The organism is Bradyrhizobium sp. AUGA SZCCT0431 (assembly GCF_018131065.1).
GTDB lineage: Bacteria > Pseudomonadota > Alphaproteobacteria > Rhizobiales > Xanthobacteraceae > Bradyrhizobium.
Map to the genome: position 1 here is coordinate 1 of NZ_JAFCLR010000016.1, position 56,654 is coordinate 56,654.

52 protein-coding genes and 1 tRNA gene are annotated in these 56,654 nt (G+C 62.5%); 24 read left to right on the forward strand and 29 right to left on the reverse strand.

Annotated features, from left to right (window positions below; all coding sequences use genetic code 11):
- Positions 1-198: hypothetical protein (locus tag JQ567_RS17175; RefSeq protein WP_212439928.1), on the reverse strand; the 198-nt coding region annotated here is incomplete at its 3' end.
- 170 nt (positions 199-368) lie between these two features.
- Positions 369-554, reverse strand: a complete 186-nt coding sequence (locus JQ567_RS17180; protein ID WP_212439929.1) for a hypothetical protein — start codon at positions 552-554, stop codon at positions 369-371.
- Positions 555-997: 443 nt separating this feature from the next.
- Between JQ567_RS17180 and JQ567_RS17185 the strand changes: the two genes are divergently transcribed.
- Positions 998-1,153, forward strand: a complete 156-nt coding sequence (locus JQ567_RS17185) for a hypothetical protein (protein ID WP_212439930.1) — start codon at positions 998-1,000, stop codon at positions 1,151-1,153.
- Positions 1,154-1,283: 130 nt separating this feature from the next.
- Here JQ567_RS17185 and JQ567_RS17190 read toward each other — a convergent pair whose 3' ends face one another.
- A complete protein-coding gene (locus tag JQ567_RS17190) occupies positions 1,284-1,475 on the reverse strand; it encodes a hypothetical protein (protein WP_212439931.1) in 192 nt (63 codons plus the stop codon).
- A 1,040-nt stretch (positions 1,476-2,515) separates the two neighbouring features.
- Positions 2,516-3,145, reverse strand: coding sequence for a hypothetical protein (locus JQ567_RS17195; RefSeq protein ID WP_212439932.1), 630 nt, complete (start codon positions 3,143-3,145; stop codon positions 2,516-2,518).
- Between the two features lie 189 nt (positions 3,146-3,334).
- On the opposite strand from JQ567_RS17195, the gene JQ567_RS17200 reads away from it, so the two are divergent.
- The 4 genes from JQ567_RS17200 to JQ567_RS17210 all read left to right on the forward strand — a co-directional run bounded on the left by JQ567_RS17200 (position 3,335) and on the right by JQ567_RS17210 (position 7,400).
- Complete coding sequence (locus JQ567_RS17200) at positions 3,335-3,514, forward strand: hypothetical protein (RefSeq protein ID WP_212439933.1); 180 nt, start codon at positions 3,335-3,337, stop codon at positions 3,512-3,514.
- 844 nt (positions 3,515-4,358) lie between these two features.
- Positions 4,359-4,769 (forward strand): hypothetical protein, encoded by a 411-nt coding sequence (locus JQ567_RS38205; protein ID WP_249165523.1) that lies wholly within the window; start codon positions 4,359-4,361, stop codon positions 4,767-4,769.
- A 435-nt stretch (positions 4,770-5,204) separates the two neighbouring features.
- A complete protein-coding gene (locus JQ567_RS17205) occupies positions 5,205-5,492 on the forward strand; it encodes a PilZ domain-containing protein (RefSeq protein WP_212439934.1) in 288 nt (95 codons plus the stop codon).
- A 981-nt stretch (positions 5,493-6,473) separates the two neighbouring features.
- Positions 6,474-7,400 (forward strand): septal ring lytic transglycosylase RlpA family protein, encoded by a 927-nt coding sequence (locus tag JQ567_RS17210; RefSeq protein WP_212439935.1) that lies wholly within the window; start codon positions 6,474-6,476, stop codon positions 7,398-7,400.
- On the opposite strand, the gene JQ567_RS17215 is transcribed toward JQ567_RS17210, so the two are convergent.
- The gene (locus JQ567_RS17215) at positions 7,394-8,335 is read right to left on the reverse strand and encodes an alpha/beta fold hydrolase (protein WP_212439936.1); all 942 of its coding nucleotides are present in this window, start codon (positions 8,333-8,335) and stop codon (positions 7,394-7,396) included. The genes JQ567_RS17210 and JQ567_RS17215 overlap by 7 nt on opposite strands.
- Positions 8,336-8,502: 167 nt before the next feature.
- On the opposite strand from JQ567_RS17215, the gene JQ567_RS17220 reads away from it, so the two are divergent.
- From JQ567_RS17220 to JQ567_RS17230, 3 genes are read left to right on the forward strand one after another with little or no spacing between them, the layout of a single operon-like run.
- Complete coding sequence (locus JQ567_RS17220; RefSeq protein ID WP_212439937.1) at positions 8,503-9,765, forward strand: D-alanyl-D-alanine carboxypeptidase family protein; 1,263 nt, start codon at positions 8,503-8,505, stop codon at positions 9,763-9,765.
- Between the two features lie 2 nt (positions 9,766-9,767).
- Positions 9,768-10,454, forward strand: coding sequence for a dTMP kinase (gene tmk, locus JQ567_RS17225; RefSeq protein WP_212439938.1), 687 nt, complete (start codon positions 9,768-9,770; stop codon positions 10,452-10,454).
- Positions 10,451-11,491 (forward strand): DNA polymerase III subunit delta', encoded by a 1,041-nt coding sequence (locus tag JQ567_RS17230; RefSeq protein ID WP_212439939.1) that lies wholly within the window; start codon positions 10,451-10,453, stop codon positions 11,489-11,491. Before tmk ends, JQ567_RS17230 begins: the two co-directional genes overlap by 4 nt.
- Before the next feature lie 41 nt (positions 11,492-11,532).
- On the opposite strand, the gene JQ567_RS38875 is transcribed toward JQ567_RS17230, so the two are convergent.
- Positions 11,533-11,970: a hypothetical protein gene (locus JQ567_RS38875; RefSeq protein ID WP_312017417.1), complete on the reverse strand. Its 438-nt coding sequence runs from the start codon at positions 11,968-11,970 to the stop codon at positions 11,533-11,535.
- On the opposite strand from JQ567_RS38875, the gene metG reads away from it, so the two are divergent.
- The 5 genes from metG (at position 11,954) to JQ567_RS17255 (ending at position 16,989) form a co-directional block, all read left to right on the forward strand.
- Entirely contained in the window at positions 11,954-13,510 is a 1,557-nt protein-coding gene (metG, locus tag JQ567_RS17235) for a methionine--tRNA ligase (RefSeq protein WP_312017418.1), read from the forward strand. The genes JQ567_RS38875 and metG overlap by 17 nt on opposite strands.
- Before the next feature lie 14 nt (positions 13,511-13,524).
- Positions 13,525-14,316: a TatD family hydrolase gene (locus tag JQ567_RS17240; protein WP_212439941.1), complete on the forward strand. Its 792-nt coding sequence runs from the start codon at positions 13,525-13,527 to the stop codon at positions 14,314-14,316.
- Positions 14,313-15,119: an MBL fold metallo-hydrolase gene (locus tag JQ567_RS17245; protein WP_212439942.1), complete on the forward strand. Its 807-nt coding sequence runs from the start codon at positions 14,313-14,315 to the stop codon at positions 15,117-15,119. Before JQ567_RS17240 ends, JQ567_RS17245 begins: the two co-directional genes overlap by 4 nt.
- 76 nt (positions 15,120-15,195) lie before the next feature.
- Positions 15,196-16,194 carry a L,D-transpeptidase family protein gene (locus JQ567_RS17250; protein ID WP_212439943.1) on the forward strand — a complete coding sequence of 333 codons (999 nt, stop codon included), beginning with the start codon at positions 15,196-15,198 and terminating at the stop codon, positions 16,192-16,194.
- 162 nt (positions 16,195-16,356) lie between these two features.
- On the forward strand, positions 16,357-16,989 hold the full coding sequence (locus JQ567_RS17255; protein WP_212439944.1) for an antibiotic biosynthesis monooxygenase: 633 nt from the start codon (positions 16,357-16,359) through the stop codon (positions 16,987-16,989).
- A gap of 139 nt (positions 16,990-17,128) precedes the next feature.
- Here the strand turns inward: JQ567_RS17255 and JQ567_RS17260 are convergent, their stop codons facing one another.
- The 5 genes from JQ567_RS17260 to JQ567_RS17280 all read right to left on the reverse strand — a co-directional run bounded on the left by JQ567_RS17260 (position 17,129) and on the right by JQ567_RS17280 (position 23,920).
- Positions 17,129-18,790, reverse strand: coding sequence for an acyl-CoA synthetase (locus JQ567_RS17260; protein WP_212439945.1), 1,662 nt, complete (start codon positions 18,788-18,790; stop codon positions 17,129-17,131).
- Positions 18,791-18,818: 28 nt separating this feature from the next.
- The gene (locus tag JQ567_RS17265; protein WP_212439946.1) at positions 18,819-20,717 is read right to left on the reverse strand and encodes a TRAP transporter large permease subunit; all 1,899 of its coding nucleotides are present in this window, start codon (positions 20,715-20,717) and stop codon (positions 18,819-18,821) included.
- Positions 20,718-20,821: 104 nt separating this feature from the next.
- Positions 20,822-21,841, reverse strand: coding sequence for a TRAP transporter substrate-binding protein (locus JQ567_RS17270; RefSeq protein ID WP_212439947.1), 1,020 nt, complete (start codon positions 21,839-21,841; stop codon positions 20,822-20,824).
- 385 nt (positions 21,842-22,226) lie between these two features.
- Entirely contained in the window at positions 22,227-23,033 is an 807-nt protein-coding gene (locus JQ567_RS17275; RefSeq protein ID WP_212439948.1) for an enoyl-CoA hydratase/isomerase family protein, read from the reverse strand.
- A 113-nt stretch (positions 23,034-23,146) separates the two neighbouring features.
- On the reverse strand, positions 23,147-23,920 hold the full coding sequence (locus JQ567_RS17280; protein WP_249165524.1) for a hypothetical protein: 774 nt from the start codon (positions 23,918-23,920) through the stop codon (positions 23,147-23,149).
- Between the two features lie 62 nt (positions 23,921-23,982).
- On the opposite strand from JQ567_RS17280, the gene nthA reads away from it, so the two are divergent.
- The 6 genes from nthA to JQ567_RS17310 all read left to right on the forward strand — a co-directional run bounded on the left by nthA (position 23,983) and on the right by JQ567_RS17310 (position 28,777).
- Positions 23,983-24,624 (forward strand): nitrile hydratase subunit alpha, encoded by a 642-nt coding sequence (gene nthA / locus JQ567_RS17285; protein WP_212439949.1) that lies wholly within the window; start codon positions 23,983-23,985, stop codon positions 24,622-24,624.
- Positions 24,624-25,286: a nitrile hydratase subunit beta gene (nthB, locus tag JQ567_RS17290; protein ID WP_212439950.1), complete on the forward strand. Its 663-nt coding sequence runs from the start codon at positions 24,624-24,626 to the stop codon at positions 25,284-25,286. The genes nthA and nthB overlap by 1 nt, the downstream gene beginning before the upstream one ends.
- A complete protein-coding gene (locus tag JQ567_RS17295; RefSeq protein ID WP_212439951.1) occupies positions 25,283-25,666 on the forward strand; it encodes a nitrile hydratase accessory protein in 384 nt (127 codons plus the stop codon). The genes nthB and JQ567_RS17295 overlap by 4 nt, the downstream gene beginning before the upstream one ends.
- Before the next feature lie 231 nt (positions 25,667-25,897).
- Positions 25,898-26,905 carry a TRAP transporter substrate-binding protein gene (locus tag JQ567_RS17300; RefSeq protein ID WP_212439952.1) on the forward strand — a complete coding sequence of 336 codons (1,008 nt, stop codon included), beginning with the start codon at positions 25,898-25,900 and terminating at the stop codon, positions 26,903-26,905.
- A gap of 10 nt (positions 26,906-26,915) precedes the next feature.
- Positions 26,916-27,458, forward strand: a complete 543-nt coding sequence (locus tag JQ567_RS17305) for a TRAP transporter small permease (RefSeq protein ID WP_212439953.1) — start codon at positions 26,916-26,918, stop codon at positions 27,456-27,458.
- Positions 27,459-27,484: 26 nt separating this feature from the next.
- On the forward strand, positions 27,485-28,777 hold the full coding sequence (locus JQ567_RS17310) for a TRAP transporter large permease (protein WP_212439954.1): 1,293 nt from the start codon (positions 27,485-27,487) through the stop codon (positions 28,775-28,777).
- An 86-nt stretch (positions 28,778-28,863) separates the two neighbouring features.
- Here JQ567_RS17310 and queC read toward each other — a convergent pair whose 3' ends face one another.
- Positions 28,864-29,574, reverse strand: coding sequence for a 7-cyano-7-deazaguanine synthase QueC (queC, locus tag JQ567_RS17315; protein ID WP_212439955.1), 711 nt, complete (start codon positions 29,572-29,574; stop codon positions 28,864-28,866).
- Positions 29,575-29,709: 135 nt separating this feature from the next.
- On the opposite strand from queC, the gene mazG reads away from it, so the two are divergent.
- Positions 29,710-30,576, forward strand: coding sequence for a nucleoside triphosphate pyrophosphohydrolase (gene mazG, locus JQ567_RS17320; protein ID WP_212439956.1), 867 nt, complete (start codon positions 29,710-29,712; stop codon positions 30,574-30,576).
- Positions 30,577-30,685: 109 nt separating this feature from the next.
- Here the strand turns inward: mazG and hflX are convergent, their stop codons facing one another.
- The 7 genes from hflX to dusB form a co-directional block, all read right to left on the reverse strand.
- Complete coding sequence (hflX, locus tag JQ567_RS17325; protein ID WP_212439957.1) at positions 30,686-32,062, reverse strand: GTPase HflX; 1,377 nt, start codon at positions 32,060-32,062, stop codon at positions 30,686-30,688.
- A gap of 11 nt (positions 32,063-32,073) precedes the next feature.
- Complete coding sequence (hfq, locus tag JQ567_RS17330; protein ID WP_006020546.1) at positions 32,074-32,322, reverse strand: RNA chaperone Hfq; 249 nt, start codon at positions 32,320-32,322, stop codon at positions 32,074-32,076.
- Between the two features lie 273 nt (positions 32,323-32,595).
- A complete protein-coding gene (locus JQ567_RS17335; protein ID WP_211996903.1) occupies positions 32,596-33,966 on the reverse strand; it encodes a sigma-54 dependent transcriptional regulator in 1,371 nt (456 codons plus the stop codon).
- Positions 33,967-33,983: 17 nt separating this feature from the next.
- On the reverse strand, positions 33,984-36,332 hold the full coding sequence (locus JQ567_RS17340; protein WP_212439958.1) for a PAS domain-containing sensor histidine kinase: 2,349 nt from the start codon (positions 36,330-36,332) through the stop codon (positions 33,984-33,986).
- Between the two features lie 146 nt (positions 36,333-36,478).
- Positions 36,479-37,921: a nitrogen regulation protein NR(I) gene (ntrC, locus tag JQ567_RS17345; protein ID WP_192735943.1), complete on the reverse strand. Its 1,443-nt coding sequence runs from the start codon at positions 37,919-37,921 to the stop codon at positions 36,479-36,481.
- Between the two features lie 9 nt (positions 37,922-37,930).
- On the reverse strand, positions 37,931-39,106 hold the full coding sequence (locus JQ567_RS17350) for a nitrogen regulation protein NR(II) (RefSeq protein WP_212439959.1): 1,176 nt from the start codon (positions 39,104-39,106) through the stop codon (positions 37,931-37,933).
- Entirely contained in the window at positions 39,103-40,104 is a 1,002-nt protein-coding gene (gene dusB, locus JQ567_RS17355) for a tRNA dihydrouridine synthase DusB (RefSeq protein ID WP_212440085.1), read from the reverse strand. The genes JQ567_RS17350 and dusB overlap by 4 nt, the downstream gene beginning before the upstream one ends.
- Positions 40,105-40,390: 286 nt before the next feature.
- Between dusB and JQ567_RS17360 the strand changes: the two genes are divergently transcribed.
- Both JQ567_RS17360 and JQ567_RS17365 read left to right on the forward strand, forming a co-directional pair.
- Complete coding sequence (locus JQ567_RS17360) at positions 40,391-41,587, forward strand: bifunctional 2-C-methyl-D-erythritol 4-phosphate cytidylyltransferase/2-C-methyl-D-erythritol 2,4-cyclodiphosphate synthase (protein WP_212439960.1); 1,197 nt, start codon at positions 40,391-40,393, stop codon at positions 41,585-41,587.
- A 1-nt stretch (position 41,588) separates the two neighbouring features.
- Positions 41,589-42,191, forward strand: coding sequence for a CinA family protein (locus tag JQ567_RS17365; RefSeq protein ID WP_212439961.1), 603 nt, complete (start codon positions 41,589-41,591; stop codon positions 42,189-42,191).
- Between the two features lie 12 nt (positions 42,192-42,203).
- Here the strand turns inward: JQ567_RS17365 and JQ567_RS17370 are convergent, their stop codons facing one another.
- The 4 genes from JQ567_RS17370 to lipA all read right to left on the reverse strand — a co-directional run bounded on the left by JQ567_RS17370 (position 42,204) and on the right by lipA (position 46,369).
- The gene (locus JQ567_RS17370) at positions 42,204-43,883 is read right to left on the reverse strand and encodes a thiamine pyrophosphate-binding protein (protein WP_212439962.1); all 1,680 of its coding nucleotides are present in this window, start codon (positions 43,881-43,883) and stop codon (positions 42,204-42,206) included.
- Between the two features lie 137 nt (positions 43,884-44,020).
- A complete protein-coding gene (locus tag JQ567_RS17375; protein WP_212439963.1) occupies positions 44,021-44,941 on the reverse strand; it encodes an NAD(P)-dependent oxidoreductase in 921 nt (306 codons plus the stop codon).
- A 1-nt stretch (position 44,942) separates the two neighbouring features.
- Positions 44,943-45,401 carry a type II toxin-antitoxin system RatA family toxin gene (locus JQ567_RS17380; RefSeq protein ID WP_212439964.1) on the reverse strand — a complete coding sequence of 153 codons (459 nt, stop codon included), beginning with the start codon at positions 45,399-45,401 and terminating at the stop codon, positions 44,943-44,945.
- 8 nt (positions 45,402-45,409) lie between these two features.
- Positions 45,410-46,369: a lipoyl synthase gene (lipA, locus tag JQ567_RS17385; RefSeq protein ID WP_212439965.1), complete on the reverse strand. Its 960-nt coding sequence runs from the start codon at positions 46,367-46,369 to the stop codon at positions 45,410-45,412.
- A gap of 165 nt (positions 46,370-46,534) precedes the next feature.
- Between lipA and JQ567_RS17390 the strand changes: the two genes are divergently transcribed.
- Positions 46,535-47,140, forward strand: a complete 606-nt coding sequence (locus tag JQ567_RS17390) for a DNA-3-methyladenine glycosylase (RefSeq protein WP_212439966.1) — start codon at positions 46,535-46,537, stop codon at positions 47,138-47,140.
- 712 nt (positions 47,141-47,852) lie between these two features.
- Here JQ567_RS17390 and JQ567_RS17395 read toward each other — a convergent pair.
- The 6 genes from JQ567_RS17395 to JQ567_RS17420 form a co-directional block, all read right to left on the reverse strand.
- Positions 47,853-48,239 carry a VOC family protein gene (locus JQ567_RS17395; RefSeq protein WP_212439967.1) on the reverse strand — a complete coding sequence of 129 codons (387 nt, stop codon included), beginning with the start codon at positions 48,237-48,239 and terminating at the stop codon, positions 47,853-47,855.
- Positions 48,240-48,371: 132 nt separating this feature from the next.
- Positions 48,372-51,239 carry a valine--tRNA ligase gene (locus tag JQ567_RS17400; RefSeq protein WP_212439968.1) on the reverse strand — a complete coding sequence of 956 codons (2,868 nt, stop codon included), beginning with the start codon at positions 51,237-51,239 and terminating at the stop codon, positions 48,372-48,374.
- 248 nt (positions 51,240-51,487) lie between these two features.
- Positions 51,488-52,273 carry a PopZ family protein gene (locus tag JQ567_RS17405; protein ID WP_212439969.1) on the reverse strand — a complete coding sequence of 262 codons (786 nt, stop codon included), beginning with the start codon at positions 52,271-52,273 and terminating at the stop codon, positions 51,488-51,490.
- Positions 52,274-52,660: 387 nt separating this feature from the next.
- Entirely contained in the window at positions 52,661-54,067 is a 1,407-nt protein-coding gene (locus JQ567_RS17410) for a TolC family outer membrane protein (RefSeq protein ID WP_212440086.1), read from the reverse strand.
- 262 nt (positions 54,068-54,329) lie between these two features.
- Positions 54,330-54,914, reverse strand: a complete 585-nt coding sequence (locus JQ567_RS17415; protein ID WP_212439970.1) for a protein-L-isoaspartate O-methyltransferase — start codon at positions 54,912-54,914, stop codon at positions 54,330-54,332.
- 163 nt (positions 54,915-55,077) lie between these two features.
- Positions 55,078-55,257, reverse strand: coding sequence for a hypothetical protein (locus JQ567_RS17420; protein WP_212439971.1), 180 nt, complete (start codon positions 55,255-55,257; stop codon positions 55,078-55,080).
- A 270-nt stretch (positions 55,258-55,527) separates the two neighbouring features.
- On the opposite strand from JQ567_RS17420, the gene JQ567_RS17425 reads away from it, so the two are divergent.
- Positions 55,528-55,602: transfer RNA gene (locus JQ567_RS17425), tRNA-Asn, on the forward strand.
- The last annotated feature ends 1,052 nt before the right edge of the window (positions 55,603-56,654 follow it).

The window sequence follows — 56,654 nt, forward strand, 5'->3', positions numbered from 1 at the left end:
CCCAAGACTGCCTCCCCAAAAGCAGCCTTGAATCTGATTTGCTCTTAAAAGGGAATCCTTAGAGTCCACACCACCTAGAGCGCCTATTTCCTTTGACGTGCCGCGATAGCTGTCGGCAGGCAGTGTTATTCCCGGCTCCAATTCTACCGGGCCGGGCGCAGTAAGGCGGACCGGCTTGGTGCGAATCTGCTGTGACATGCTTCGATCCCTCCAGTTTCTGACTTAAGTGTTTCGCAACCAGAGAGGGCAAGCAAGCGATAAGACGCGAGTCGCCCCAGAGGAGCTTGGGTGAAATTGCGCGGTGATCCAGATCATCGAAAAGAGGCCGCCTTCGCTGGCGGCCTCCAAAGCATCTCAAACTCAAACTGTTAGCCAAAGTAGCCGTAGTAGTCGGTTGGATTGTTGCGGGCATACGCCGCGGTAAGCTGTTGCTGCAACGCTATCCGCTGATCTGTCCGCACCCCGAAGCCTGTAATGACACCGGCGCCGCCGCTTACAGCGTTAAGCTGCTCGCCCGTCATTTCGGTTGCCTCAATCTGATAATCCGATTTCATGTCGCTCTCCTAGTTCCCTTTCTCCGATGCACCATTGCCTCGGCTGATTGCGACATTGACGGATAAGTTCTCGTGGCGCTGTTCCCTAGGGAACAGGCCGAGAGGGCGGCTGAAATCAAATCAGGCCACCGTTAACGAGTGCTGCCACTTAGGCGATGTGCAGCGGGACTTCCTGTCCGAAGCGGCAGCCGTGGAGCGACGGCCGCTAGTGTGGCCGAGGCGGCTGACGATGCGGAAAAGGGGAACGGCGGGTCTGTAGTTGAACCGGCCCCCGCGGAAATGGCGGTTGAAAGAGGCCGCCAACTGAGGCGGCCTTTTACATGAACGCGATAACTAACCCCATCGCGACCAGAGCTTCTGGTCGTGGGTCAGTTTGATTGTGACAGGATGGCTGGCTGGAAACCGGGTGGTAGGGAGCGCATATTGGCCGAATGAAAAGATTCATGGCGCTGACAGCCTTTATTGCCCTGTCTGGCTGTGGCTTTGATGAAGCCGCAGAGAGGCTGAAATGCCAGAAAACGAACCTTGACGAACCAAAAGTGGAAGAGTGCGTCAAGGCGGCGAGGCTGGCCTATGATGATCAGGTGAAGAGCCGCTAGATCGCAGGCAAAGAATCCATGACCCATCCCAAGCGCCCCCGCAGCGGGCGCCGGAATCAAAAAAGGGCCACATTGGCGCGACCATCGCCGGTCAAATTCTAATTAGGACAGCACCCAAACTGAGGTGGCCTTACTTTCCGGGCTTGGGGATCATCCGTCCGTCACGCACCTCATGCGTAATGGCTTCGTCACCGCCGTTTTGAATGGCACGCTGTAGCCAGCTTATTGCTTGATCTGTCCAGTAGTCGGCCTGGGCGGGATCGGTCTTAGCCTTTTCGCGGCAGTCGGCCGCCTTCTTAAGATAAGTGTCACGATCCCCCATAGCACTACCCGGGCGATTTCAAACCGGGCGATGACACCCATTTTTCAACGTTGGTATCAACGTCGACTGCCGTCTCAAGCTGCCGAATAATCTCATCACGTTTCGGGCCGGGACTCAGTTCCGAGATCAGAACCTCAAGCCTTTTCTTTTCTTTGGCGGTCCGATTTCCGAACAGATGTAATGTGGGTCGGGATCGCTGCATGATGCTCTTCCTTCCCTCTTAGGTGGGGCGGGAGCGCAACCGGCGTTCTCATCACCGATGTAAGCCAACTGATTGTGCGGTGATGCCAATTCAACGAGTGCGGCTTATACCGGGTTCCTCATGGAAGGCCGATTTAATGTGAAGCCAGGCCACTGCTTGGTTTCAAACCGGGCCACTAACGGTCGAAACAGGCCAGTACCGGCGGCCTTAAGGGCGTGGAGGGACAGGTCGTCTGGTAGGTATCTCATTCCGAGAGGGCTGAGGGTTCCTGTTAGGAACGTCAGGGCGCGGTGGCTCGCTCGTGCGGTTGAAGCGCACCATCCAAGCGGCGAGGCGCTGTAAGCTCCACTGCCATGCCGTCAAGGATGGTTCTACCGGCTGATCGTCATCCATATACCGAACATAGCGGGGGCGAGTTTAACGATCTGTTTCTGGTCTCGGGAAAAAGCGGCAATTTAGGGCGTTTATTGGAACTTCGGAGCAGGGCACAGAGCCGGGAGCTTTGAATCGACTCTTAAGTCCTACCGGGAGAAAACCCCACTGGGTCGGCGGCTCTAGCGCGCCCGCGCTGGGGCCGTTTCTTTGCGTCGTTCGTCGTCGCATCGGCACCCAACACAGCCTCAAGAACCATGAGGGAAAGGGTGTGGAGATCGTTGGAGAAGCTAGAGCGTCGAAGTGGCGGCTACATACCAACTGATGCTGTTACCTAAACCATGATATGGATGGGAAATTGGCGGCCGACGACCAATATCAGTAGTGTGTCGGCTTACTCCTCCCTGCCGGCACATTGGACCACGGCCCCAGCCTTGCCCCGGCGCTGGGGCCGTTTCTTTTGGGGTCAGGTGATGCGAGGAATGTCTTTCCGGGCCTGAATAGCGGCAATGGCGAGTTGGGTGAACGACGGTGGTAGCAGGCCTTGTTTTTCCTTCCCGCCAAGATAGCCGGGAAGACAATTGGGAATGTAGTGCTGCCGTGCCCAGCGGCGAAACTCCGGCAGTGCGGCGTCGGGGTAGCACCACACATGCTGAGGGTTAGACGCAGACCGCGGGAAGTTCGGCGGATACTCGTGATCGTACTTGATGCGGGTGCCGAACCGTCCGTCAAGATCATCATCGGTCCAGTGCTTACCCCACTGAATGCCGACGCTACCGTCGGGTATAAAGGACTGCCCGACCGGCGCTCCACCGCGAATTAGCGTGACGATGAGGTCTGCTATTTCTTTAAAGATGCTGAAATGTCCGGCGGGGACGCTGTCATAAACCAGCGAAACGCGGTCGTGGAAAAGCTGCCATGCAGCCGGAATTTGTTGGGCTGGATCGTATCCGGTCTGCGTGTAGATGAAATCCTGTAGGGCGCTGCCTGCCAGCATTCTGAAATTCTTTCGCGCTTCCTCTTTAAAGTTCGTCCCGGCTTCGAACGCATAATATTCGAGGATCGCTAGGCTTACCTTGTCGGGGTAAGCATACATCGGCTTCCCTTCGACACTCAGAACTAGGTGAGGGGATTAGGCCGCGTGCTCGGTATGACGTGTGGCGGCGCTTCAATCGCGTCTGACGGTCAATTTGCGGGAGAGGCGAGTATTGAAGATCCCGACATTATCGCTGGGCATTGGCGTCAAAGAGGTAGGCTCCGGGTTCGCAGCGATCATCGGCTTATTATGCGCGGCCGCATCATGGCATTTATGGCCGGTGCCGAGGCCGAGACTGTTCTGCTTGGCAACTTCGCGCGGGGCGATCGGGAAGACAGATATCAGATCGACTGGATGTCCGAGACCAGCGACGCCAACTTCACTCCCGACCAATGGGAACGGAGAGACGGGCAGCAATTGAGCGCGTAGCGGCCGCGCTGCTAGTCCGTGAGACGCTGAGCGCTGAGGATATCGACGCGATGATGTAGCCCGCCGGTTCACGCCCGGCGGGCTTTTCTTGCGACACAGCGGAACCGTCGCACCACTCGACGGTTATTATGGCAGCAGCGACGGAACTGGGAAACCGGCAGTCGCGTAAGGAGCCGCACGGAGTCATGCCCGGGCGGCTTTTTATGTTTTAGACCGCCCTGCGCTCCGGAGAGATATCGTGCGAATAGTGAGTACACTCCACGATGGCCGAGAGTGCAGCCATTCTCAGCGCTATCGGGTCCCGCTCGCCTTTCGCGGCACATGCAAGAATGTTAGACGCGATTTCGGCTTTTATCGTCGACGTGCGCTTCGCCTCGGGGAGTATTGCCGTGGCATCGTCAAGGAGTGCCCTCATCAATTTGATTAGCTCGGCTGAAAAACCGCTCCAATTGCACCCATCGCCGTTCTCCCACTCACTACGCCTCTCTTTATTGTTCTAATGCCATGATTTGAGCGCGTCCTGTTGAACGAACGCAAGGCTTATTTTTCATTGCGGCTTGATCCTCGCTGCGGTGCTTCGGTTCAACGCCCGCATGACGCCGATGCGGGCCATCATGGTGGGGCCCCGCTATGCTCGACGACCAGCATTCGCCGGTCCGGCAGTGGGATCGGCTCCTCAAAGCGCGGTCCGGGCGGTTAGGCCCTCTGGGGCTCGCCGAATTAATGTTTCTTAGGTCGACTCCCGGAGGGATAGGGAATCTACTGATCCCCATCATCGCACCTCGCAACCAAATCGGTTTGCAGGTTCGTGATTTGGGGGTGACGCTTTATAGGAGGCGCATCCATGTGCGATTACAGCTTACATGCGGTCGCGACACGACCCGCGGTGGTCGCGGAAACGTTGGTCTCGACCAACTTTTCTACTGGGACTCACGGCTTTGCGAGCCCGGACGATCCGAAAGTCGCGGTCTGCCTTCGTCCTGGGACCGAGATAGCATTCGAGAATGACGCTCAAACTGATGGCATCATGTTTTGCAAGAGCATCGGCGATCGACTCGCGCGCTTTCGCCAAATAAACCTCAATAAGCCATACCAACATCACGACGCGCTGGAATTCTCAAACGGTACAATCGTTCTTGTCACTGACCTCGCTGCGGGGCAGAGGGCTACCGTACTGCAATTGCCTGCAAGCCTAATCGAGGAAAAGCCTCGAGCGTCCCAACCTGCAGCTCGGTATGAGACCGCTAACGTCTGATGGACAAAAAAGGCCCCCGATCGCTCCGGGGCCTTAACTAAATGCGAGAACGAGCCAACTTGAGCACAACATCACGAGGGCGGTTACGATTAGAGCGAGGAATCCGGCGGACACGAAGTCATGATCACGCATGGCACACCTCCTGTCGGGGATGGAGGCTGTTCCGAATTTATTAAAGATTTCGGAATCGGGCTTTGGGTGGTCAGTTGCCGCCGCAATTGCCACCGGACCCGCCAGAGCCAGAGAAGGCGCCGGTGGTGACGCTGATCCGGATCGCTGCCGGATCTGAGCGCCTAACGAGACAGCCTGCCGGTTCACGCCGGCGGTTTACCTTTGTTTAACCAAACCGGCTCAGGCTAAATCTGCTGGATTGAGCGTGTTTTGGAAAGCCGTCGTCGGACTGACACCGATGGCGGTTTTTTCGCAGGGCGGTTCATGACGGAAAAGCGCAAGGCGCATAGGGTCGTATTCGAGAAGGGATTTACGGCCAACATGATGGCGATCGACGGTACTTGGCGTCGCCCCTGTACAATGCTGGATGCGTCGGATACCGGCGCCAGACTTTCAATCGACGGCTCAGTTGAAGGTCTTGCCATGAAGGAGTTTTTCCTGGTGCTGTCGACTATGGGAAAAGCATATCGGCGGTGCGAACTCGCTTGGGTCAATGGCGATCAGGTTGGCGTCCATTTCATCAAGCCCGGCGAGAAGAAGAAAAACTCTTAAGGTGCGGCCGGCACTAGGGTAGGACTGACGGGCGCCAAACTTGGCACCGAGGTTGGCACCCAAAGCCGTGTGAGTGGTGAGAACGGCTGGGGACGGGAAGGTACAGTGTCCGTCCGAAACACCAATAAAATAGGACGTTTCGAGATCAGCTAACACTCAGCGGGACGCGGGGAACTGTATTTCAAGACCGGTGCCTTAAAACACTCGGCCACCCTTCCGTCTTTGGATGTCAGCGACTTAGCAGGGGCGTGCCGCCGGGGAAAGCGTCATTTCGCGCGGATGCCATCCTGCTGGACACTGTGGAAGGCTTGCGGTCTAGCCGAGCGCAAAAGCCAGCAAGCTTGAGCACAGCAGCACAAGGCTGGCCGTGGTCAGTGCGAGGAATCCGTTGGAGACCAAATCGTGGTTGCGCATGATACACCTGCCACTCTGGATGCTCGTCCGAATTTATTAAAGCTTTCCGAATCTCCCGCCTCGAAAGAGGTGATGCGTCTTTCTGCTTGGGGCTCAGCCTCAAGCAGGCCTGAAACTCAGGTCCGGGATCGATAGCCTTCGAATGCATGAGCCAGGAAAATCGCCGCGCTCACCAGGCCCATAATCGCTGTAACCGTCTCAATCATCGCACAAATCCTTTGCGCCCCTGCACGCACAGAACGACTGCGCCGTTGCACAGTCAAAAAGATTCGGTGGCCGAAACGACAGATCGGGCCGAGTGATGATTTGCTGCAACAGATTGTCTGAAAGCGGGACAGGGCAGGGGCGATCGTCACAATGAAGCCCGTAAATCGCCGGGGGACCACGGCAAACCCAAGGCGACCACACGGATAGCAACCATTGATTCACCACGGCGGCGCGCACCGCATTTCCGCCGCGTTCGGGTTGCGATATCTTTACGACTTGGTGCGGAGGTGGGCCGTATCAAAGAATCAGGCCGTGCAGCCTCAACGTAGGCATGCGGCCGTGGGAATGGTATTGGGGCGAATGGGGATTCGACGGCCGAAATCGATGGTCCGGGTGGCGCGTGGCGCTGCTGCCGTGGCCGCCTGTCTCCTGCTTGCCAATTGCGCCTCGTCGGGCAAGTTCGCGAGCCGCGTCGATCCCAAATACGGCGTTTCCTCAAGCCCCCGGGTGGTGGCGATGGGCGAACCCGTGCCGAAGGGCGGCGGAACCTACCGGATCGGCAAGCCCTACACCGTGGCCGGCCGGGTCTACGTGCCCGAGGAAGACCCCGACTATCGCGCCGAAGGCATGGCCTCCTGGTATGGCGACGATTTCCATGGCCGGCTGACCGCCAATGGCGAAGTATTCGACATGCTCTCGCTGACCGCAGCCCATCCAACGCTGCCGATCCCCAGCTACGCCCGTGTCACCAATTTGCGTAACGGCAAATCGCTGGTCGTTCGCGTCAATGACCGTGGCCCATACCATGGCAATCGCCTCATAGACGTCTCGAACAAGGCGGCTGAACTCCTTGATTTCAAAAGCAATGGTGTCGCCAAGGTCCGCGTTGAATATGTTGGGCGGGCCCCCTTGGAGGGTTCCGACGACCGCCAGCTGATGGCGACCTTGCGGACCGGCGTTCCGGCGCCGTCGCCATCCACAGTGCGGGTGGCTTCCGCCCGGCCGTTCGTTCCCGAAATCCCGTCCTCCGCGGGCCGGGTCCGGGGCGAGGTTCCGATGCCGGAGGGACGGCCCTATAGCCTCGGCAACACGTCGGCCGACTACGCCTCGATCAATGCGACCTCGGAAATGTCGACCTCCAATCGCTCGCGAGGCCGGGCGTTGGAAAACCCACGCGCGGTCTCTTACGAAAACGAGGCGGGCTATGCGGCCACGCCGCGCTCGGCCTATCTGCCGATCGATCCGCGGGGCCCAAGCGAGGTTCTGAGTGGGCGCGGGCTCTACTGATTCGTCAGGAAGGCTATCAAAGCGGCGTTGACCTCGTCGGGCCGTTCCTGCTGAACCCAGTGACCGGCGCCTTCGATGATCAGCTTCTGCCGCAGGTTCGGCAACACCCGCTCCAGTTCCGTAACGCGCTTGGCGCCGATCAGACCGGTGATGACCGAATCCTTCGATCCCGCGACGAACAATGACGGCTGATGGATCTGGGCGTCCTGCCAGGGGGCGGTCAGCTCCCAGTTGCGATCGATATTGCGGTACCAGTTCAATCCGCCGCGAAAGCCGGACTCCCGATAGACCTTGGCAAAATAGGCGATGTCGGCCTCATCAAGCCAATCCGGCAGCTTCACGACGGGGCTGATGTTGCCGAGAAAGCCCTTGCCCTCGGTGATGTAGAGCGCGGCCGGGTCGGACACCCCGCGCCCAAGCACCTGGCGCATGGTCAAGGCGACATCCCGCTCGAGCTCGGCCTCGGCAACGCCGGGGGTCTGAAAGTATTGCCAATAGAAATTGGTGATTCCACCGTCGCGCAGGCTGTCCAGCGGCCGGCCGCGGCCGCGGAACGGGGGCGGTACGCTGAGGCCCGCGACCTTGGTGAAGACGTCAGGGCGGAACATCGCCGCGTGCCAGGCAACCGGCGCGCCCCAATCATGGCCGACAATGACGGCCTGCTTTTCGCCCAGCGCCGACACCAGCGCGACCATGTCGCCGACATTGTCGAAGATGCTGTACGCCCCGACATCGGCGGGCGCGCTGCTGCGGCCAAACCCGCGCATGTCCGGCGCCACGACATGGAAACCGGCTGCCGCGATCGCTGGGATCTGGTGTCGCCACGAATAGGACAATTCCGGCCAGCCGTGACAGAGCAGCACCAGCGGACCCTGACCTTGCTCGAGCACAAACAACTCGATCCCGTTGGCAGAAATGGTCCGTGAGGATGGCATCGCGTTTCCGCCCTGTTTTTCGTATCTTGTCGGGAAATTGCAGCGCTTGGGAAGGATACGGTCGTTCGGTCGGCGCCGCAATTGGATCGGCTGATCCACAAGTCCGAAAACCTGTGTTGTTTGCGATACTTCCAACTGTTAGAACGCAGGGATTCAGGACATCGCCAATGGCTGCCGACAGACCCGTTTCCCGCAAATCTGACGCCGCGGCCGCACGTCCGTGGCGGGGCCTGATTGCGGCCACGCTGGCACTGGCCGTCGGCTGGGGCGGGATTGTCTACGCCGCCAACAACAGCGTGCAGGGCGCCAAGAAGGAAGTGGAGGGCGGTTTCGACGGCGACGCGCCGACCGCGATCCTGATCGAGGGCACCAGCGGCAGCGTGTTGTTCGAAAAGAACGCCGACGAGCTGCGGGCGCCGTCGAGCATGTTGAAGCTGATGACGGCCGAGGTGGTGTTCAACGCCGTCAAGACCGGCAAGGTCAAATTGACCGACGAGTACCGCATCAGCGAAAACGCCTGGCGCAAAGGCGGCGCGCCGGCGGGCGGCTCGACCATGTTTGCCATCCTCAACAGCAAGGTTTCGGTCGACGATCTCCTGAAGGGCGCGATCATCCAGAGCGGCAATGATTCCTGCATCGCGCTCGCCGAGGGGATGGCCGGAAACGAGAAGATCTTTGCCGCCGAATTCCTGACCAAGCGGGCGCGCGAGCTCGGCATGACCAGATCGACCTTCGGCAATTCCAACGGGCTGCCCGATCCGGCCAACAAGATGACAGTGCGCGAACTGGCTGTCCTCGCGCGCCATATCATCCTGACCTATCCGGACATGTACAAGCTGTTCGCAGAAAGGGAATTCATCTGGAACAAGATCCGGCAACAGAATCGCAATCCGCTGCTGAACTCGCTTAGCGGTGCCGACGGGCTGAAGACCGGTTACACCAAGGACGGCGGCTACGGGATGGTCGGCTCCGCCGTCCAAAACGACATCCGGCTGATCGTCGTGATCAACGGGCTTGAAGACCCCGACGATCGCGCGTCGGAAGCCAAGAAAATGCTGGAATGGGGGTTCCGCAATTTCGAGGCGCGGACGCTGTTCGCGGCCAATCAACAGGTCGGATACGCCAAGGTGTTCGGCGGTGAAAGCCGGTCGGTCAAGCTGGCGAGCCGCGAGCCGATCAAGGTGATGGTGCCGAAGAACGGCAGCGAAAAACTGATCGCGCGCTTGGTCTATAGCGGCCCAGTGCGGGCGCCGGTCGCCGAGGGCCAGCCGGTCGGAGTGGTGCGGGTCTGGCGCGGCGGCAATGTCGCGATGGAGGCGCCGGTCTATGCTGCGGAGGCTGTCGCGACCGGTTCGACGATGCGCCGGGCGATCGACGGCGCCAGCGAGCTTGTCATCGGCGTGTTCCGCGCGAGCGCAGAGAAGCTCTGATTATGGCCGAAGCAACGGTTAGCCGGCCTTCGGGACGCGGAAAGTTCATTTCGTTCGAAGGCGGCGAGGGCTCCGGAAAGTCCACGCAGATCAAGAAACTTGCCGACCGCCTTGCAACGGCAAAACTGCGCGCGATCGTCACCCGCGAGCCCGGCGGCTCGCCGGGCGCCGAAATCATCCGTCATCTCGTGCTGTCGGGCATGGGCAAACTGCTTGGGCCGGAGGCGGAAACGCTGCTGTTTGCCGCCGCCCGCGACGACCATGTACGCACGGTGATTCAGCCGGCGCTCAGCCAGGGGATCTGGGTGCTGTGCGACCGGTTTTCGGATTCGACGCGTGCCTATCAGGGTCGGCTGGGACAGGTCTCGCCCGCCGTGCTCAACGCCATGCAGCGGGTCACCATCGGCGACCTCAAGCCGGACCTGACCATCATCCTCGATATCCCCGTTGAAGTCGGACTGAAGCGCGCGGCCGCCCGCCGCGGCACCGGCGCTCCCGACCGTTTCGAGGCGGAGGACGTCAAGTTCCACCAGGATCTGCGCGATGCCTACAGGCAGATCGCCGCGGAAGATCCGCAGCGCTGCGCGCTGATCGACGCCAATGCCGATACCGACACAGTCGCCGCCCGCGTCTGGAAGGCGTTGCGCGATCACCTGTTCGCTATTTCCTCGACGGCGAGTTCCGCATGAGCGCCCGCAAGGTCGCGCAGGACACCACGGTCCGGCATCCCCGCGAAACGCCTGACCTGTTCGGGCATCGCTATGCGGAGACCGCACTGCTCAACGCCTATCGCAGCGGCCGCATTCCGCATGCCTGGCTGATTGGTGGCGCGCAGGGCATCGGCAAGGCGACGCTGGCCTATCGCATGGCGCGGTTCGTGCTGACGCATCCCGACCCGCTGTCGTCATCGGTGCAACGCGCGGAGACGCTGGCCGTTGATCCCACCGATCCCGTTGCGCGGCAGGTTACCAATGGCGCCCATGGCGGGCTGCTGGTGCTGGAGCGCAGCCTTAACGACCGCGGCGTGATGCGCACCGTCATCACCGTCGACGAGACGCGCGAGACGATCTCGTTCTTCGGCTCGACCGCGGCAGTCGACGGCTGGCGAGTCTGCATCGTCGATACCGTCGACGAGCTCAATCCCAATGCCGCAAACGCACTGCTCAAGATACTGGAGGAGCCGCCGCAGCGATCGCTGTTCCTTCTCGTCAGTCATTCGCCGGCGCGGGCGCTGCCGACCATCCTGTCCCGTTGCCGCAAATTGCCGTTGCGACCGCTGGCGACCGAGGACGTCATCCGCGCCGCCGCACAGGCTGCGAACATGATGGCCGACGATCCCGCGCTCGCGGAAGCGGCAGAGGCGGCGGAGGGAAGTGTCTCACGCGCGGTCACGCTGCTCGGCGGCGATGCGCTCAAGCTGCAGCAACGGACCGCGGCGCTGCTGGCGACCCTGCCACATGTCGACCCGCGCGAATTGCATGCGCTGGGTGACGCTCTGGGCGGCAGCGACCGCGTGGCCCTTGCGGCCTTCATCGATGGCGTCGATCGCTGGATCGGCGAAAAGCTGCGCGCTGATAACGCCAACGCTAACCTGCCGCGCCTTGCACGGCTGGCGGAGGTATGGGAAAAGATCATCCGCGCCGCGCGCGATACGGAATCGTACAATCTGGAACGAAAACCGCTGGTTTTCTCGGTGTTCGGGATGCTCGCGGAAGCCACGCGGTGACGCTCCGTTCGATATTAATCCGGACAATCTGATTTGAACGTTTAAAGGAAATTCGTGGTGGCGAAGGCTAACAAGAAAACCTCCAAAAAGAAAAAGGCCAAGAAGGCCCGCAAGTCTTCACCTGCGCGCGTCACCAAGAAGGCCGGCGCTAGAAAACGCGTCGTGAAAAAATCGCGCAAGGCGTCGAAGAAGGCGGCCAGGAAGGTCGTGAAGAAGACGGCAAAGAAGGCCGTAAAGAAGTCGGCAGCGAAGAAGGCCGCCAAGAAGCCTTCGAAGAAATCGTCAAAAAAATCCGCGAAGAAAACGATATCGAAGAAGCGCGCCACCGCGCCCAATACGCCCAAGAATACGCCTGCGAATACGACCGAAGAGACAGTCACGGTTGTTAAGTCGCCATCCGCACCGAAGCGCCCGAAGGCTGCCACGCCGCGCCCGAAGGCGCCCGCTGCCACAACGCCAGCGGTGGCGACGCCACGCAACAGTTACTTCGTCACGACGCCGATCTTCTATCCGAACGGCATACCGCACATCGGCCATGCCTACACCGCGATGGTCACCGACGCGATCGCCCGCTTTCAGCGGCTCGACGGGTTCGATGTCCGCTTTCTGACGGGAACCGACGAGCACGGCCTCAAGATGCAGCAAACCGCGGTCGCGGAGGGCCTCACACCGATCGCGCTTGCCGATCGCAACTCCGCGCGCTTCCGCGACATGATGGACGCGCTCAACATCTCTTATGACGATTACATCCGCACCACCGAGCCGCGCCACGAACGGGCTTGCCAGGCACTCTGGCGCGCGATCGAGAACAACGGCGATATCTATCTCGGCAAGTATGCCGGCTGGTATTCGGTGCGTCAGGAAGCCTATTTCGACGAGACGGAAACCACCGTCGACGCCGACGGTGTTCGCCGCGAGCCGCTAGGCTCGCCGGTCGAGTGGACCGAGGAGGAGACTTATTTCTTCCGCCTGTCGGCCTATCAGGACAAGCTGCTCGACCTCTATGCGCGCGTTCCCGACTTCGTGCTCCCCCGCGAGCGGCTGAACGAAGTCGCGAGTTTTGTCAGAGGTGGTTTGCAGGACCTGTCGGTCTCGCGGACGACGTTCGACTGGGGCATCAAGGTGCCGGGGTCCCCATCCCATGTCATGTACGTGTGGTTGGATGCGTTGACGAATTATATCACGGCCGCCGGCTATCCGGATCTCGAAGGCGCCGACTTCCAGCGTTACTGGCCGGCCAATCTGCATGTCACCGGCAAGGATATCGTGCGTTTCCACGCCGTATACTGGCCCGCTTTCCTGATGTCGGCTGGCGTCGAGGTTCCGCAACGGGTCTTCAGCCACGGCTTCCTGCTCAACCGCGGCGAGAAGATGTCGAAGTCTGTCGGGAACGTCGTCGATCCCTTCGCGATGGCGGCGCAATACGGCGTCGATCAGGTGCGCTATTTCTTTATGCGCGAAGTGTCGTTCGGTCAGGACGGCAGCTACAACCACGAGGCCATCGTCACTCGGACGAATGCCGACCTCGCCAACGATCTCGGCAATCTGGCGCAGCGTTCGCTGTCGATGATCGCAAAGCAACTCGGCGGCATCCTGCCGGAACCCGGCGAGTTCAGCGACAACGACAAGGCGATCCTGGCGCAGGCCGACGCCATGCTGGAGGCGTCGCGCACGGCGATGGCGACGCAGCAGATCCATCAATGGCTGAGCGCCGTGTGGGCCGTGGTGGCGGAAGCCAACCGCTATTTCGCGGGCGAAGCGCCGTGGGCGTTGGCCAAGACCGATCCGGCGCGGCAGAAGACCGTCTTGTACGTGACCGCGGAAGTCGTGCGCCAGATCGCGATCCTGGCACAGCCGGTGATGCCGGACTCTTGCGCCAAGCTGCTCGACAGCCTCGGCATACCAGCGGATATCAAGTCGCGTAATTTTGCAGCACTACCCACGCGCATCGCCGCAGGTACAGCCTTGCCGGCGCCGGTCGGGGTGTTCCCGCGCTACGTCGAACCAAAGGCAGATTGATCGGTTCGAACGCCATGCTCGTCGACAGCCACTGTCATCTCGACTTTCCCGATTTCGCCGAGGATCTCGACGGCATCGTTGCGCGCGCCGAGAGCGCCGGCATCGGCCGCATCGTCACCATCTCGACGCGGGTGAGGCGGCTTGGCGGCTTGCTGCAAATCGCCGAGCGCTTTCCGAATGTCTATTGCTCGGTCGGCACCCATCCGCACCACGCCGACGAGGAAGACGGCATTCCCGCGAGCGAGTTGATCGAACTGACGAAGCATCCGAAGGTCGTGGCGCTGGGCGAGGCGGGGCTGGATAATTTCTACGACGACGGCTCGCCGGAGGCGCAGGAGCGCGGCTTTCGCGCCCACATCGACGCCGCGCGCGCAACCGGCCTGCCGCTGGTCATTCACACCCGTGACGCCGATGAAGGTTGCGGTCGTATCCTCGAAGAGGAAATGGCCAAGGGACCGTTTCGCGCGGTGCTGCATTGCTACACTGGCGGACGCGAACTGGCGATGAAGGCGATCTCGCTGGGACTTTCGATCTCGTTCACGGGCATCCTGACGTTCAAGAAATCAGAAGCCCTGCGCGAACTCGCCGCCGAACTGCCGGCCGATCGCATCATGGTCGAAACCGACGCGCCGTATCTGGCGCCCGGCAAATTCCGTGGCAAGCGCAACGAGCCATCCTACGTGGTCGAGGTGGCCAAAGTGCTGGCGGAGGCGCGCGGGGTTTCGCTTGAGGAGATCTCGCGGCAGACAACCGAAAACTTCTTTCGGCTGTTTTCCAAGGTACCCGCGCCGAAAGCGGCCGCATGACGCTGACGCTGACAATCCTCGGCTGTGGTTCCTCCGCCGGCGTGCCGCGTCCCGCCCTCGGTTGGGGCGCCTGCGATCCCAACAACCCCAGGAATCGGCGCCGCCGTTGTTCGCTGCTGGTCGAGCGCACGGGCGCCCACGGCACCACGCGGATCGTGATCGACACCTCGCCCGACCTGCGCGAGCAATTGATCGACGCCAATGTCGACCATATCGACGCGGTGTTCCTGACGCATGAGCACGCCGACCAGACCCATGGCATCGATGATTTGCGTTCGGTCGTGCTGCACCAGCGCCGCCGCATTCCCACCTACTTCAATCAGTCGACCGCGAAGGACATCATGGCGCGGTTCTCTTATTGCTTCATCGCGCCCGAGGGTAGCGATTACCCGCCAATCCTGACGCGTCATTCCATCGAAGCCGGCGAGAGCCACACCACCGAGGGGAAGGGCGGCCCGGTGAAGCTTTCCGCCTTCCTGGTTCACCACGGCAAGATTCCCGCGCTGGGATTTCGCATTAGGGACGCCGCCTACACGCCCGACCTCCACGACATTCCCGAGGAGAGTTGGCCGGCGCTGGAAAACCTCGAACTCTGGATCATCGACGGGCTGCGCTATGCCGGACATCCCAGCCATTTCAGCATCAACGACGCGCTGTCCTGGATCGGGCGCTTCCAGCCGCGCCGCGCCGTCATCACCAACATGCATTCCGACCTCGATTACGAGGTGCTGCGCCAGAGCCTGCCGGCTGGCGTGATCCCGGCTTTTGACGGGATGCGGCTAACGCTGGAGCGGACGGGCTGAGGTTCAGGCAGCGCGGCGGAACTTCGTCGGCACGAACTGATTATCACCGGAGTTCCGCTTCCGGGAGAGAGCCGAGATGATCCGCCGCCTGTTGGCCGCACCGGTCCTGTGGGTCTGGCTGATATTGCCGGCGGCCGGACTGGACGCCGCGTCGATCAACAATGCAGAATTTGAAACTGCAAAACCTCCGGCGGAAAGGAAAGTCAATCCGCTCGTCATCAAGGTCCAGGTCCTGCTGGATCGGGCGCGGTTTTCACCGGGAGAGATCGACGGCAAGCTCGGCGAAAACGCGCAGAAGGCGCTAAAGGCCTTTGCCGAGGCGAAAGGCTTGAAGCCTGCTCCGGCACTGACGCCGGAGGTATGGAAGGCGCTTGCCGGGACAAGCTCGGACGCCGTCGTTATCGAGTACAAGATTTCCAGCGACGATATCAAGGGACCCTTCCTGGAAAAGCTTCCCGCCAGGATGGAAGCCATGCGGGACCTCAAGACTGTTGGCTATGTGAGCCCGCGCGAGGGCCTCGCCGAGAAATTTCACATGAGTGAGGGACTGCTGGAAGCTCTGAACCCCGGAAAGAAGTTCGATAAGGCAGGTGAAGCCGTCTTGGTCGCGGCCGTGGCCGGCAACGACGCCAAATTGAAGGCTGAGCGGATCGAGGTGGATAAATCGCGCCAGACCGTAAAGGTCTTTGCCTCGTCCGGTGAGCTTGTCGCGTTCTTTCCAGCGACCGTCGGGAGCAAGGAAAAGCCAACCCCCAGCGGTACGCTCAAGGTCGTGTCCGCCGATGCCAACCCGAACTACCGCTATAATCCCGACTACAAATTCAAGGGTGTCAGATCAAAAGAGGCCTTCACCATCAAACCCGGCCCGAACAACCCCGTGGGAATCTATTGGATAGGGCTTTCAGCGGAGGGGTATGGCATCCACGGCACGTCCAACCCTTCGACGGTCAGCAAGTCTGAATCCAACGGTTGCGTTCGGCTGACCAATTGGGATGCCGGCTTGCTGGGCAAGAGCGTCAAGAAGGGAACAGCGGTCGTTTTCGTCGAGCAGCCGCCGGCGAGCGGAAAGAGCTAGATCGTCCGAGCGCGGTTCAAGCCGCACCACTTCTTGTCATCACCAACAGGATTATGAAGTGCTGCGCCAGACTCTGCAGGCTGGCGTGATCGGGCCCATGACGGTTGACACTGGAGCGGGTGGAGCAAACGGACTACGTTGGGAAGAAAGAGGGGTAGCGTAATGATTGGCCTGTTCTTTGAGGTTCAGACAAGGCCCGGGCGCCGGGACCAATATCTCAATCTCGCCGCTTCGTTGAAGCCCGAGCTCGAGGCCATGGGTGGCTGTCTTTTCATTGACCGCTTCAGGAGTTTGACACAGGAAGACCTGCTGCTGTCCTACCAGATATGGCAGGACGAGGGGGCCCTGACGGCCTGGCGAGCCCATGGCCACCATCACGAGGTCCAGACGGCCGGCCGCGAGGAAGTCTTTTCGGACTACCGTATTCGCGTCGCTCAGGTGATTCACGAAGAAAGGCCGGGACAACCTGTCTGGCAGCCGAAGAAGCGGACGCCCTGCAACGATCCTTCGCGCCGTCCGCCGACCTATGTGCTGGCGACGGAATCGCGAAGCGCCGAACTTCCAGTCGCAACCGATTGGCGCCGTGACGCCTTCACGAGCGTCTATCGCGAAGGACAGTATGCCCACCTGATCGACGTGCCGGACGAAGCGGGCGGTGCCGCATTCGGCGCCCGGCTATTTGCCGATCCCACGACGGAGTATTTCCGCATCTTCGAAGTCATGCGCGACTACGGAATGTACGAGCGGACCGAGGCGCCGCAGTATTACCCGCCGGTCAGGAGTCGAGAGGCGTAACCCTTTAAAGGCCGTCGTCCCGGCGCAGGCCGGGACCCCTACCGCGTGATCTATCGTTTCGGAAATATTGCTCGACGAGTCTTCGCAACCACATGCGGCTGTGGTTATGGGTCCCGGCCTGCGCCGGGACGACGAGAGTTCACGCCGAAATCGCCTTGGCCGAATCCACCTGGTTACGCAGCAGGAATTTTTGAATTTTCCCGGTCGACGTCTTCGGAATGACGCCGAACACCACGGCCTTCGGGGTCTTGAATCCGGACATGTGGCCGCGGCAGAACGCGATGATGTCGGCTTCGGTCGCTTTCGCGCCTTCCTTCAGCTCGACGAAGGCGCAGGGCACTTCGCCCCATTTCGGATCGGGCTTGGCGACCACAGCCGCGAACAGCACGGCCGGGTGCTTGTAGAGGATGTCCTCGACCTCGACGGAGGAGATATTTTCTCCGCCGGAAATGATGATGTCCTTGGAGCGGTCCTTGATGATGACGTAGCCGCTCGCATCGAGCACGCCGAGATCGCCGGTGTGAAACCAGCCGCCGGCAAAGGCCTCGCTCGTGGCTTTCTCGTTCTTCAGATACCCCTTCATCACGATATTGCCGCGGAACATCACCTCGCCAATGGTCTCGCCGTCGCGCGGCACTTCGCGCATGGTTTCGGGATCGAGCACGGTGACGCCTTCCTGCAGCGGGTAGGGCACGCCCTGCCGGCGCTTGAGCTGGGCGCGTTGATCGGCCGGCAGTTCATCCCAGCCCGGCTGTTCGGCGCAGACCGACGCCGGTCCATAGACCTCGGTCAGGCCGTAGACATGCGTCAGCTTGATGCCGATGCTCTCGGCGCCTTCGAGCACCGCAACGGGAGGCGCTGCGCCTGCGATCAACCCGACCACGGGCCGCGCCTTGGCGCCCTTCGGGGCATCCGGCGCGTTGATCAGCGTGTTGTAGACGATCGGTGCGCCGCACATGTGGGTGACGCCGTGCTTGGGGATCAGTTCAAAGATCTTCGACGGGTCCACCTTGCGCAGGCAGACATTGACGCCGGCGGAGGCGGCGACCGTCCACGGGAAGCACCAGCCGTTGCAATGAAACATCGGCAGGGTCCAGAGATAGACCGGATGCTGGCCGAGATTGCCCGCCAGGATATTGCTCACCGCATTGAGGTAAGCGCCGCGGTGATGGGTCACGACGCCCTTCGGATTGCCCGTCGTGCCCGACGTGTAGCTCAGCGCGATCGCGTCCCATTCGTCGCCGGGCAGGCGTGCCACAAAACCAGCATCGCCCTGCGCCACCGCCGCTTCATATTCGAGTTCGCCGATCCGCTTGCCGCCGGCAAATGCCGCATCATCGACGTCGATGACATAAGGTTTGGGCCCCTTCATCAGCGTCAGCGCTTCCGCGATCACACCGGAAAATTCCGGATCAACCAGGATGATTTTGGCGCCGCCATGATCGAGCTGAAACGCAATCGAGGGCGCGTCGAGCCGGATGTTGAGCGCATTCAGCACCGCGCCCGCCATCGGCACCGCGAAATGCAATTCGTTCATCGCGGGAATATTCGGCAGCATTGCCGCGACCGTATCGCCATGGCCGATGCCGCGGGCGGCGAGGTATGAGGCAAAGCGCCGGCAGCGCTCATGGGTCTGCGACCAGGTGAAGACGCGGCCTTCGTAGACGGTGCTGACCGCATCGGGATAAACGGCCGCGCTGCGTGCGAGGAAGCTCAGCGGCGTCAGCGGCACGTAATTCGCCGGCGTCTTGTCCAATCCGATGCTATATTGACCTTGGTCCAGAGTTTGGGCTGCGCTCATCGGCTTTGTCCCGTCAGTAAAATTGAACCTACAAGAACCCGATCGAAATCCACGGGAAGATCGCCACAATAATAAGTCCGACCATCAGCGCCAGCAGATAACCCCAAATCGGCCTGATCCCTTCGGCCGGATCGACGCGTCCGATGGCGCAGGCGGCATAATAGCCCACTCCGAACGGCGGCGCGAATAACCCGATACCCATCGCCAGAATAACGATCATGGCATAGTGAACCTCGTGCACCCCGACCGCACGCGCGATCGGAAACAACAGCGGTCCGAACAGCACGATGGCCGGAATGCCCTCGAGCACGCTGCCGAGGATCACGAAGGCGACGATCGACACCGCGATGAAGGTCGCCGAACCGCCGGGCAGGCCGGTCATGGCTGCCGCCAGCGTCCGCGAGAAGCCGGATTGGGTCAGGCCCCAGGCCATCCCGGTGGCGCAGCCGATGATCAGCAGGATGGCGCCCGACAGGCACGCGGTTTCCACCAGCATGGGCATGATCCGCCGCCAGTCGAAATTGCGGTAGATCAGGAGCCCGTAGATCAGGTAGCCGACAACGAAGGCGTAGACGATGCCGATGGTGGAAACCTCGGTCGCGGTCGCAATGCCCTCGACCACGGCGTAGCGGATCACAAAAGGCAGCGCCACGGCGGGCAGGGCGATGATGAACGCACGGACGATCTCGCCGCCGCTGGCCCTGGCGACGTGTGTCAGGTCCTCGTCGCGGTAGCGCCACCACACCAGCGCCGACAGCGTAATCGCCAGCACCAAGCCGGGCAGCAGGCCACCGGTGAACAGCGCCGCAATCGATACGCCGGTAACCGAGCCGATCGTGATCAGCACGAGGCTCGGCGGGATGGTTTCGGTCTGGGCGCCGGTGGCCGAGAGCAGGGCGACCAGATCGCCCGGCTTGGCGCCCCGCGCCTTCATTTCCGGAAACAGCACCGGGGCGACGGCAGCCATGTCGGCGGCCTTGGAGCCGGAGATGCCCGAAACCAGATACATCGCGCCGACCAGCACGTAATGCAGCCCGCCCCGGACATGGCCCAGCAGGCTCGCCAGGAACGCCACCATGGCGCGCGCCATGCCGGTCATCTCGATCAGCAGGCCCAAGAACACGAACAGCGGCACCGACAGGAGGATGAGGTGGCTCATGCCCTCGTCCATGCGGCCGACCAGCACCATCAGCGGCGTATTGGTTGTCAGCGCCAGGTAGCCATAGGTCGCCAGCCCAAAGCCGAACGCAATGGGAACGCCGGCAAAGACGCAGAAGCCGGCCACGCCGACGAAGAAAATGATCAGGTTGAGATTGCCGAGCGGACGCAGCGAGCCCTTCAGCAGCCAGAACACCGCAATGACCAGCGCGACCGACAGGATGGCCGCGAAAACGGTACGGACGTTGCCCGCGCGTGCCAGCCGCAGGAACGCAAACAGCGCCATCAGAGCAATGCCGACCGGCAGCGCCGCCGCTCGCCAGATATTGGTGACCTGCAGCGCCGGCGTGGTGATGTAACTTTCCTCATAGGCGTATTCAAAGGCCGGCCAGGCGATCATCAAGAGAAACGCCAGCGCGGCACAGGTCGCGACCAGATCGAGATAGGCGCGCAGCGCAGGCTTGGCGCTCGCGACCACGGCCGTCATCCGCATGTGCTCGGCTCGCCGGAACGCCACGGCAGCCCCCAGCATCGCCAGCCACAGGAACAGCATCGAGGCCAGTTCGTCCGACCAGATCAACGGCCGGTGCATGCCGTAACGTGCCACCACGCCCGCGAACAGGATGACGATCTCGGCGACCACCAAAAGCGCCGCCGGGATCTCAACCAGCATGCCGAGGAAGTTTTCGATCGACGCGAGCAAGGAGCGGCGGCGAGGGGGCTCAGCCACCTCGCCGGTCACGTTCTCGGTCAATTCGGCATGAGCCATCGCGGCGCCCTGCACCAAAGCATGATCCGGAAAAGTGGAAACGTGTTTTCCGGGACGATCATGCTCAACCAAAGACAGGATAGGGGTCTGAGACCCCTATCCGGCTACGACAGCTTGCCGACGGACTTTTCCAGCAGCTCCCAGGCCTGTTCGCCGTATTTGCCCTTCCATTCGGCATAGAAGCCGGCCGAGCGAAGTTTGTCGCGGAACGGCGTCACATTGGGCTGGTTGAACGCAAGGCCTTTGCCGGCCAATTCCTGCTGCAGTCCGGCATTCAGCTTGGCGACGTCTTCGCGTTCCTTGACGCCCGCCGCGTTGATGTTCCTGGCGACGATGGTCCGGACATCCTCCGGGACTTTTTCCCACGCGCGGCGGTTGGCCAGGAACCAGAAGCCGTCCCACATGTGGTTGGTAAGCGAACAGAATTTCTGCACCTCGTAGAGTTTGGCGGTCGAGATGATCGCCAGCGGGTTTTCCTGGCCCTCGACGATTTTGGTCTGCAGCGCAGAATAGACCTCGCTGAAATTGATCGAGGCGGGCGCCGCATCGAACGCCTTGAACATCGAGGTCCAGAGCGGCGAGACCGGCACCCGGATCTTGAAGCCCTTCAGGTCGTCAGGCCCGTTGATCGGCTTGGTCGAGGACGTGGTCTGGCGGAAGCCATTGTCCCAAATCTTGTCCATCACCACGAGATTGGCCTTGGTGATCTCGCCGCGGATGTGAGCGCCCAGCCCGCCATCCATGGCCTTCCAGACCGTGTCGTAATCCGGGAAAGCGAAGCCGATGCCGCTGATCGAGGCCGCCGGCACCAGTGTCGCTAGGATCAGGCCAGACAGCGTGAAGAATTCGACCCCGCCGGAGCGAATCTGGCTCAGCATGTCGGTGTCGGACCCAAGCTGGTTGTTCGGGAAAATCTGCAGGTCGAACCGGCCATTGGTCTCGGCCTTGATCGCCGCCGCCATCTCCTTGGCGCGGGCGTTCAACGGATGGCCGTCCGGGAGGTTGTTGGCGTATTTGTAGGTGAATTCGGCGGTCTGGGCGCGCGCCACAAACGGGGCGCCGATGCCACCCAGAACCGCTGACGCAGCGGATGCCTTGAGAAGCGTGCGTCGTGAAAAACTCATCTGGTTTCTCCCTTGAGGGTTGTTGTTCTTGAGACCCAATCCTGTGCGGACCGGATGCTGCGTGGTCACGGCGAGCGATCCCGCCGGGCGGCTTATTGCAGCGTCCGCCGGCCGCGGCAATATCGGTTTTCGGGACGCAGCCGCAAACAGTATGCGTTGGCTTTTGCCGGCTGTTTGGGGCTGCGCTCTGGATCGAAAAAACCGAGCCAATCTGACCTGGCCTGGAAGGAAACCACGCTAAATATCTGATCTAATTGTAGATATAAATATTCCATAATATACCTTATGCGAATTACAGATATTGAGATCGATCCGTGGGGCCACGATTACCCACTTCGGGTTCTACTTTGCATGGGGTTGTTTTCGATATTTTTTGTAACGGGCCTCAGCGTCCCTTGAACCGTGGCTTCCGCCGCTCCAGGAACGCCGCGACACCTTCCTTGTGATCCTCGCTCAGGCTCGCCAGCGCGAACTGGTCGACGTCCATGTGGCTGGTGAGATCGTCGAGCGCGTGGGTGAGCCGGTTGACGGTCAGCTTGGTCATGGCGACCGACAGCGGCGGCTGGGCCGCGACCTTGGTGGCGAGCGCCATCGCGGCGTCGAACGCCTGGCCGGGTTCGGCGACCTCCTCGACCAGCCGCCATTCATAGGCCTCGGCTGCCGTGATGCGGTGGTCGGCCAGGATGACGGCCTGCTTGGTCCGGGCTGGTCCCATCAGGTGCAGCATGCGCGGCACGCTCTGCCAGCTCATGTTCATGCCGAGCCCGATCTCGGGCACGCGCATATGGGCGTCGCGGGCCAAGACCCGGAAATCCAGCGCCACCGCCAGCGCGACGCCGCCACCGACGCAGAAGCCTTCGATGGCGCCGATCGTGATCTGTTCCATGTCCTGCCAGGCCCGCGTCAGGCGCGGCCCGAGCTTCAGATGGCGGCGTAGGGTGCCGAGGTCCATGGTTTTCCGCGCCCGGCCCTCGGGGTCCTTGAGATCGAAGCCGGCCGTGAACGCCTTGGCGGCGCCTGTCAGCACCACGACCGAGGTCGCGCCGTCATCCTCAAAACTGCGGGCGGCTTCGGTAAGCTGGCGCATCGCCTCCGGCGACATCGCGTTGATGCCATCGCCCCGGTCGAAGCGGACGACGGCGATACGGCCATCGGGGCCAAGGCCTTTTTCAATGGTGACAAACCTGGTCAAGCGGCGTCTCCCTGCCCGTTATTTTTGAAAACCTTAACGCAGAAGCGCGCGGTCGGCCCGCGCGCTGTTTGCATGCCGGCCCCTCCTGCCCGGCGTGCCCCGGCTGCGTAAGCTCACAGATGGCCGGTACGATGGTGGTCGGGTTTGCTACCCGGCACCGGAAAGCGGATCGTGGTGCCGAGCGTGATCCAGTTGGCATTTTCGCCCGATATGTTGTGGCCGTAGATCAGGTCGACCGAAAATATATCGTTGGGCCGGTAGCGAATGCCGGTCTGGAATCGCGGCCGGATCGCGCTCGGCTCGTCCGACTGGCCGGCTTGGCCAAACGCTTCGATGGTCCACTGCAACGTATCCGTGAGCTTCCAGTCAAAGCCGGCGCCATAAACCAGGTAGTGCCGGTCGGCCATGCGGTCCCACATCCAGCCGCCATTGAGATTGATCCGCATCGTTTCGGACAGCCTGTAGGTCACCGGTACGACCGCGAACGCGGTGAGGTTATCTCCGGTCAACGCGTCGAATGATCCGCCGGCATAAAACGACAGACCGAACCTTCCCACTCCGGTCGGAATGAAGTTCCACTTGGCCTTGGGAGCGAAGCTGGTGCTCCAGTCGCCGTCGCTGCGCGACCGGACGGTCTGCATGCTCAATTCCACCGGCCTGAAAACATTCACCGCGCAGGATGGATTGGCCACGGCCGTAAAATCCGTGTTGGTCGCCCCCTGCAGCCAGCTCTCGACCTTGCAGGAGCCGACCTCGGCGATGTCGGCAGCGTCGACCGCATAGGCGCCGTTGGCGGCGTGCGCATCGCCAGCCGGAAGCCAAATCGGAAGCCAGGCCGAAATGGCCGCTGCCGCCGCGATTGCGATGCGCCCTGCCCCAATCCCCATGGCTAAATGCTAGCAGAGTCTTCGCCTCGACATAGCCCGGATTTTGCGACTATCTTGGCCGCATGACAGGCCATGACCACGATCACCACGACCATCACCACGATCACGACCATTCGGAATTGTCGGGGACCGAGCTGCGGGTGCGGGCGCTGGAATCGATCCTGACCGAAAAGGGCTATGTCGATCCGGCCTCGCTCGATCTCCTGATCGACCTGTATGAAAAGAAGATTGGCCCGCGCAACGGCATCCGCGTCGTCGCAAAAGCCTGGAGCGATCCGGCCTATCACGCGCGGCTGATGAAGGATGCGACGGCGGCAATCGCCGAGCTCGATTATAGCGGGCGGCAAGGCGAGCACATGGTGGTGGTCGAGAACACACCCGAACAGCACAACATGGTCGTCTGCACGCTCTGCTCCTGCTATCCGCATCCGGTGCTCGGGCTGCCGCCGGTGTGGTACAAATCCGCACCCTATCGTTCCCGCGCGGTCTCCGATCCGCGCGGCGTGCTGCAGGATTTTGGCGTCGCCCTGCCCGAGACGACAAAGATTCGCGTCTGGGATTCCACCGCCGAAATCCGCTACCTCGTGCTGCCGATGCGGCCCAAAGGCACCGAAGGCTGGAGCGCCGAGCAGCTCGCCGAACTCGTTACCCGCGACAGCATGATCGGCACCGGACTGCCGAGGCAGCCCGGCGAGACCGCCTGATGGACGGCGCGCATGACATGGGCGGCGCCAAAGGCTTTGGCCCCGTCGTGCCCGAACCGAACGAGCCGGTGTTTCACGGCGAATGGGAGCGTCGCGCCTTCGCGCTGACGGTCGCGATGTCACGTCCCGGCGGCTGGAACATCGACATGTCGCGCTTTGCGCGCGAGAACCGCCCGCCGGAGGATTACCTCAGCAAGAGCTATTTCCAGATCTGGCTCGCCGGTCTGGAAACGTTGATGATCGAACGCGGACTGGTGACACCAGAGGAAATCGAGGCCGGCAAGGTGCTCTCGCCGCCCAAGCCCGCCGTAAAGTCCCTGCCCCCGCACGACGTCGTGCCGACGATCCGGCGTGGCGCCTCGACCGAACGCGCGGCAACATCGCCTGCGCTTTTCGCGGTCGGGGAGACGGTGAGGATGAAAGAGATTCATCCGCCGACGCATACGCGGCTGCCGCAATATGTCCGCGGGCATCTCGGCACGATCGAGCTCAATCACGGGTGCCATGTGTTTGCCGATCTCAATTCGCTCGGCGTCGGCGAGAACCCGCAATGGCTCTACACGGTGCGGTTCGACGGACCTGAATTGTGGGGCAATGACACCGATCCGACGCTCAGCATTTCGGTCGACGCCTGGGAATCCTATCTGGAGCGCGTGGGATGACTTTAACTCCGCAACAGGCGATGCGGGCGGCGGTTGCCGTCCCCGGCGTACCGCGCGACGAGGATGGCCCGGTGTTCCGGGAGCCCTGGGAAGCCCGCGCCTTTGCGATGGCGCTGGCGCTGCACGAGGCTGGGGTTTTCACCTGGAAGGAATGGGCGGAGACGCTGGGCGCAGAGATCAAGCGCGCCCAGGCCGCCGGCGATCCCGATACGGGCGAGACCTATTACCAGCACTGGCTGGCAACGCTGGAGACACTGGTCGCCGCCAAGGGCGTCACGACGTCGGACGTCCTGCACCGCTATCGCGATGCCTGGGATCACGCCGCCGACCGCACCCCGCACGGTGCGCCGATCGAGCTGACGCCGGGTGATTTCGGCTAGCCTCACGTATGCGCCCTTTGAGGCCCGTTGTTTCCAACGTGTCGATCGCCCGCGATTGGCCGACGGTGCCTGAACCATCCAATCAATGGATCATTCGATCCAATAATTAATCTGCCGCGGCATCGGTCCCTGTTTACTTCGCCAATCCGGACTGCATAGTCTATTCAGGAAAATAAGGCTGTCGGCCAACGATGCCGGCAGCGACAAATAAAACATCGAGGGAGGACAATCATGAAGCGAAGAGATTTTCTCGGAGCTGGCGCAGCGACGTTTGCTTTGGCTGCGACGGGCGGCATCGGCGGTGCGCGAAGCGCGTTCGCCCAGACCAAAATGGTCATCAGAGCATCGGATGTTCATCCGCTCGGCTATCCGACGGTCGAGGCCGTGGTGCGCATGGGCAAGAAGCTCGAAACCGCCACCGACGGCCGCCTTACCATTCAGATGTTCCCGTCGATGCAGCTTGGCGGCGAAAAGGAGATGATCGAGCAGGCCCAGCTCGGCGCGCTGCAGATGGCCCGGATTTCCGTCGGCGCCGTCGGCCCTGTCGTGGACGACGTCAACGTCTTCAACATGCCGTTCGTGTTCCGCGATTCCAAGCACATGGAAGCGGTGATCGATGGCGAGATCGGCGACGAGCTGCTGGCGAAGATTTCGGCGAACGAGAAGACCAATCTGATTGCACTGTGCTGGATGAATGCGGGCTCGCGCAACATCTACAACAGCAAGCGACCGATCAAGACGATGGCGGATTTGAAGGGCCTCAAGGTCCGCATGATGGGCAACCCGCTATTCGTCGATACGATGAACGCGCTTGGCGGCAACGGCGTCGCCCTGGGCTTCGACCAGGTCTTCAGTTCGATGCAGACCGGCGTCATCGACGGCGCGGAGAACAACCCGCCCTCCTTCATCGCCCAGAACCACAATCAGGTGGCAAAATACTTCACGATGACCGAGCATCTGATCATTCCCGAACTGCTCGTCTTCTCGAAGATCTCGTGGCAGAAGCTGACGCCGGCGGATCAGGCGCTGATCAAGAAGCTGTCGAAGGAATGCCAGGCCGAACAGCGCGTGCTGTGGCACGAGGCGGAGAAAGTCGCGATCGACAAGATGAAGGCCGCCGGCACCGAGATGATCATGGACGTCGACAAGAAGCCGTGGCGCGACGCGGTCAAGCCGGTGTGGGACAAATACGGCGCCAAATATGCCGAGATGGTCAAGCGCATCGACGCCGTGAAGTAGGGCCTGGCGGATGAGTACGCAGTCCGGCTTGGCCGGCGATCCCGGAGCCGGGCTGTTCCGCAGCGCCATGAACGCGGTCTACTGGACCGCCGCCGTGATTGCGTGCGTGGCGCTCGTCCTGGTCTCCGCGATCATTCCATGGGCGGTTTACACCCGCTACGTCCTGAACAGCGCCTCGTCCTGGCCCGAGCCGCTGGCCGTGTTGCTGACGGTCGGCATCACCTTCATCGGCGCCGCGAATTGCTATCGCCAGCGTATCCATATGAACATGACCGTGGGCACCGACCTCCTGCCCCCTCGCCTGCGCGCGGCAGCCGCCGTGATCAGTGAACTGCTGATGGGTGCCGTGGCGGTTTTCATGCTGGTGTGGGGCATGAAGCTGGTTCTGGCGACCTGGGGCAATTCGGTCGATGAGTTTCCCTGGCTCTCCGTCGGCGTCACCTATCTGCCGATCGCGATCAGCGGCGCCATGATGCTGCTGTTTGTGATCGAGCGGCTGACCATCGGGCCTCCGCCGTCAAGCGGCGGCGATCCCCACGTCCCTATCGAATAGCGTTTCTCTTCCAGCACGGACGTCCGATGGATATCGCAGTTCTCCTTCTCAGCATGTGTCTGTTCTTCGCCATCGGCATGCCGATCGCCTTTGCGATGGCGCTGTCGGCACTGGTCGGCGCGCTGTGGATCGACCTTCCGGTCGCCGCGGTCATGCAGCAACTGGCCAGCGGCGTCGGCAAGGTGTCGATGCTGACCATTCCATTTTTCGTCCTGGCCGGCGCGATCATGGCCGAGGGTGGCATGGCACGGCGGCTGGTGGATTTTGCCGCCGTCATCGTCGGCTTCACGCGCATTCGCGGCGGCCTGTCGCAAGTCAATATTCTTGCCACGACGATCATGAGCGGCATCTCCGGCTCTTCCGTCGCCGATACGTCCGCGATCGGCTCGGTCATGATCCCGCAGATGGCCGAAAAGGGCTACCCGCGGGTCTTTGCAACCAACGTCACCATCAGCGCCTCGGTACAGGCCATTGTCGTGCCGCCGAGCCACAACGCCGTGATCTATTCGCTGGCGACCGGCGGGGTCGTCTCGATCACGAGCCTGTTTCTGGCGGGAATTCTCCCCGGCTTGCTGCTCGGCTTTTCGCTGATGCTGTTGTGTTTCTTCTACGCCTATCGCGACAAGCATCCGAAGGGCGAGCCGGTGCCGATCCGGCAGGCCGCCAGAATGCTGGTCGAAGCCCTGTGGGGAATCGTGACGCTGGCGATCGTGCTCGGCGGCATTCTCACGGGCGTCTTTACGCCGATCGAGGCCGGCGCCGTGGCCTGCGTCTGGGCTTTCTTTGTCACGATGTTCGTCTACCGTGACTACAAATGGTCGGAACTGCCGCAGCTGGCCTACCGGACGCTGCAGACCGTGGCCATGGTGCTGACGCTGGTCGCCACCGCATCCTGCTTCGGCTACATCGCCGCCGTGATGCAGATGCCCGCCAAGATGACGGAATTCTTCGTCGCGATTTCAGCCAACAAATACGTGCTGCTGATGTGGCTCAACATCATGCTGCTGGTGCTGGGCACGGCGCTCGATCTCGCGCCGCTGTTGCTGATCTGCACGCCGATCCTGCTGCCGGTGGTCAAGAGCTTCGGCATCGATCCCGTGCATTTCGGCATCGTCATGCTGCTCAATCTGGGCATCGGCCTGTTGACGCCGCCGGTGGGTACAACGTTGTTCGTCGGTTGCGCGATCGGCAAGGTTTCGGTGGATGACATCATGCGCGAAATCTGGCCGTTCTACTACGTGATGTTCGCCGTGCTGATGATCGTGACCTACATCCCCGCCGTGTCGCTGTGGTTGCCGCACTCGTTCGGATTTCACTAGCTGAAGCGTTTTCGAGCGAAAGCCTGCCCCGGACTTGATCCGGGGTGGACACCGGTTCGCGTTAAGAAAACGCGTCAAGACAATAACTAGGTAGCTGCATATTCGCGCCAGCCCTTGGCGCGTAACGCGCAGGCCGGGCATTCGCCGCAGCCATAGCCCCAATCGTGCTGGTCGCCCCGCTCACCGAGATAACAGGTGTGGGAGTGTTCGCGGATCAGGTCGACCAGCCCTGCCCCGCCGAGGTCATGTGCAAGCTTCCAGGTCGAGGCCTTGTCCAGCCACATCAGCGGTGTGTGCAGTTCGAATTGTCTGGCCATGCCGAGATTGAGCGCGGATTGCAGCGCCTTGATGGTCTCGTCACGGCAATCCGGATAGCCGGAATAATCCGTCTCGCACATGCCGCCGATGATGTGGCGGATGCCGCGCCGGTACGCCAGCGCGGCGGCAAACGTCAAAAACACCAGATTGCGGCCGGGCACGAACGTATTGGGTAGCCCGTCCTCGCCCATCGCGATCGCGACATCGCGCGTCAGTGCGGTGTCGGAAATCTCCGCCAGCGTCGGAATCTCCAGCGTATGGCTGTCGCCGAGCCTTGCAGCCCAATCCGGCCGCAATGATTTGATGCCCGATAGCAGACGATCCCGGCACCCAAGCTCAATTGCGTGGCGCTGGCCGTAGCTGAATCCCAGCATTTCGACGCGCGTGAAGCGCTGCAGGGCCCAGGCCAGGCAGGTGGTGGAATCCTGTCCGCCGGAAAACAGCACCAGCGCGGTTTCGGATTGGAACGGATCGCTCATGGAGCCCCATTACCACTCCCGGGCGCGCAGGCCAATCGGTGGAAATCAATCCGGTTTCGGCGCGTTCCGCTGGGATCGGTCCGCCGCTTGCGGCATAAAGCAGTGGTCTGTCCTCTCCCCGGCGTCGGTAAACCCATGACCCCTTCCCGCGATATTTCCCGGCTCCTCGAAATCATGGCGGCGCTGCGCACGCCGGTCACCGGTTGCCCGTGGGATCTCGAACAGAATCTTGCGACGATCGCGCCCTACACCATCGAGGAAGCCTATGAGGTCGTCGACGCCATCACCCGCGGCGATCTCGACGATCTCCGTGAGGAACTCGGCGATCTCCTGCTGCAGGTCGTCTATCATGCGCGTATGGCCGAAGAACAGAACGCCTTTGCTTTCGGCGACGTAGTCGAGGCGGTCACAAACAAGATGATAAGGCGGCACCCTCACGTCTTCGCCGACAAGGACGGCAACATCCAGCCGGCCGGCGTCAAGAGCGCCTGGGAGCGCATCAAGGCCGAGGAGAAGGCCGAACGTGCCGCGCGCCGGCCGCCGGAGCCGGCCGGACCCAAATCGTTGCTGTCGAGCGTCAAGGCCGGTCAGCCCGCGCTGACGCGCGCGATGGAATTGCAGCGCAAGGCCTCGACCGTCGGCTTCGACTGGAACGATCCTCGGGCCGTGCTGCATAAGATCCGCGAGGAGGCCGACGAGATCGAGGCCGCGCTCGACAAGGGCGATGCGGAAGAACTCGCAAGCGAGACCGGCGATCTCCTGTTCGCCCTGGTCAATCTGGCGCGGCATGTCGGCGCCGATCCCGAAACCGCGCTGCGCGGCACCAACGCGAAATTCGAGCGCCGCTTTGCCTACATCGAGCGCGCGTTGGCGGCCAGGGGCCGCTCACTCGACGCTGCCTCACTCACCGAGATGGATGCGCTGTGGAATGAAGCCAAGGGTGAAGAGCGGCCGGGCGTTGAACACGTCGTCCCGGCGAAGGCCGGGACCCATACTGCGTGATCTCTCAATTTAACCACCTGTTCGACGACGCGTCACAATAACGAACACTTGTGGTTATGGGTCCCGGCCCCCGTGCGCAATTGCGCACTAGGCCGGGACGACAATGACTTCACGCCGCGTGGGGCACGGCCCCGAACCGCGACACCACGATATCGCGCTTGGTCTCGTCGACACGTACCGTCATGTCGAAGCGCCCCTCGTGAAGCTCCTTGATGAGCACTTCGGAATTGCGATGCAGCCAGCTAATGCCGGCGCCGTCGGCGGCATCGATGGAAAGGTCGAGCGTGATCCGCGTTGCCGCCAGCCGATCCTCGATCGCGGTTAGTAGAGCTTCGATCCCCTCGCCGGTCTCGGCGGAAACCAGAAAGCACGGCCGCTCCGGCGGTCGGCGCGCGGCAATGTTGCGCAGATTGTCGCGCTCCTCGGGATCGAAGCGATCGATCTTGTTCCAGACTTCGAGGATGCGCGCGCCAGCTTCCGGATCGATCCCCAATTGGCGCAGCACGGCGTCGACGTCGCGCTCCTGAGCCTCCGCGTCCTCGTGCGAGATGTCGCGGACGTGCAGGATGATATCCGCTTCGAGCACCTCTTCCAGCGTCGCGCGAAACGCCGCGACCAGTTGCGTCGGCAGGTTGGAGATGAATCCCACGGTGTCCGACAGCATCGCCTTGCCGCCATGCGGCAGGCTCAGCGCGCGCAGCGTCGGGTCGAGCGTTGCAAACAGCATGTCGGCGGCCTGGACGTCGGCGCGGGTCAGGCGGTTGAACAGCGTAGACTTGCCGGCGTTGGTGTAGCCGACCAGCGCGACCACACGATACGGCACCCGCTGCCGGCCGGCACGATGCAGCCGTCGCGTCGCCTGCACCTTCTTGATTTCGTTCTCAAGGCGCGTGATGCGGTCGCCGATCAGGCGGCGGTCGGCCTCGATCTGGGTCTCGCCGGGGCCGCCCATGAAGCCGAAACCGCCGCGCTGGCGCTCCAGATGGGTCCATGATCGCACCAGCCGGCTGCGCTGATAATTCAGATGCGCGAGCTCGACCTGCAGCGAACCTTCCTTGGTCTTGGCGCGACGGCCGAAGATTTCCAGGATCAGTCCGGTACGGTCGAGCACCTTGGTGTCCCAGGCCTTCTCGAGATTGCGCTGCTGGATTGGCGACAACGCGCAGTCCATCACCACGAGTTCAATGTCATGGCCTTTGATGAGGCCAAGTATCTCCTCGACCTTGCCCTTGCCGAGATAGGTCGCGGGCCTGATCTGGCTGATCGGAGCAATTAGGGAATCGGCAACCGCCAGGTCGATGGCGCGCGCCAGACCTGCGGCCTCCTCCAGCCGCGCCTCGGAATCGCGCACAGCCTCGTTCGCCTGCGCATCGGCATCGCCGCGGCGCATACGCAAATAAGGACCGATGACGATCACCCGCCCGGTCTGTCTGCCCCCCGCCGACCGCGGACGGTCGGCGCCCCCTTCACGATTGAGGGGTTCCAATCAGGTCACTCTCAAGCCGGAGCATCCTCACCGCCTTCGAACAACTGGATCGGCGCGCCCGGCATGATGGTCGAGATCGCATGCTTGTATACAAGCTGCGAGTGACCGTCGCGCCGAAGCAGCAGGCAGAAATTGTCGAACCAGGTGACAATCCCCTGCAGCTTTACTCCGTTGACCAGAAAGATCGTTAGTGGCGTTTTGGTTTTGCGAACGTGATTTAGGAAGGTGTCTTGTAGGTTTTGTGCGCGGTCTGCCGCCATTGTTTTTGTCCCGCAGTCTTGTGCTTCTTTTTATTAACCGGTTGTTGCTCTCTAACGGAGCCTGCCCCGGTCGCCGGCTTCCCCTGAGATCCCCCTCCGGTCGGCTCGGCGGAATGATTAGAAGGCAGGCGCGCTTTTTAGGCAAGCCAGTTCGCGCGCCACCCACGCGGAACCCAGTGACCATTCTCCGTAAAACTCCGGAAAGAGACGAATATTCTCAAGCAAGTGCATGAATCGGCGCGCCCGCCGGCCGGATGGCGATCGGCATAAACTTCAACCAACCCCGAGCGCTTTGAGCTTGCGATGCAGGGCCGAGCGCTCCATGCCGACGAATTCCGCTGTGCGAGAGATGTTGCCCGAGAACCGGCTGATCTGGGCAATCAGGTAGTCGCGCTCGAACACCTCGCGCGCTTCGCGCAGTGGCAAGCCCATGATGTGCTCGCCATTGTTGCTGGTCGGCATGGCCGGCACCATCGAGCCGACGTCCTGCGGCAGCATGTCGGCGGTGACGATCGCCTCCGGACCGCCACCGGCCAGGATCATCACGCGCTCGACATTGTTGCGGAGTTGCCGAACGTTGCCGGGCCAGACATGCGACTGCAGCACCGCCATCGCATCCTGGCCGATCTGGCGTTTCGGCAGGCCGGTCGCGATCGATATCTGATCCATGAAGTAGTCGATCAGTTCGGGAATATCTTCGCGGCGTTCCGACAGCGGGGGCACCCGGATCGGCACCACCGATAGCCGGTGATAAAGGTCCTCGCGGAATCGCCCTTCGGATATCTCCTCTTCCAGATTACGCGCGGTCGAAGAGATGATGCGGACGTCGACATGGACCTTAGCGGTGCCGCCCGAACGCTGGAAGGTCTGATCGACCAGCACGCGCAGGATCTTGTTCTGGGTTTCGCGCGGCATGTCGGCGATTTCGTCAATGAACAGCGTGCCGCCATGGGCCTCTTCGAGCGCGCCGGCCTTGCGCGCCTGTTCGCCATTGGTCTGCTCGACCCCGAACATTTCGACTTCCATCCGCTCCGGCGTGATCGCGGCTGCGTTGATGACGACGAACGGCCCCTCGGCGCGGCTTGAGGCGTGATGCAGCGTCCGCGCCGCCAGCTCCTTGCCTGAACCAGGAGGGCCGACGATCAGGATGCGGCTGTTGGCCTTGGCAGCCCGGTCGATGGTCTGGCGCAGCTGGTTCATGCAGGCCGAGCGCCCGGTCAGAACGCTAGCAGCCGGAGCCAGTTGCTTGAGTTCTTTGACCTCGCGCTTGAGGCGCGAGGTTTCCAGCGCCCGCGTCGCCACCAGGATCAGGCGGTCCGATTTGAAGGGCTTTTCGATGAAGTCATAGGCGCCGCGCTTGATCGCGGCGACGGCGGTCTCGATATTGCCGTGGCCGGAGATCATCACCACGGGCACGTCGGCGTGATCCTTCTTGATCTGCTCGAGCAGTTGCAGGCCGTCGAGCTTGGAGCCCTGCAGCCAGATGTCGAGAAACACCAGATGCGGGCGGCGGTTGGCGATCTCGGCGAGCGCCGAATCGCTGTCACGCGCGGTTCGGGTGCTGAAACCCTCATCGTCCAGAATGCCCGCAACAAGGTCCCGGATATCTGCTTCGTCGTCGACAATCAGAATGTCACTGGCCATGGGTTACACCTGTCTTGTCAGTTGCCTGTTGCGGCTTTGATTTTTGGTTCATCATTGGTCGCGTTTGCCGCCTCATTGGTTTCGGAAGCCGGCGCTTTTGTTTCGGCGCCCTGCTCTTTTCCGGCCGCAGCCGGTTCTTTCGCTTCAGCCTTCGCCGCCAGGCCGGAGACGGCAAAGCGCAACCGCATCCAGGCCCCGCGCTGCCCCGGCCGGAAGTCAGACGCATCCTTGAGTTCGATGCGGCCGCCATGGTCTTCCAGCACCCGCCCGACGATCGCGAGCCCAAGGCCGGTGCCTTTCTGACGCGTCGTCACGTAAGGCTCTAGCAGGCGCGCGCGAGCCGTCTTCGGCAAGCCGATACCGTTGTCGATCACGTCGATCACGATGTCGTCGTTCTCTTGCGCGGCGATGACATCGATACGACCCTTGCCAAGCTCCTCCGGCGGGACCTGCTCGATCGCCTCGGTTGCGTTCTTGATGATGTTGGTCAATGCCTGCGAAATCAGCCGGCGGTCGAACTGCGCCCGAATCGGGTCTTGCTTGATTTCGGTCTCGATATCGAGGTCGGGATGCCCGACCTTCATCAGGAAAACCGCCTGCCGTACGGTATCGGCGACGTCCTCGCCTTCCATGACCGGCTTCGGCATCCGCGCAAAGCGGGAGAACTCATCGACCATCCGCCTGATATCGTCGACCTGGCGGACGATGGTGTCGGTGCACTGCTCGAAGATACCCTTGTCCTCGATAATGACCTTGCCGAACTTGCGGCGGATACGTTCGGCCGAAAGCTGGATCGGTGTCAGCGGATTCTTGATTTCGTGGGCGATGCGGCGCGCCACGTCGCCCCAGGCCGAGGTACGCTGCGCGGAAACCAGATCCGTGATGTCGTCGAGCGTAATGATGTAGCTGTCGCGCGATTGCCCGGTCTGTTCGGCGCTGACACGGACCGACAAATTGCTCTCATGGCCGTCGCGGGTGATGGTGATCTGGCCCTGCACCAGCTTCTGCGTACCCTCGCGCGCGGTTTTCATCATGTCGTCGAGTTCAGGCAGCACGTCCGACAGCGGATGATCGAGCGTTTCTGATTCCACATGACCGATGAGTTTTTCCGCCGAACGGTTCAGGATACCGACGCTGCCGGAGGCATCGACGCCGATGATGCCGGCGCTGGCCGAGGACAGCACCGCTTCGATGAAACGGCGGCGGCTGTCGATCAGGTCGCTGGCGCTGACCAGCTCGTCGCGCTGGGTGCGCAGTTCCTGGGTCATCTTGTTGAAGGTCTCGCCCAATTGGGCCAGATCGCCTTCTGATTTATGGACCGGTACCTGGACATGCAGATCGCCGGTGGAGACGATGTTGGCGGCGCTCATCAAATTACGGATCGGCGCCACCAGCCAGTTGGCAAAGTTCAACCCGATCAGCACTGACGCCATCAGGATCGTAAGCGCGATCACCGCGAACATCAGCGCGAAGGCGACCTGAATGCCGAGCCGGCGTGCTTCGATCTGGGCATATTCGGCGACGCTGGCCTGGGTCTGCCGCAACTGGCCAACCACCCGTGGATCGAGCAGGCGCGCGACGTAGAGAAAGGTATCGTCGAAGGCCCGCAGGCGGACCACCGCTGCGACGTAATTCTCCTCCGGGAAAACCGAAATCTCGGGTTTGTCCTCGCCGACATTGTCGAGCAATTCCTTTGGCGGCGTCGCAAAGGCTTGCCTGATGCCGGTTTGCGCAGACACCACGACGTTGCCTTCCTTGTCGAGCAGCATGGTGCCCGGCAAGTTGCGCCTGGAGGCACTCGCCGTCAGCAATTCCAGAAACGTACGCCGGTCCTGGACGAACAACGGCCACGCGTTGGCGATATCATTGGCCATGCCCAGGATGTCGCCATTGATGAGCTGCGCGTGCTCGTACGTGTAGGCCCGCGCGATGATCAGCGAATTCTGGATCACCTCCCGCGTCGGGCCCGAGAATAGCCGGTCGAGACCGCGATCGATGGTGACGTTGGCCACGATCGCCACCAGCACCGCCGGCAGCACGGCAATCACCGAGAACAGACCCACGATCTGGACGTGCAGCCTTGCCGCCGCCCTGCCACGGCGCCGCGCCTGCACCACCAGCCAGACTTCGCGGATGATGATGGCAACCAGCAGCAGGATGGTCGCGGCATTGATCAACAGGAAGGAGTAGACGACGTTGCGCGAAGGTTCGATCGGCGTCAGGCCGCTGAGCACCACAAAGGTCAGGAACGCCGACAGCAGCGCGATCCCGACCGCAAACGGCGCCACCCATTTCCGCAGGATTCCTCCTGTGGATTGGGCAAGCGACGGGTCAAACGTGGGCGCCGAGGTCTCTGCGGTGGTCATTCCGGCAATCGGTGATCTGAAAGGCTTTGTGTCCGCCTGCCGCGGACTGATGCATTCATATCACAATGTTGCCAAATTGCGACAATTCCGCGGCGCAGCCCACCGCGAAAGCGTTCTGTACCAGCATTTCGACGAGATCTAACCGGCTAGCCCCCGCTGCGGTAGACCTGAATATCCAGATCCCTGATCTTCTTCCGCAGCGTGTTGCGGTTGAGGCCGAGCAAATCGGCGGCACGGATCTGGTTGCCCCGTGTCGCCGCGAGCGCCGCCGTGAGCAGCGGCACCTCGATTTCCTTGAGAATGCGATGGTAGAGGCCCGGCGGCGGCACGCCGTTCGGGAAGCCCGAGAAGTGCGACGATAGGTAGGCCTCGACCGCGCCGCCGAGATTCTCGACGCCGAGCGGCGCATTGCCCCCCGACGCCACGGCTGGCGGCGCCAACTCGCCGTCGATCACTGAGCCCGTGATGACGTCCTGCGGATAGAGCGCTGCGAGCCGGCGTGCGAGATTTTCAAGCTCGCGCACGTTGCCGGGCCAGCGGTGCTGCTTGAGCCGCTCCAGCGCCAGCGTATCCAGCTTCTTGGGCGGCAGCCCGTCTTTCTCGGCGAGCGAGAAGAAATGCCGGATCAGGTCGGGCAGATCCTCGATGCGCTCGCGCAGCGGCGGCAGCCGCAGCGGCACCACGTTGAGACGGAAGAACAGGTCTTCCCGGAACAGGCCCTGCTGAATCAGGATGCGCAGGTCCTTGTTGCTCGCGGCCACGATCCGCACGTCGGTCTTGATCGGGGTGCGCCCGCCCACCGTGGTGTATTCGCCCTGCTGCAGTACGCGCAGCAACCTGGTTTGCGCTTCCATCGGCATGTCGCCGATTTCGTCGAGAAACAGCGTACCGCCCTCGGCCTGTTCAAACCGGCCGGAAGCCCGCGTATTGGCGCCGGTGAACGCGCCGCGTTCATGGCCGAACAGCTCAGACTCGATCAGATCGCGCGGGATTGCCGCCATGTTGACCGCCACGAAGGGGCCGTTGCGCCGCTTGCCGTAGTCGTGCAGCGCGCGAGCGACCAGTTCCTTGCCGGTGCCGGATTCGCCGGAGATCATCACCGTGAGGTCGGTCTGCATCAGACGCGCCAGCACGCGGTAGATTTCCTGCATTGCCGGCGAGCGGCCGACCAGCGGGATCGAGTCGAATTCGCCTTCGTCGGCAGAACTCGCCACGCGCTCCTTCGGCTCCGCCAAGGCGCGCCCGACGATGGTGATCAGTTCCTTCAGGTCGAACGGCTTCGGCAGATACTCATAGGCGCCGCGCTCCGAGGCCCGGATCGCCGTCATGAAGGTGTTCTGCGCGCTCATGACGATGACGGGAAGGTTCGGCCGCATCTTCTTGATCCGCGGCAGCAGGTCGAACGCGTTCTCGTCGGGCATCACGACGTCGGTGATGACGAGGTCGCCCTCGCCCTGGCTCACCCATCGCCACAGCGTTGCCGCGTTTCCGGTCAGGCGCACCTCGTATCCGGCGCGCGAGAGAGCCTGGTTTAGAACTGTGCGGATGGCGGTGTCGTCATCAGCGACAAGTATACTACCTGCGGGCATCGTTATTCCTCATCTTGCGGCCTGTGAGGCAGGCGACGGCGTACCCGAAACGTCATCGCGATTGCTTTGGTCGAATTGTTTGGTGGAGCTGAACATCGGCAGCAGCACGCGGAACGTCGTCTTCCGCGGCTGGGATTCGCATTCGATGATACCGCCGTGATCGCCGACGATTTTTGCGACGAGCGCGAGACCGAGCCCGCTGCCGGTTTGCTTGGTGGTCACGAACGGATCGAACAGGTTCGGCAACAGGTCTTCCGGCACGCCGGAGCCGTTGTCCTTGACGCAGAATTCAAGCGGCAACGACACCCGCGACTTCTTGCCCGGCACCGACAGCCGGACCCCCGGGCGGAACGCGGTGGTAAGCTGGATTTCGGCATCGCTGCCGAGATCGGCGACCGCTTCGGCGGCGTTCTTCACCAGATTGAGGAACACCTGAATGAGCTGGTCCTGATTGGCCAGCACCGGCGGCAGCGACGGATCGTAATCCTCGACGAAGCGGACGTTGCGGGCAAAGCCCGATTGCGCCAGCCGTTTGACGTGGTCGAGCACGGAGTGAATGTTGACCGGACCGCGCGCCACCGGCCGGTCGTCGCCGAACACTTCCATGCGGTCGACCAGCGTGACGATGCGGTCGGCCTCGTCGCAGATCAGCCGCGTCAGCATACGGTCCTCGGACGAGGCCGCCTGCTCGAGCAATTGCGCCGCACCGCGAATGCCGGACAGCGGATTCTTGATTTCATGCGCCAGCATCGCGGCCAGCGCGATCACCGAACGCGCCGCGCTCCGATGCGTCAATTGCCGGTCCATCTTGTCGGCGATGGTGCGCTCCTGCAGCATCACGACGATGTGGCCCGGCCGCTCCGTCAGCGGCGCGACGTGGAGATCGACCTGGCGGTCACCGCCGATCCTGGGCGTACCGAGATCGACCTTGTACTCGTTGACCGGCGAGCCGCTCGATCGCACCTGATCGATCAGCGCCAGCAGCGGACTGCCGAATGGCACCAGCTCCTTCAGCGACTGCCGTTGCAGGAACTGGGTCGAAATCTCGAAGAAGGATTCGGCGGCGATGTTGGCGTCGACGATGCGCCCGTCGGGCGCGATCAGCAGCACCGGATTTGGCAGCGCATTGAGGATCGCGTCGCTTTCGGACGGCATTCGCCGGCGTTGTTCTGCGGCCGAATTCATGCAGCAGCACTCCATGCAAAATCGTCGTAGGCGTCCTGGAGCGATCGATGTACCCGGTGCGGATCCTCCGACGTCAGTATCTTCTGCCGCCAGCTCTTGAGTGTCTCCGCCGGCGCGCGGCTGCATTCGGCAGCGATCTCGAGCGCCCAGCCGAGATGCTTGCGCGCGTGCTTGAGACCGATGCGCAAACCGTAGAGGCGGCAGACCTCGTCATAGAGCGCGCGGATGTGGGCGAGCTGTTCGGTCAGCGAGGGGGCGGCTTCGGGCTTTCCGGTTTCCAGCTGGCGTCCGATCTGGCCGGGCAGCCAGGGCTGCCCCTGCGCACCGCGGCCGATCATCACGGCATCGGCGTCAGACATTTCGAGCGCGCTGACCGCCTTCTCGAACGACGTGATGTCGCCATTGACGACGAGCGGAACCGAGACCGCGTCCTTGACCGCGCGCACCGCGCTCCAGTCCGCTTCGCCCTTGTAGAACTGGCAGCGCGTGCGGCCATGCACCGTGATCATCTGCACGCCGGCAGCTTCCGCGCGGCGCGCGAGTTCGGGGGCGTTGAGCGAGCCGTGGTCCCAGCCGAGCCGCATCTTCAGCGTCACCGGAACCTTGACGGCAGCGATCGTCGCCTCGATCAGTTTCAGGGCATGGTCGAGATCGCGCATCAGCGCCGAGCCGGACTGGCCGCCGGTCACGTGACGCGCCGGGCAACCCATATTGATATCGATGATGCCGGCGCCGGCCGCCTCGGCAACCTTCGCCCCTTCGGACATCCAGTGGGTTTGACAGCCTGCAAGCTGAACCACATGCGGGCCGATCCCCGTCGCCTCGCAGCGCAACACCGACATCGGCCGGCCATGCACGAGATCGTCGCTGGCGGTCATCTCGGAGACGACGAGTCCCGCCCCAAGGGCGGCGGCAAGGCGTCGAAAGGGCGCATCGGTAACGCCGGACATCGGCGCCAGGAGAACCCGGTTAGCGACCGAAATATCGCCTATCTTCAACGTCTTAGGGCGTGGGTCGTCCAGGCCGGTCACGGTGTTCTCATTGGTGTGGCAGCAGCGGCATTGCTACTGTCGGCGCATATTGTGAGCACAAATCTTGTGCAGTCAAGCTTCATGCCTACACTTTAGACAGTTCTATCATTTGTGCAAGTGCACTGCAACAAAAACTGCTTTTCCCACAGCTATTGGGAAACGCTCTGTTTTTACGCATTCGGCATGGTAAGGGCTGTGCGCCGCAGGGGCCCGATCCCCTCTCCTCAACCCGATCCGTCCGTAATTGAGTCAAATGCCGAAACCTGAGCGTACAGCAGCCATCCTCGTCGCAGCCGGGCGCGGACTTCGCGCCGGTGCGGGAGGGCCCAAACAATACCGTACGATCGGCGGGCAGACCGTGATCTTCCGGGCGATGGAAGCGTTCTGCCGCCACCCCGACGTCTTCGCCGTGCAGCCGGTTGTGAACCCCGACGACGCAGCGGTCTTCAACGAGGCCGTCGCCGGTTTGCGCCATCAACCGCCCACCAATGGCGGCGCGACGCGCCAGGCTTCGGTACATGCCGGGCTCGAGGCGCTGGCCAGCGAGAAGCCCGACATCGTTCTGATCCATGACGCGGCGCGGCCATTCGTGACACCGGCGGTGATTTCGCGCGCGATCGATGCCGCCGGCCGCACCGGCGCCGCCGTGCCGGCGATCGCCGTCACCGATACGATCAAACAGGTTGGTGAGGCCGGCAATGTCGAGGCCACGCCGGACCGCGCGCGGCTGCGCATCGCGCAGACGCCGCAGGCGTTTCGTTTCGACGTGATCCTCGAAGCGCATCGCCGCGCCGCGCGCGAGGGCCGCAGCGATTTCACCGATGATGCCGCGCTCGCCGAATGGGCGGGATTGACGGTAGCGACCTTTGAAGGCGATCCTGCGAACATGAAGCTCACGACCCCTGAAGATTTCGTCCGCGAGGAAGCCCGCCTCGGCGCCATGCTCGGCGACATCAGGACCGGCACCGGCTACGACGTGCACGCCTTCGGCGACGGCGATCATCTGATGATCTGCGGCGTCCGTGTGCCGCACACACGCGGCTTTCTCGCCCATTCCGACGGCGACGTCGGCCTGCACGCCATGGTCGATGCCATCCTCGGCGCGCTGGCGGACGGCGATATCGGTTCGCACTTCCCACCCAGCGATCCGCAGTGGAAAGGCGCCGCTTCCGACAAGTTCCTCAAATATGCGGTCGATCGCATCGCCGCCCGCGGCGGCCGCATCGCCAATCTCGAGGTCACGCTGATCTGCGAGCGCCCCAAGATCGGCCCGCTGCGCGATGTCATGCGCGCGCGCATCGCCGAGATCACCGGGCTCGATATCTCCCGCGTCGCTGTCAAGGCGACCACCAGCGAACGGCTTGGCTTTACCGGCCGCGAGGAAGGCATCGCGGCGACCGCGAGCGCCACCATTCGTCTGCCCTGGGGCGATCAAGGTCGGAGCGAATAGCATGAGCGGCAGCGACGCCCGCGCCCTCTCCCGCTCGCTGCTCGATTTATGCCGGATGCGCAAGCTGACGATTGCGACCGCGGAATCCTGCACCGGCGGCCTGGTCGTGGGCGCGCTCACGGATATTCCCGGCTCCTCCGACGTCATCGACCGCGGCTTTGTCACATATTCCAACGACGCCAAGCGCGCGATGCTCGGCGTCAAGGTAACGACGCTGGCGACCTTCGGCGCGGTCAGCAAGGAAACCGCCACCGCGATGGCGGTCGGCGCGCTGGAGAAGGCCGACGTCGATCTGGCCGTCTCCATCACCGGCATTGCCGGTCCCGGTGGTGCCACGCCCGGCAAGCCGGTTGGGCTCGTGCATTTCGCGGCCGCCTCGCGCGACGGCCGCATCCTACACCGCGAATGCCGTTTCGGCGCCATCGGCCGCACCACCGTGCGCCAGCGCTCGGTGGTCGAGGCGCTGCGCATGCTGATGGAGCTGGCGCGCGGACCGCAGGCATCCGTCAAACCGCGCCGCGAGGCCGTGAGCCGACTCCGCCCGCGTGTCGCGCGATCGACCCGGGGCAGCGCCGTCAAGCGACGACGGCCGCCGAGATCCTAGCGATCCACCTCATCACTTCGCCGCGGCCAAAGCCTTGGCACGGGTTTCGCTGAGCGAAGCCGCCGGAGTCAGCGCCTCCGGGCTGATCGTGAGTTCGATGATCGCCGGCAAGCGCGAAGCCACCGCCTCGTCGAACGCCTTTGCAAAATCTTCGGTGCGGTCGACCCTGGCGCCGAAGCCGCCAAAAGCACGCGCGAGCGCGGCGAAATCAGGGTTCGCCAGATTGGTGCCGGAAACCCGGCCGGGATAGTGCCGCTCCTGATGCATGCGGATGGTTCCGTACATGCCGTTGTTGCAGACGATCACGATGAGGGGCAGCCGGTTTTCGACCGCGGTCATGAACTCGTTGCCGGTCATCTGGAAGCAGCCGTCGCCGGCGAATGCGATCACCGGCCGGTTCGGATGCAGATGCTTGGCCGCAACCGCCGCCGGCAAGCCGTATCCCATTGAACCGGATGTCGGCGCGAGTTCGGTCCGGAACTGCCGGTAGCGCCAGAAGCGGTGAACCCAGACGGCGTAATTGCCGGCGCCGTTGCAGATGATCGCATCCTCCGGCAGCCGTTCGCTGAGATCGCGCACGATCCGCGAAAGCTGAACATCGCCGGGCGAACGCGTCGGCTCGGCAAAGGCGAGATAATCGGCATGCGCCGCCTTGAGTTCGTCGCCGCGCGGCTGATGCTTCGGTTTCAGACGGCTGATCGCGGCCGCGAACGCCGCGCTCCCCGAAATGATGCCCAGTTTCGGCGCATAGACGCGGCCGATCTCCTCGGGATCCGGATAGATGTGAACCAGCGGCTGTTTCGGCTGCGGAATGTCGAACAGGCTGTAGCCCGATGTCGTGATTTCCCCGAGCCGGGCGCCGAGCGCAATGATCAGATCGCTGTCACGAATCCGCTCGGCGAATTTCGGGGAGATGCCGATGCCGACATGGCCGGCATACGCAGCGTGCAGATTGTCGAAATAATCCTGGCACCGGAATGAAGCGCTGACGGGCACCTCATGCGCGGTCGCGAAGGTTTCGAGGTCGCGGCGTGCTTTGTCGCTCCATCCGCCGCCGCCGACGATCAGCAACGGCTTGCGCGCCGCGGCCAGCAATTCCTCGAACTGTTGCAGGCTTTCCGCGCCGGGCGCGACGGTCTGCGGCTTGTAAGGCTGCGCATCCGGAACGTCAGCCTCGTCGGTCAGCATGTCCTCGGGCAGTGCCAGCACCACCGGACCGGGCCGGCCGGAAGTCGCGGTATAAAACGCCCGCGAGATGAATTCCGGAATCCGCCGCGCGTCGTCGATCTGCGCCACCCATTTGGTCATCGGTCCGAACATCTGCCGGTAGTCGATTTCCTGGAACGCTTCGCGTTCCATCATGTCCCTCCCGACCTGGCCGAGCAGCAGGATCATCGGCGTCGAATCCTGAAACGCGACATGAACGCCCGCGGAGGCGTTGGTGGCGCCGGGACCGCGTGTCGCAAAGGCAATGCCGGGCTTTCCGGTGAGCTTGCCATAGGCGTCCGCCATCATGGCCGCGCCACCTTCGTGCCGGGAATTGACGAAGCGGACCCGCTGGTTCTGGTACATGCCGTCCAGCGCAGCCAGAAAACTTTCCCCGGGCACGCCGAACACGGTGTCGGCGCCGTGCAGGGCCAGTTGATCGATCAGAATATGCCCGCCGCTTCGCATGGGTGCCTTGATGTCCATCACTTGGTCCTTCCGTTCCGCCGAGCCTTTTCCGCTCCAATAAAATCGGAACGGGGCTCTAGTTTTTTGTTTGACGCGTTTTCTTCACGCGAAACCGGTATCCACTTCGCTTGAAAACGCTCTGAATCGTATAGCATTCAACCGCCCTGATTTCGATCTTGCGGCCGGACGCGGGCCTCGACGCCGGTGACGGCCTCGTAAGCCTTGATCACGGCGGTGCAGGATTCGCCGTCATGACCGAGCAAGGCGGCCTGCCGGTAGGTCTGGTGCACGGCATCCGCCATGAACCCCGGCAGTCCGGCGTCTTCCAGCCAGCGCGCGTAATAGCGCACGTCCTTGCGGGCGTTCGCCAGCGACATCAGCGGGGTAAAGTCGCCGTCGAGCGTCGCCTGGCCATAGAGGTCGAGCATGCCGCTCTTACCGCCTGCGGCCGAGATGATGGTGATCAGTTGCTTGAGATCGAGGCCGTCCTTCGCCGCCAGCGCAAACCCCTCGCACCACGCCGCAACGTTGGCAAAGGCGATGTAGTTGTGGATCAGCTTGAGGCGGATGGCGTGGCCAAGCGGGCCGATGTGGAAGATGTTCTCCGCATAGCGCTCGAAATAGGGCGTGAGCTCGCCGAGCAAATCGGCCTCCCCGCCGTAGAGCACGTTGACCTTGCCGGCGTCCGCGTGCTTCGGGGTTCGCGTCATCGGCGCCTCGGCATAACGCCCGCCGGCTGCACGCACCAGTCGATCGAGTTTATCGACCATTTGCGGGCTGCCGGTGGTGTGATCGACGATGACCAACCCCGGCGCCGGGCGGGCGAGTAGTCCGTCGGGTCCCGTGAGCAGCGCCTCGACGTCCTCGGCGGCATTGACGCAAATCATGATGATGCGGCATTCGCCGATGTCGCGAAGACCGCCCGCCGCCGTCGCTCCCTGCGATTTGGCAATGGCGATCGCCTCAGGGTTCAAATCGTAGGCCGTGACGGCGACGCCCTTGGCGAGGAGGTTCTTGACCAGCCCGCGCCCCATTCCGCCCAGACCGATGAAGCCGACGCGTTCCAATGCCGTCATGTCACGCCCGCTTTCCATAAACCACATCCGCCCGCTTTTCGAACGCCGCGGCAAAACGCTGGAACGCGGCGTCGAACATCGTGCCCATCAGCATCGCCAGCATCCGGCTCTTGAATTCGTAGGATAAGAAGAAGCCGACATCGCAGTCGGTTTCGGATTTGGGCTCGAAGGTCCAGCGGTTTTCCAGATTGCTGAACGGGCCCTTCAGATACTCCACCATGATCTTCAGATTGGGACGGTCCAGGGTCACCCGGCTGGTGAAAGATTCCCGAACGAGCTTGAACGACACCGTCATGTCGGCGACCACGATCTCGGTGCCGTCAGGCTGCGCCGTGCGCTGACGGATTTTCAGCGAATGGCATAACGGCACGAATTCCGGATAGCGCTCGACGTCGGCGACCAGATCGAACATCTGCTGGGCGGTGTGATGTGCCCGCCGCTTGCTTGAAAACCTCGGCATCGGCTATCTCAGCGGGATCGCGCCGCGCGCGCCGCCTGCAGCTTGGCGAAATCATCGCCGGCGTGATGCGAAGAGCGGGTCAGCGGGCTCGCCGACACCATCAGGAAGCCCTTGGTGTAGGCAACCTTCTCGTATCCTGCGAACTCGTCCGGGGTGACGTAGCGCATCACGGCGTGGTGCTTGCGGGTCGGCTGCAGATATTGCCCGATGGTGAGAAAGTCGACATCCGCCGAGCGCAGATCGTCCATCACCTGCAGCACCTCGTGGCGTTCCTCGCCGAGGCCCACCATGATGCCGGACTTGGTGAAGATGGTCGGATCGATTTCCTTGACCCGCTGCAACAGCCGGATCGAATGGAAATAGCGCGCGCCCGGCCGCACCGTGAGATAGCGCGACGGCACGGTTTCCAGATTGTGGTTGAACACGTCGGGTTTTGCGGCCGCAACGATCTCCAGCGCGCCTTCCTTGCGCAGGAAATCCGGCGTCAGGATCTCGATGGTCGTGGCCGGGCAGCGGGCGCGGATCGCGCGGATCGTTTGCGCAAAATGCTCGGCGCCGCCGTCGGCGAGATCGTCGCGATCCACTGACGTCACGACGATATGGGCGAGTCCGAGCTTGAAGGTGGCCTCCGCGACATGTTCCGGCTCGGCGGCATCGAGCGCACCGGGCATCCCGGTCTTGACGTTGCAGAACGCGCAGGCCCGCGTGCAGGTGTCCCCCATGATCATGAAGGTGGCGTGCTTCTTGTCCCAGCACTCGCCGATATTCGGGCAGCCGGCCTCCTCGCACACCGTCACGAGGCCGTTCTCCTTGACGATCTTTCGGGTGTCGGCGTAGCCGCGCGTGTTCGGCGCGCGCACGCGGATCCAGTCCGGTTTCGGCGGCGACAGCGCATCCGGCCGGTTCACCTTTTCGGGGTGACGCGGGCGTACCGGGTTGGACGAGACGGTATCGACGAGAACGACCATTTGAAGCCTGAATATGTCCGAAAACTCTTGGAAACCTTAGCTAATCCGTGTCGCGCTGCGCCGCAACCCGGATTGCGGAAGACCGCAACCTGGCTCGCCGAACCTAGCAGAAACATGCAACATGTTGGGAGCATTCCTCCTGTTCCCGCTGATTCCCACCTCAAAATGATTCAAAAGCCCCAACTGGCCGAAACCAAGGCCCCTCGCCTCGGCAAAGCGCTGAAACGCGCGTTTTTTGCCCGCAGCGTGCATGAGGTCGCGCCCGATTTGATCGGGGCCACGCTGCTGGTCGATGGCGTCGGCGGCATCATAGTCGAGGTCGAGGCCTATCATCACACCGATCCGGCCGCGCATTCGTACCGGGGCCCGACACCGCGGAACCTCGTGATGTTCGGCCCGCCCGGCTTCGCTTACGTCTATCGCTCTTACGGCATGCACTGGTGCGTCAATTTCGTCTGCGAGAAAGAAGGCTCGGCCAGCGCGGTCCTGATCCGCGCGCTGCAGCCGACCCACGGCATTCCGGCGATGCGCCGCCGCCGCGGCCTGCATGACGAGCGCGCGCTGTGTTCGGGGCCAGGGAAACTGTGCGAGGCGCTTGGGATCACGATCAAGCACAGCGAGCTGCCGCTCGATGCGCCGCCGATCGCGCTGCATGCGCGGACGGAGAAGCTCGAGATTGTTACGGGTTTGCGGATCGGCATCACCAAGGCGGTGGATTTTCCGTGGCGGTTCGGGCTGAAAGGCTCACGGTTTTTGAGCAAGGCGTTTTGAGGAAGCGTGCTCCGCTCTAGCGTCGTCCCGGCGAAGGCCGGGACCCATACTCCGCAGCGGTTGTTGTTGGAGCAGGTCGCTAACGCCAGCATTCCTACCGATGGGCCGCGGCGTATAGGTCCCGGCCTTCGCCGGGACGACGGCGGTGTTTGTCATTGCACCATCATCCAAACGCGACTTCGCATTCTCGCGACGCATTGCGCCCGAGCTTTGCCAGGAATTCCTCACCCTCTCCAATGAGAGGGCGCAGGGAAGACCGGGTGCGCGCTGCACCCGCGGTCTCGCGTGCGGTTTGCACAAAACAAAGTGCACACGAGCATACAGGGCAGCGGAGAACACCCGGCCTTCCCTGCGCAATGGCTCTACGGCTTATAACGCGATCTCCCCGGTGAACGGGCTTTCTTGCCACCGTCGCTCCCGATCAGCTTTTGGCTTCCCGGAAACTTGACACCAGCAACGGGGTGTCAGGACCACGCGCCTTCGCCGTACGCCTCTGTCGCGTTACGTCTTCGCAACATCGGCGTCCACCGCAACCCGTCCAACGTCCGTGACGACGGCCGACGCCCTCTGAGTGGGACGGGATGGCGATATATGTGCCCCTGATTTGCCCTTCTGGAAAAGCGAAATATTTTTTGTTTCAGGGCTTGACACGAATTCCGTAAATCCGAAATGATTTGCCCGTCGGGTCAGTTTGTCGCGGCTACAGTCGCTTTCACACCGCGTGGTGGCAGACCGCCTCGATGCGGTTGCCGTCGGGATCGCGCAGGAACGCCGCGTAGTAGGACGCGTGGTAGTCGCGCAGGCCCGGCGGTCCGTCGTCGGTGCCGCCGGCGGCAATGCCGGCATCCCAGAACGCATCGACCTGGGTTTGCCATCGCGCCTTGAAGCACCAGTGGCGGCCAAAGGCGTCCTCGGGCTTCGGACCCTTGCGGATGGTGAGATAGACTCGGTCCGGATACGCCGGCCGTGCGCGCTCGCCATAGCCGAGCCAGTCGTCGCGGCGGCCGACTTTGACGATCCCGAGCGCTTTCATGATGGCGTCGTAGAACCGCTCGGCGGCGGCGATGTCGGAGACGGTGATGGAAACGTGGTCGAGCATGCAAGCTAGCTCCGTAACTCGTCATGCCCGGCCTTGTGCCGGGCATCCACGTCTTAGAAGGCAAGCAAGACGTGGATGGCCGGGACAGGCCCGGCCATGACGGCGAGTAATCGTTCTCAGGCGCTGCGCGCCCTAAACCGCGTTCTTCAATCGCTCCAGCGCTTCGAGAATCTTTTCTTTTCGCGCCACGGCCGCCTCGCGCTTCTCTTTCTCTTCCTCGACGATCTCCTCGGGCGCATTGGCCACGAATTTCTCGTTGCCGAGCTTGGCGTCGACGCGCTTGATGTCGGCGTCGGCCTTGGCGATTTCCTTGTCGAGCCGGACTTTCTCGGCCGCCAGATCGATCACGCCCTTGAGCGGCAGCGCCACGACTTCGCCGCGCACCAATAATTGCACGGCGCCTTCCGGCGGGCGGTCGGCAAACGATATCTCGCCGAGCCGCGCCATGCGCTTGACGGTATCGCTCCAGCGCTGCGCGCGATCTTTGGTCTCATCGGAAGCCCCCGCCAGCACCAGCGGCGTCAGCGTCGCCGGCGCGATATTCATTTCCGCGCGCACCGAGCGGATCGCCGTGACGAGATCGACCACCCAACCGATTTCGGCTTCCGCCGCTGGATCGCTGAACTCGCCGGGCTCGAGTGCGGCCATGATCGGCGGGATCAGCGCATCGTTCGGGCCGGCCATCGCCATCGATGCGAGTTGATCCGCCGTCGCCGCTCCTGCCTTGCGCGGCCACTCCGCCAGCACCAGGAGGCCGTCGCGCTTTGCCGTCACTGCCCACAATTCCTCGGTGATGAAGGGCATGAACGGATGCAGCAGCTTCAGGATTTCATCGCGCGCCCAGGCGACCATCGCGCGGGTCTCGGTCTTTGCCGCGCCCTCCTCGCCCAGCAACATCGGTTTTGCGAGTTCGATGTACCAGTCGCAATAGACGTTCCAGACGAAGCGATAGATCGCGTTGGCTGCATCGTTGAAGCGATAGGCCTCGATCGCCTCGGTGACTTCACGCGTCGCGCGCGAGGTTTCGTGCGCGATCCAGCGGTTCAGGGTTTCCTTGGCGCCCGTGTGATCAAAACCCGCCGGCATGACGCAGCCATTCATCTCGGCAAAGCGGCAGGAATTCCACAGCTTGGTTGCGAAATTGCGATTGGTTTCAACGAGTTGCGGCGACAACTTGATGTCATGGCTGTGCGCAGCGCCGCGCGCCAGCGCAAATCGCAGCGCATCGGCGCCGTAATCATCGATGACGCCCAGGGGATCGATGACGTTGCCTTTAGACTTCGACATCTTCGCGCCCTTCTCGTCGCGAACCAGGCGGTGGATGTAGACGGTCGAGAACGGCGCTTCCTTCTTGAAGTGCAGGCCCATCATCATCATCCGCGCGACCCAGAAGAAGATGATGTCCCAGCCGGTCACCAGCACGTTGGTCGGATAATAACGCGCAAGCTCCGGCGTCTCGTCGGGCCAGCCGAGCGTCGAGAACGGCCACAGGCCTGAGGAGAACCAGGTGTCGAGCACGTCTTCATCGCGCGTGATGAAGCCTTCGCGCCTGGCGGGATCCTCCGCCATCGCCTGCCCCTGCTCCGGCGTGATGACTTCCTGCTCGACGTAATAACCGAGCGCGTTGCCGACGGCTTCCTCTTCGGTCTCGGCGACAAACACCTTGCCGTCAGGGCCGTACCAGGCCGGAATCTGGTGGCCCCACCAGAGCTGGCGGGAAATGCACCAGGGCTGGATGTTCTCCATCCATTCGAAATAGGTCTTTTCCCAGTTCTTCGGCACGAACGTCGTCGCGCCGCTGTGCACCGCCGCGATCGCGGGCTGCGCCATCGTCTTGGCGTCGACATACCATTGGTCGGTCAGATATGGCTCGAGCACGGTGCCGGAACGATCGCCATGCGGCACCGTGTGGGTGTTGGGCTCGATCTTCTCGAGGAAACCAAATTCCTCGAGGCGCGTGACGATCCGCTTGCGGGCGGCGAAGCGCTCGACGCTGTGGAATTCCTCCGCGAAATGCGACGCGCCTTCCGGCAGGTCGCGCAGATAGTCTTCGTTATCGACCAGCGCGAGGCATCCCTCCTGATCGAGCACGCTGACCCGCGGCAAGCCGTGCCGCTTGCCGACCTCGAAGTCATTAAAATCGTGCGCCGGCGTGATCTTGACCGCGCCCGATCCCTTCTCGGGATCGGCGTAGTCGTCGCCGATGATCGGAATACGGCGGCCGACCAGCGGCAGGATGGCGTGCTGGCCGATCAGATGTCCGAGCCGTTCGTTGTCCGGATGCACGGCAACCGCCGTGTCGCCCAGCATCGTCTCGGGTCGCGTGGTCGCGACCACGATGAAGGTGGTGGGATCGTCGGGGCTGAAGGTCTTGCCCTCGATCGGATAGCGCAGGTACCACAAGCTGCCCTTGACCTCGACCTGCTGCACTTCAAGATCCGAGATTGCCGTCAGCAATTTCGTGTCCCAGTTCACCAGGCGCTTGTCTTTGTAGATCAGGCCTTCGCGGTGCAGTTCGACGAACACTTTTACGACCGCGCGCGACAGGCCCTCGTCCATGGTGAAGCGTTCGCGCGACCAGTCGCAGGAGGCGCCGAGCCGCTTCAGCTGGTTGACGATGACGCCGCCGCTTTCCGCCTTCCACTGCCAGACGCGCTCGAGGAATTTCGCGCGCCCCAATTCGCGGCGGCCCGGCTCCTGCCGTTCCATCAATTGCCGCTCGACCACCATCTGGGTCGCGATGCCTGCATGATCGGTGCCGGGCTGCCACAGCACGTCGCGGCCACGCATCCGCTCGAAGCGGCAGAGGATGTCCTGCAAGGTGTTGTTGAGCGCGTGGCCCATATGCAGCGAGCCGGTGACGTTCGGCGGCGGGATCACGATGGTGAAGGGCTCGGCGTCGCGCCGCTCGGGGCGGCCGGCTTTGAACGCGCCGCTCTCCTCCCAGATGGCCGACATGCGGCTTTCGATATCGGCGGGCTGGTAGTTTTTCTCGATCATGACAATGCAATTGGGGTCTTGAGGAAGCGATAGCGTTTTCGGGCGAATTTTGGAGACGGTTCGCGCCAGGAAAACGCGTTCAAAACAACAGACTAGCGCCCGACTCTGAAGCAATCAGGAACCTTACGGGCCCTAGAAAGCCGCCGGAAGGCATCGAGTCAACCGCAGCTGCACGCCGAAGTCCGATAAAGCCCGTCGGGCATGGCTGAATGAGGGCCAAACACCTCGCAAGCGGCCGCTTTGACGGGCTAGCGCCCGCGCGAAACCCGCTCGATTTCGGCCTTGACGATCCGCTCGACCAATCCCGGCAGATTGTCGTCGAGCCAGGATTTCAGCATCGGCCGCAGCATTTCCTTGACCAGATCTTCCAGCGTCCGGGCGTTGTTGCTGAGCACGGTGTTGGCCAGCGAATTGAAGGCGGATTCGACGGCGGAGACGGTCGAGCGCGACAAGATCTGCTGCGCCGGCGAAGCTGCCGCGGCGCTTTCAAACGGCGGCGGCTCGTAGGCCGGCTGCCGGTGCAGCGCCCTGGCGGCAGCGGTCTCGGTGAACTCGATGTCGTCCTGCGGCTCGATCTTGTGGAATGAGGATGCCGCGGGCTGCGGATCCGGCACCGCCATCTCATCGGTGAGTTCGAACACGTCGGCCTCGGGCTGCGCCGGCCGGATGTCGGCCTCCGGCGTCGCCGCGTCGAGGCTTGCCAGCATCGCGTCGATGTCGTCCTGGTTGTTACTGGCGGCGGGCTCCGGCGCAGGCGGCGGCGACGCGGGCTTGGGCGCAGCGGCGGCTGGCTTTGCTTCAGAAGGCTTTGCTTCAGAAGGCTTGGGAGCGATCGCCGACGGCGGAATATCCTTCATCGCCGTCGGCCTGGCGGCCGGAGGCTCGGGCTTCGCGGCGCGCGGCGGGCTGGCGGGCTTCTCGGCTGCAGCCGGCTTTGCATCAGCAGGTTTGGCTTCGTCGTCGGCGATGATGCGACGGATCGACGCCAGAATCTCCTCCATCGAGGGCTCTTGGACCTTTGCAGGTTGCGTCATCGCCGACTCCACATCGAAACCATTTTACACCAAGCCACTCGGGATTTGCCGGTTCCGGATATGCAGGCCGGGATTTTCATCGCGCAAGCCAGACTTGTCCCCAGATCAACCCCACACGATGCGTCGCGCGGGGTTCCGCTCCCCAAAAGCAACCCGGCTCGCGGCCTGTAGACGTAAAAGCTGTGCGAATCGCCCTGCTGCCTCCAAGAAAGTTATGTCACGGCAACAAGTGATTGCAACAACACACCCGGCGTACTCCCCGTCGGGTGGTGAATCATTCCGGCCGAATGACGTTGTCATCCCGGGGTGACGCCTGTCATCCCCGGGGTGACGCTTGTGATCCCCGGGTGACGCTTGTCATCCCGCACGCATGCGGGTGGCGGGATATCAGCGGCCGTCGGGCGTGCGAACACCGGCCCAGCTGTCGCGCACCTGATGATAATGCACGCTCGGATCATAGGTCGTGGTCGGCAGCTTGAGCACGATCGGTGACAAGCGCCCGATCGTGTTGAGCACCGAGTAGGACGCAACGACGCGGTCGTGCTGGGCGGTGACGAGCGCGACGCGCGCGTTCACCAGCGCCTGCTGCGCGTTCAAGACGTCGAGCGTGGTGCGCTGTCCGGCCTTGGCTTCCTCGCGAACGCCGTTCAGCGCGATCTCGGACGCCGTCACCTGTGCCTGCGCCGACTGCACCTGCGCCTTGCCGGCCACCAGCTGTCCCCACGCCGTGACGACGTTGGCGCGGGCCTGATCCCGCTGCTGTTCGAGAGTGAGGCGCTGCTGCGCCAGGGTTTCCTTGGATTGGCGGATCAACGAATATTCGGCGCCGCCATTGTAGATCGGGACATTGAGCTGCGCGACAGCCGACGCCCCGAACGTACTGAAGACCGTCATCTGCTGTTCGTAGGACTGCTGCACCGATGCCACCAGGTTCACGGTCGGCAACAACGCGCCCTCGTTGACCTTGACCTGGAGATAACTGACGTCGATGCCGAACATCGCCGCGGTAACGTTCGGATTTTGCGTCAGGCCGAGTTCGACGGCGCCGGGCAGCGTGCCCGGCAAATAGCGATCGACCGGCGAACCCGGGGCCAGCGCTACCGGCTCATTGCCGATGATGCGGCGGAAGTTCGAACGCGTCGTGTTCAGGTTGGACTCGGCGGTGAGTTGCTGGGTCCTGCCGGCGGCCAGTTGTGCTTCCGATTGCGCGACGTCGGTGCGGGTCACTTCGCCGACATTGAAGCGGTCCTTGGTCTGCTTCAGCGTCTGTTCGAGCACGCGAACGTTGCTCTTCTGAACCTCGACGATTGCGGAGTCGCGCAGATAGTCCATGTAGATCGTGGCAGCCGACAGCAACACGGTCTGCTCCAGCGCCCGCAAGGCTTCGCGCGCACCGGAAACCTGGCTTTCGGCGGCGCGGGTCCTGTTGGCGGTCTGCTGACCATTGAACACGTTCTGCGTGACGGTGGCGCCGACGCTGCGCGGCGCGTTGGTGCCGTGAACGCCGGTCCGCACGATCGCGTCCGGGGTGCCGCCCGATGTCAGGTGGGTGTCGGTATATTGATAACCGGCGCTGGCGGTGACGGCGACCCTCGGGCGATAGCCCGACAATGCCTGTGGCACGGCTTCGTCGGTGAAGCGCACCTGGGCGCGCTGCGCGTTTAACTGTGGGTTGTTCTGATAGGCGCGCACCAGCGCGGCCTCGATCGTATCGGCCAGGGCGGGCGTCGGGCCCATCAAAGCTAACAGAAGGACCGAAGCCGCAGCTCCGGCAAAAACCTTCACCCCACGCATCAATGGTGATCCAATCATTTAGTTCGCCGGCCAAAACAACAACCGGACGCCGCTTCAGTCGAAGTGAGTCCCGGCTCACCTTATTCCGCACCGGGCCCCGACGGAACCACCCCGCAAGCAAAAGCGGTCGAAACTCTTCACGTGGGGCAAACGGGCCACACTTCTGATTCAGAACGGGATTTTAACAGCCTGAACGGGCGTCTTTTTTGTTTTGACGCGTATTCTTCACGCGAACCGGGTTCCACTTCGCTCGGAAACGCTCCTAGAAAACGAACGCTGGAAGCCGTTCCATGCCCGGCAGCACCGGCACGGCGGCGTCGAACAGCGCCCGGTTCCCGAAATCGCCATGGGAACGCGTCACGATGGTAGCCCGCTGCGGCTGCGACATCGCGAAAACGCCGACCAGCCGGCCGCCGTCCCGGAGTTGCCGATAGAGCTTTTGCGGCACGACCTCGGTCGCGCCGTTCAGGACGATGACGTCGAAGGGCGCCTTGGCGGGATCCCCGTCCGCGCCTGTCGCGCTATGGACCTGCCCGGCAAACTGGCCGATCACGGCAGCGGCGTATCCGCTGGCGCAGCCCACCACCAGAACATTGTCGGTTTGCTTGATTTCGGCGGCCTGCAGCATCTTCGCCAGCACCGCCGGCTGGATCAGGAACTGCTTTTCCGAACCGCCCTCGCCGACCTCGAGATCGAGGTCCAGATAGGCCAGGGCGCGCTTGTTTTCGGGGACAAAGGTCTCGCGCGGCACCGCCAGCATGGCGTCGATGATGCGGATATCGGTGACGTCGCTGGGACGCACCTGACCATCGACCATTTTCTGGCGCGCGGTCGAAAAACCGGACATTGGCGAAGACCCTTCGAAGACCCTTGGGCTGAGACCCTGAAAGCAAGCGGCGTTGCCGTCGGGAGAGCTGAAACCGGGGTCATCTTTGGTACAAGCTCCGGCAAAACGCAACACGCCGGGCGGGCGCGCCAACCGGGCGCAGTATTCCGAAGATAAAGGCGCCCTACTCGATCGTGACCGCAAGCCGGCCGATCAGCTGCGCCACCTCCTCCAGATGCTCGGAATCATGTTCCACAAGCGCTTGCGCCAGCCGGAACAGGCATTCGTCATCGCTGAGATCAGGAATATCGCTCGGCACAATCGACGGCACGGCCCTCATCAGGTCGTCGGCAATGGCTGGCATCGATTCGGCTCCCGTGAAACCCGGCACTTTCAAAACTCGGATCGGATTGAGTCGAATTGGCGGCTTGCGCCATGCTCCGCGCGGATGGCGGGTTTGCACAGGTGCGTTGCCGGTTATGTCCCGCGCAGGATCGGAAATGGCGGCAAATCCTTGAGCCGCCGGGGATTTCAGGCCCCATCCACCTTGGCGCCGGGGATGGACATTTGGTCCTTTGCAAGCCCGAAAGGCTTTGTTATACGCTCCCGGCTCGCGAACATTTGTTTCGCCTATTCCTCGGTAGCTCAGCGGTAGAGCATTCGACTGTTAATCGAATGGTCGCTGGTTCGAATCCAGCCCGGGGAGCCAAATCAAATCAACGACTTACGCGAATATCCAGCCACCTTTCTCAGAGGTGGATTTTTCGTCTGCACACCGTGTGCACACACGCCGGCGAGTGCCGGCCATGATGATCACACTCTATATAGTGGGAGCGATAGTTCTGGTGCTGGTTGCCTTGTTCGCGGTGGCTATGATCGTCACCATGAAGGCCAACCAAATCGGCTGCAGCGGGATCGAATAACCCGCCTGGCGAATCGCGCAAACGGCCCCAGCGCTGATACGCAACGCTGCACAGGCCGCCAACCCAGTGGGGTTTTCTCCCGGTCGGGGGCTGAGGGATCTACCGGGAGCGCAGAGTCGATTCCTGCGGCGCCGGATCGTTCCGTTCCCATCCCGCCGGATTGGTAGTGGTCCCTTTTAGATTTTGCGGTGGCCCCTTTTGGGTACCCCCCAGTAGAGTTTGTAGCTGTCCGGACGCGTGTGGTACTTCGCCCAAAAATGGGAGGGTGCCGAATGTGCGCAAATTGCGCAGAGCTAGAGCGTAAGCTAACGCTCATCAAGTCCGGCAGCGAGCCGGATGACCCCGAGACCCGGCAGCGGTTTAAGGCCCTGGTCGCAGACGTGGAACGCCAACTGGACGTGATGCGTAAAAGCCATCCCTCCACTGTGCACTAGCGGATCGATAGAACGCTCGACATTCCTACGGAAGATAACGTCTCGGTGAACGAAACCGATTGCCTTCCCCCACGCAGTCGTCCGGAAACGAAGCCGGAGCAGTCTCCTCGTCACTGACAACAGGGGATTTTCAAAATGATTGCTCTCACAGTCACCGCCATTTTAGCCGTCTGTGCCGGAACATTGATCGCGCTGGCATCGAGCGATTTCGGCCCCGAACTAGCCCTCGCCGTTGTCAGCCTCGTATAAGTACGGCAACAAAGAAAAAGCCCCGCCTTCACCCGGCGGGGCTAAGTCAAGAGCACCTTGCAGTGGCCCCGTGAGGGCCGCTGGCAGCCTATCAGGTTAATCAGATGCCAGCCAAGCACTTGCCAAGCATGGCAAAGGCTATGCTGATCTTGAAG

Coding starts and splice junctions, on each gene's coding strand:
- ntrC (WP_192735943.1), bottom strand. CDS start 37,921: ATGCCCGCAGGTAGTATACTTGTCGCTGATGACGACACCGCCATCCGC.
- queC (WP_212439955.1), bottom strand. CDS start 29,574: ATGAGCGATCCGTTCCAATCCGAAACCGCGCTGGTGCTGTTTTCCGGC.
- JQ567_RS17350 (WP_212439959.1), bottom strand. CDS start 39,106: ATGAATTCGGCCGCAGAACAACGCCGGCGAATGCCGTCCGAAAGCGAC.
- lipA (WP_212439965.1), bottom strand. CDS start 46,369: ATGGTCGTTCTCGTCGATACCGTCTCGTCCAACCCGGTACGCCCGCGT.
- JQ567_RS17180 (WP_212439929.1), bottom strand. CDS start 554: ATGAAATCGGATTATCAGATTGAGGCAACCGAAATGACGGGCGAGCAG.
- JQ567_RS17185 (WP_212439930.1), top strand. CDS start 998: ATGGCGCTGACAGCCTTTATTGCCCTGTCTGGCTGTGGCTTTGATGAA.
- JQ567_RS17340 (WP_212439958.1), bottom strand. CDS start 36,332: ATGACCACCGCAGAGACCTCGGCGCCCACGTTTGACCCGTCGCTTGCC.
- tmk (WP_212439938.1), top strand. CDS start 9,768: ATGGCCGAAGCAACGGTTAGCCGGCCTTCGGGACGCGGAAAGTTCATT.
- JQ567_RS17405 (WP_212439969.1), bottom strand. CDS start 52,273: ATGACGCAACCTGCAAAGGTCCAAGAGCCCTCGATGGAGGAGATTCTG.
- JQ567_RS17195 (WP_212439932.1), bottom strand. CDS start 3,145: ATGTATGCTTACCCCGACAAGGTAAGCCTAGCGATCCTCGAATATTAT.
- JQ567_RS17390 (WP_212439966.1), top strand. CDS start 46,535: ATGATTCAAAAGCCCCAACTGGCCGAAACCAAGGCCCCTCGCCTCGGC.
- JQ567_RS17415 (WP_212439970.1), bottom strand. CDS start 54,914: ATGTCCGGTTTTTCGACCGCGCGCCAGAAAATGGTCGATGGTCAGGTG.
- JQ567_RS17380 (WP_212439964.1), bottom strand. CDS start 45,401: ATGCCGAGGTTTTCAAGCAAGCGGCGGGCACATCACACCGCCCAGCAG.
- hfq (WP_006020546.1), bottom strand. CDS start 32,322: ATGGCGGCAGACCGCGCACAAAACCTACAAGACACCTTCCTAAATCAC.
- JQ567_RS17400 (WP_212439968.1), bottom strand. CDS start 51,239: ATGATCGAGAAAAACTACCAGCCCGCCGATATCGAAAGCCGCATGTCG.
- JQ567_RS17375 (WP_212439963.1), bottom strand. CDS start 44,941: ATGACGGCATTGGAACGCGTCGGCTTCATCGGTCTGGGCGGAATGGGG.
- nthA (WP_212439949.1), top strand. CDS start 23,983: ATGACAGGCCATGACCACGATCACCACGACCATCACCACGATCACGAC.
- JQ567_RS17265 (WP_212439946.1), bottom strand. CDS start 20,717: ATGGCTCATGCCGAATTGACCGAGAACGTGACCGGCGAGGTGGCTGAG.
- mazG (WP_212439956.1), top strand. CDS start 29,710: ATGACCCCTTCCCGCGATATTTCCCGGCTCCTCGAAATCATGGCGGCG.
- JQ567_RS17300 (WP_212439952.1), top strand. CDS start 25,898: ATGAAGCGAAGAGATTTTCTCGGAGCTGGCGCAGCGACGTTTGCTTTG.
- JQ567_RS17205 (WP_212439934.1), top strand. CDS start 5,205: ATGACGGAAAAGCGCAAGGCGCATAGGGTCGTATTCGAGAAGGGATTT.
- JQ567_RS17420 (WP_212439971.1), bottom strand. CDS start 55,257: ATGCCAGCCATTGCCGACGACCTGATGAGGGCCGTGCCGTCGATTGTG.
- JQ567_RS17190 (WP_212439931.1), bottom strand. CDS start 1,475: ATGGGGGATCGTGACACTTATCTTAAGAAGGCGGCCGACTGCCGCGAA.
- JQ567_RS17250 (WP_212439943.1), top strand. CDS start 15,196: ATGATCCGCCGCCTGTTGGCCGCACCGGTCCTGTGGGTCTGGCTGATA.
- JQ567_RS17260 (WP_212439945.1), bottom strand. CDS start 18,790: ATGAGCGCAGCCCAAACTCTGGACCAAGGTCAATATAGCATCGGATTG.
- JQ567_RS17305 (WP_212439953.1), top strand. CDS start 26,916: ATGAGTACGCAGTCCGGCTTGGCCGGCGATCCCGGAGCCGGGCTGTTC.
- JQ567_RS17215 (WP_212439936.1), bottom strand. CDS start 8,335: ATGCCATCCTCACGGACCATTTCTGCCAACGGGATCGAGTTGTTTGTG.
- JQ567_RS17270 (WP_212439947.1), bottom strand. CDS start 21,841: ATGAGTTTTTCACGACGCACGCTTCTCAAGGCATCCGCTGCGTCAGCG.
- JQ567_RS17220 (WP_212439937.1), top strand. CDS start 8,503: ATGGCTGCCGACAGACCCGTTTCCCGCAAATCTGACGCCGCGGCCGCA.
- JQ567_RS17335 (WP_211996903.1), bottom strand. CDS start 33,966: ATGGCCAGTGACATTCTGATTGTCGACGACGAAGCAGATATCCGGGAC.
- JQ567_RS17240 (WP_212439941.1), top strand. CDS start 13,525: ATGCTCGTCGACAGCCACTGTCATCTCGACTTTCCCGATTTCGCCGAG.
- nthB (WP_212439950.1), top strand. CDS start 24,624: ATGGACGGCGCGCATGACATGGGCGGCGCCAAAGGCTTTGGCCCCGTC.
- JQ567_RS17310 (WP_212439954.1), top strand. CDS start 27,485: ATGGATATCGCAGTTCTCCTTCTCAGCATGTGTCTGTTCTTCGCCATC.
- JQ567_RS17370 (WP_212439962.1), bottom strand. CDS start 43,883: ATGGACATCAAGGCACCCATGCGAAGCGGCGGGCATATTCTGATCGAT.
- JQ567_RS17410 (WP_212440086.1), bottom strand. CDS start 54,067: ATGCGTGGGGTGAAGGTTTTTGCCGGAGCTGCGGCTTCGGTCCTTCTG.
- JQ567_RS17395 (WP_212439967.1), bottom strand. CDS start 48,239: ATGCTCGACCACGTTTCCATCACCGTCTCCGACATCGCCGCCGCCGAG.
- JQ567_RS17245 (WP_212439942.1), top strand. CDS start 14,313: ATGACGCTGACGCTGACAATCCTCGGCTGTGGTTCCTCCGCCGGCGTG.
- JQ567_RS17230 (WP_212439939.1), top strand. CDS start 10,451: ATGAGCGCCCGCAAGGTCGCGCAGGACACCACGGTCCGGCATCCCCGC.
- JQ567_RS17360 (WP_212439960.1), top strand. CDS start 40,391: ATGCCGAAACCTGAGCGTACAGCAGCCATCCTCGTCGCAGCCGGGCGC.
- JQ567_RS17295 (WP_212439951.1), top strand. CDS start 25,283: ATGACTTTAACTCCGCAACAGGCGATGCGGGCGGCGGTTGCCGTCCCC.
- JQ567_RS17365 (WP_212439961.1), top strand. CDS start 41,589: ATGAGCGGCAGCGACGCCCGCGCCCTCTCCCGCTCGCTGCTCGATTTA.
- JQ567_RS17280 (WP_249165524.1), bottom strand. CDS start 23,920: ATGGGGATTGGGGCAGGGCGCATCGCAATCGCGGCGGCAGCGGCCATT.
- JQ567_RS17200 (WP_212439933.1), top strand. CDS start 3,335: ATGCGCGGCCGCATCATGGCATTTATGGCCGGTGCCGAGGCCGAGACT.
- JQ567_RS38205 (WP_249165523.1), top strand. CDS start 4,359: ATGTGCGATTACAGCTTACATGCGGTCGCGACACGACCCGCGGTGGTC.
- JQ567_RS17255 (WP_212439944.1), top strand. CDS start 16,357: ATGATTGGCCTGTTCTTTGAGGTTCAGACAAGGCCCGGGCGCCGGGAC.
- JQ567_RS17210 (WP_212439935.1), top strand. CDS start 6,474: ATGGGGATTCGACGGCCGAAATCGATGGTCCGGGTGGCGCGTGGCGCT.